General features: G+C 70.9%; 49 protein-coding genes, 1 pseudogene and 1 riboswitch (1 of these 51 running past the window's edge). Of the genes and pseudogenes, 26 read left to right on the forward strand and 24 right to left on the reverse strand.

The genetic code is table 11. The annotated features are described in order from the left end of the window. The 5 genes and pseudogenes from ACIQCZ_RS33405 to ACIQCZ_RS33425 form a co-directional block, all read left to right on the forward strand. Positions 1-150 (forward strand): annotated as a pseudogene (locus ACIQCZ_RS33405) (4-hydroxy-3-methylbut-2-en-1-yl diphosphate synthase); the annotation flags it as partial. A 25-nt stretch (positions 151-175) separates the two neighbouring features. Next, positions 176-2,077, forward strand: a complete 1,902-nt coding sequence (gene dxs / locus ACIQCZ_RS33410; protein WP_402288073.1) for a 1-deoxy-D-xylulose-5-phosphate synthase — start codon at positions 176-178, stop codon at positions 2,075-2,077. Beyond that, positions 2,074-3,471 carry an aspartate aminotransferase family protein gene (locus ACIQCZ_RS33415; RefSeq protein WP_402288075.1) on the forward strand — a complete coding sequence of 466 codons (1,398 nt, stop codon included), beginning with the start codon at positions 2,074-2,076 and terminating at the stop codon, positions 3,469-3,471. The genes dxs and ACIQCZ_RS33415 overlap by 4 nt, the downstream gene beginning before the upstream one ends. An 82-nt stretch (positions 3,472-3,553) precedes the next feature. Beyond that, positions 3,554-4,162, forward strand: a complete 609-nt coding sequence (locus ACIQCZ_RS33420; protein ID WP_402288077.1) for a helix-turn-helix domain-containing protein — start codon at positions 3,554-3,556, stop codon at positions 4,160-4,162. Positions 4,163-4,195: 33 nt separating this feature from the next. Then, positions 4,196-4,363: a DUF6126 family protein gene (locus ACIQCZ_RS33425; RefSeq protein WP_176729046.1), complete on the forward strand. Its 168-nt coding sequence runs from the start codon at positions 4,196-4,198 to the stop codon at positions 4,361-4,363. Between the two features lie 21 nt (positions 4,364-4,384). Here the strand turns inward: ACIQCZ_RS33425 and ACIQCZ_RS33430 are convergent, their stop codons facing one another. Continuing rightward, positions 4,385-5,197 carry a tyrosine-protein phosphatase gene (locus tag ACIQCZ_RS33430; RefSeq protein ID WP_402288080.1) on the reverse strand — a complete coding sequence of 271 codons (813 nt, stop codon included), beginning with the start codon at positions 5,195-5,197 and terminating at the stop codon, positions 4,385-4,387. 225 nt (positions 5,198-5,422) lie between these two features. Between ACIQCZ_RS33430 and ACIQCZ_RS33435 the strand changes: the two genes are divergently transcribed. The 3 genes from ACIQCZ_RS33435 (at position 5,423) to ACIQCZ_RS33445 (ending at position 10,223) form a co-directional block, all read left to right on the forward strand. After that, entirely contained in the window at positions 5,423-7,522 is a 2,100-nt protein-coding gene (locus ACIQCZ_RS33435; protein ID WP_402288082.1) for an alpha-galactosidase, read from the forward strand. 290 nt (positions 7,523-7,812) lie between these two features. Then, a riboswitch (cyclic di-AMP (ydaO/yuaA leader) is annotated at positions 7,813-7,973 on the forward strand. Between the two features lie 3 nt (positions 7,974-7,976). Then, the gene (locus ACIQCZ_RS33440) at positions 7,977-8,918 is read left to right on the forward strand and encodes a peptidoglycan DD-metalloendopeptidase family protein (RefSeq protein WP_402288084.1); all 942 of its coding nucleotides are present in this window, start codon (positions 7,977-7,979) and stop codon (positions 8,916-8,918) included. 459 nt (positions 8,919-9,377) lie between these two features. Beyond that, positions 9,378-10,223 (forward strand): SGNH/GDSL hydrolase family protein, encoded by an 846-nt coding sequence (locus ACIQCZ_RS33445; RefSeq protein WP_351079886.1) that lies wholly within the window; start codon positions 9,378-9,380, stop codon positions 10,221-10,223. 331 nt (positions 10,224-10,554) lie between these two features. On the opposite strand, the gene ACIQCZ_RS33450 is transcribed toward ACIQCZ_RS33445, so the two are convergent. The 6 genes from ACIQCZ_RS33450 to ACIQCZ_RS33475 are packed head-to-tail and all read right to left on the reverse strand — an operon-like array spanning position 10,555 to position 16,725. Continuing rightward, positions 10,555-11,433 (reverse strand): STM4011 family radical SAM protein, encoded by an 879-nt coding sequence (locus tag ACIQCZ_RS33450; RefSeq protein ID WP_402288086.1) that lies wholly within the window; start codon positions 11,431-11,433, stop codon positions 10,555-10,557. An 8-nt stretch (positions 11,434-11,441) separates the two neighbouring features. Continuing rightward, a complete protein-coding gene (locus ACIQCZ_RS33455) occupies positions 11,442-12,806 on the reverse strand; it encodes an STM4012 family radical SAM protein (protein WP_402288088.1) in 1,365 nt (454 codons plus the stop codon). Then, complete coding sequence (locus ACIQCZ_RS33460) at positions 12,803-13,618, reverse strand: STM4013/SEN3800 family hydrolase (RefSeq protein WP_391746485.1); 816 nt, start codon at positions 13,616-13,618, stop codon at positions 12,803-12,805. The genes ACIQCZ_RS33455 and ACIQCZ_RS33460 overlap by 4 nt, the downstream gene beginning before the upstream one ends. 37 nt (positions 13,619-13,655) lie before the next feature. Further along, positions 13,656-14,810, reverse strand: a complete 1,155-nt coding sequence (locus ACIQCZ_RS33465; RefSeq protein ID WP_402288091.1) for an STM4014 family protein — start codon at positions 14,808-14,810, stop codon at positions 13,656-13,658. Continuing rightward, positions 14,791-15,762, reverse strand: coding sequence for an STM4015 family protein (locus ACIQCZ_RS33470; RefSeq protein WP_402288092.1), 972 nt, complete (start codon positions 15,760-15,762; stop codon positions 14,791-14,793). Before ACIQCZ_RS33470 ends, ACIQCZ_RS33465 begins: the two co-directional genes overlap by 20 nt. A gap of 6 nt (positions 15,763-15,768) precedes the next feature. Next, entirely contained in the window at positions 15,769-16,725 is a 957-nt protein-coding gene (locus ACIQCZ_RS33475; RefSeq protein WP_402288095.1) for an STM4015 family protein, read from the reverse strand. 190 nt (positions 16,726-16,915) lie between these two features. On the opposite strand from ACIQCZ_RS33475, the gene ACIQCZ_RS33480 reads away from it, so the two are divergent. Both ACIQCZ_RS33480 and ACIQCZ_RS33485 read left to right on the forward strand, forming a co-directional pair. Continuing rightward, the gene (locus ACIQCZ_RS33480; protein ID WP_351079871.1) at positions 16,916-17,242 is read left to right on the forward strand and encodes a hypothetical protein; all 327 of its coding nucleotides are present in this window, start codon (positions 16,916-16,918) and stop codon (positions 17,240-17,242) included. A 169-nt stretch (positions 17,243-17,411) separates the two neighbouring features. Further along, positions 17,412-18,413: a DUF6745 domain-containing protein gene (locus ACIQCZ_RS33485; RefSeq protein WP_402288098.1), complete on the forward strand. Its 1,002-nt coding sequence runs from the start codon at positions 17,412-17,414 to the stop codon at positions 18,411-18,413. A 191-nt stretch (positions 18,414-18,604) separates the two neighbouring features. Here the strand turns inward: ACIQCZ_RS33485 and ACIQCZ_RS33490 are convergent, their stop codons facing one another. The 4 genes from ACIQCZ_RS33490 to ACIQCZ_RS33505 all read right to left on the reverse strand — a co-directional run bounded on the left by ACIQCZ_RS33490 (position 18,605) and on the right by ACIQCZ_RS33505 (position 22,964). Then, complete coding sequence (locus ACIQCZ_RS33490) at positions 18,605-19,216, reverse strand: TetR/AcrR family transcriptional regulator (protein WP_402288100.1); 612 nt, start codon at positions 19,214-19,216, stop codon at positions 18,605-18,607. Positions 19,217-19,425: 209 nt separating this feature from the next. After that, positions 19,426-20,646, reverse strand: a complete 1,221-nt coding sequence (locus tag ACIQCZ_RS33495; protein WP_402288103.1) for a Glu/Leu/Phe/Val dehydrogenase dimerization domain-containing protein — start codon at positions 20,644-20,646, stop codon at positions 19,426-19,428. Continuing rightward, complete coding sequence (locus ACIQCZ_RS33500) at positions 20,643-22,268, reverse strand: thiamine pyrophosphate-binding protein (protein WP_402288106.1); 1,626 nt, start codon at positions 22,266-22,268, stop codon at positions 20,643-20,645. The genes ACIQCZ_RS33495 and ACIQCZ_RS33500 overlap by 4 nt, the downstream gene beginning before the upstream one ends. A 111-nt stretch (positions 22,269-22,379) precedes the next feature. Next, positions 22,380-22,964, reverse strand: a complete 585-nt coding sequence (locus ACIQCZ_RS33505; RefSeq protein WP_402288108.1) for a carboxymuconolactone decarboxylase family protein — start codon at positions 22,962-22,964, stop codon at positions 22,380-22,382. Between the two features lie 160 nt (positions 22,965-23,124). On the opposite strand from ACIQCZ_RS33505, the gene ACIQCZ_RS33510 reads away from it, so the two are divergent. Both ACIQCZ_RS33510 and ACIQCZ_RS33515 read left to right on the forward strand, forming a co-directional pair. Beyond that, positions 23,125-23,565: a PPOX class F420-dependent oxidoreductase gene (locus ACIQCZ_RS33510; protein ID WP_402288110.1), complete on the forward strand. Its 441-nt coding sequence runs from the start codon at positions 23,125-23,127 to the stop codon at positions 23,563-23,565. 99 nt (positions 23,566-23,664) lie between these two features. Further along, on the forward strand, positions 23,665-24,864 hold the full coding sequence (locus ACIQCZ_RS33515) for an MBL fold metallo-hydrolase (protein ID WP_402288111.1): 1,200 nt from the start codon (positions 23,665-23,667) through the stop codon (positions 24,862-24,864). Between the two features lie 45 nt (positions 24,865-24,909). Here the strand turns inward: ACIQCZ_RS33515 and ACIQCZ_RS33520 are convergent, their stop codons facing one another. The 4 genes from ACIQCZ_RS33520 to ACIQCZ_RS33535 form a co-directional block, all read right to left on the reverse strand. Then, a complete protein-coding gene (locus tag ACIQCZ_RS33520) occupies positions 24,910-25,863 on the reverse strand; it encodes a DUF5996 family protein (protein ID WP_402288113.1) in 954 nt (317 codons plus the stop codon). Positions 25,864-26,090: 227 nt separating this feature from the next. Beyond that, positions 26,091-26,288, reverse strand: a complete 198-nt coding sequence (locus ACIQCZ_RS33525) for a hypothetical protein (protein ID WP_402288115.1) — start codon at positions 26,286-26,288, stop codon at positions 26,091-26,093. A gap of 133 nt (positions 26,289-26,421) precedes the next feature. Beyond that, the gene (locus ACIQCZ_RS33530; RefSeq protein WP_402288116.1) at positions 26,422-27,342 is read right to left on the reverse strand and encodes a trypsin-like serine peptidase; all 921 of its coding nucleotides are present in this window, start codon (positions 27,340-27,342) and stop codon (positions 26,422-26,424) included. A gap of 281 nt (positions 27,343-27,623) precedes the next feature. Beyond that, positions 27,624-30,398 carry an AAA family ATPase gene (locus ACIQCZ_RS33535; protein ID WP_402288118.1) on the reverse strand — a complete coding sequence of 925 codons (2,775 nt, stop codon included), beginning with the start codon at positions 30,396-30,398 and terminating at the stop codon, positions 27,624-27,626. 368 nt (positions 30,399-30,766) lie between these two features. Between ACIQCZ_RS33535 and ACIQCZ_RS33540 the strand changes: the two genes are divergently transcribed. The 10 genes from ACIQCZ_RS33540 (at position 30,767) to ACIQCZ_RS33585 (ending at position 45,765) form a co-directional block, all read left to right on the forward strand. Then, complete coding sequence (locus ACIQCZ_RS33540; protein WP_402288367.1) at positions 30,767-33,622, forward strand: AAA family ATPase; 2,856 nt, start codon at positions 30,767-30,769, stop codon at positions 33,620-33,622. 69 nt (positions 33,623-33,691) lie between these two features. After that, positions 33,692-34,678 carry an alpha/beta hydrolase gene (locus ACIQCZ_RS33545; protein WP_402288120.1) on the forward strand — a complete coding sequence of 329 codons (987 nt, stop codon included), beginning with the start codon at positions 33,692-33,694 and terminating at the stop codon, positions 34,676-34,678. Positions 34,679-34,752: 74 nt separating this feature from the next. After that, complete coding sequence (locus tag ACIQCZ_RS33550) at positions 34,753-35,790, forward strand: helix-turn-helix domain-containing protein (protein ID WP_402288122.1); 1,038 nt, start codon at positions 34,753-34,755, stop codon at positions 35,788-35,790. After that, positions 35,784-36,755 carry a helix-turn-helix domain-containing protein gene (locus tag ACIQCZ_RS33555; RefSeq protein ID WP_402288125.1) on the forward strand — a complete coding sequence of 324 codons (972 nt, stop codon included), beginning with the start codon at positions 35,784-35,786 and terminating at the stop codon, positions 36,753-36,755. The genes ACIQCZ_RS33550 and ACIQCZ_RS33555 overlap by 7 nt, the downstream gene beginning before the upstream one ends. Before the next feature lie 640 nt (positions 36,756-37,395). After that, on the forward strand, positions 37,396-39,723 hold the full coding sequence (locus ACIQCZ_RS33560; protein ID WP_402288127.1) for a xanthine dehydrogenase family protein molybdopterin-binding subunit: 2,328 nt from the start codon (positions 37,396-37,398) through the stop codon (positions 39,721-39,723). Next, a complete protein-coding gene (locus ACIQCZ_RS33565; protein ID WP_402288129.1) occupies positions 39,720-40,652 on the forward strand; it encodes an FAD binding domain-containing protein in 933 nt (310 codons plus the stop codon). The genes ACIQCZ_RS33560 and ACIQCZ_RS33565 overlap by 4 nt, the downstream gene beginning before the upstream one ends. Further along, the gene (locus ACIQCZ_RS33570; protein ID WP_402288132.1) at positions 40,649-41,131 is read left to right on the forward strand and encodes a (2Fe-2S)-binding protein; all 483 of its coding nucleotides are present in this window, start codon (positions 40,649-40,651) and stop codon (positions 41,129-41,131) included. The genes ACIQCZ_RS33565 and ACIQCZ_RS33570 overlap by 4 nt, the downstream gene beginning before the upstream one ends. A 779-nt stretch (positions 41,132-41,910) precedes the next feature. After that, on the forward strand, positions 41,911-43,212 hold the full coding sequence (locus ACIQCZ_RS33575; protein ID WP_402288135.1) for a Dyp-type peroxidase: 1,302 nt from the start codon (positions 41,911-41,913) through the stop codon (positions 43,210-43,212). Positions 43,213-43,298: 86 nt separating this feature from the next. Then, positions 43,299-44,345 (forward strand): beta-propeller fold lactonase family protein, encoded by a 1,047-nt coding sequence (locus ACIQCZ_RS33580; RefSeq protein ID WP_402288137.1) that lies wholly within the window; start codon positions 43,299-43,301, stop codon positions 44,343-44,345. Positions 44,346-44,793: 448 nt separating this feature from the next. Next, a complete protein-coding gene (locus ACIQCZ_RS33585; protein ID WP_402288139.1) occupies positions 44,794-45,765 on the forward strand; it encodes an alpha/beta hydrolase in 972 nt (323 codons plus the stop codon). Positions 45,766-45,900: 135 nt separating this feature from the next. On the opposite strand, the gene ACIQCZ_RS33590 is transcribed toward ACIQCZ_RS33585, so the two are convergent. The 3 genes from ACIQCZ_RS33590 to ACIQCZ_RS33600 are packed head-to-tail and all read right to left on the reverse strand — an operon-like array spanning position 45,901 to position 47,316. After that, entirely contained in the window at positions 45,901-46,056 is a 156-nt protein-coding gene (locus tag ACIQCZ_RS33590; RefSeq protein ID WP_402288142.1) for a hypothetical protein, read from the reverse strand. Next, positions 46,029-46,370 carry a GNAT family N-acetyltransferase gene (locus tag ACIQCZ_RS33595; protein WP_402288144.1) on the reverse strand — a complete coding sequence of 114 codons (342 nt, stop codon included), beginning with the start codon at positions 46,368-46,370 and terminating at the stop codon, positions 46,029-46,031. The genes ACIQCZ_RS33590 and ACIQCZ_RS33595 overlap by 28 nt, the downstream gene beginning before the upstream one ends. 22 nt (positions 46,371-46,392) lie before the next feature. Beyond that, on the reverse strand, positions 46,393-47,316 hold the full coding sequence (locus ACIQCZ_RS33600; protein WP_402288147.1) for a pirin family protein: 924 nt from the start codon (positions 47,314-47,316) through the stop codon (positions 46,393-46,395). Positions 47,317-47,407: 91 nt separating this feature from the next. Between ACIQCZ_RS33600 and ACIQCZ_RS33605 the strand changes: the two genes are divergently transcribed. Beyond that, positions 47,408-47,908: a carboxymuconolactone decarboxylase family protein gene (locus ACIQCZ_RS33605; protein ID WP_402288148.1), complete on the forward strand. Its 501-nt coding sequence runs from the start codon at positions 47,408-47,410 to the stop codon at positions 47,906-47,908. Positions 47,909-47,923: 15 nt separating this feature from the next. Here the strand turns inward: ACIQCZ_RS33605 and ACIQCZ_RS33610 are convergent, their stop codons facing one another. The 5 genes from ACIQCZ_RS33610 to ACIQCZ_RS33630 all read right to left on the reverse strand — a co-directional run bounded on the left by ACIQCZ_RS33610 (position 47,924) and on the right by ACIQCZ_RS33630 (position 52,721). After that, complete coding sequence (locus ACIQCZ_RS33610; protein WP_402288151.1) at positions 47,924-48,655, reverse strand: YoaK family protein; 732 nt, start codon at positions 48,653-48,655, stop codon at positions 47,924-47,926. Next, entirely contained in the window at positions 48,636-49,160 is a 525-nt protein-coding gene (locus tag ACIQCZ_RS33615) for a DoxX family protein (protein ID WP_402288154.1), read from the reverse strand. Before ACIQCZ_RS33615 ends, ACIQCZ_RS33610 begins: the two co-directional genes overlap by 20 nt. A gap of 50 nt (positions 49,161-49,210) precedes the next feature. Beyond that, on the reverse strand, positions 49,211-49,873 hold the full coding sequence (locus ACIQCZ_RS33620; protein ID WP_402288156.1) for a hydrolase: 663 nt from the start codon (positions 49,871-49,873) through the stop codon (positions 49,211-49,213). Positions 49,874-49,929: 56 nt separating this feature from the next. Beyond that, entirely contained in the window at positions 49,930-51,810 is a 1,881-nt protein-coding gene (locus tag ACIQCZ_RS33625) for an amidohydrolase (protein ID WP_402288370.1), read from the reverse strand. A gap of 350 nt (positions 51,811-52,160) precedes the next feature. Continuing rightward, on the reverse strand, positions 52,161-52,721 hold the full coding sequence (locus ACIQCZ_RS33630) for a TetR/AcrR family transcriptional regulator (RefSeq protein WP_402288159.1): 561 nt from the start codon (positions 52,719-52,721) through the stop codon (positions 52,161-52,163). Between the two features lie 89 nt (positions 52,722-52,810). Between ACIQCZ_RS33630 and ACIQCZ_RS33635 the strand changes: the two genes are divergently transcribed. The 3 genes from ACIQCZ_RS33635 (at position 52,811) to ACIQCZ_RS33645 (ending at position 56,215) form a co-directional block, all read left to right on the forward strand. After that, positions 52,811-53,488 (forward strand): DsbA family oxidoreductase, encoded by a 678-nt coding sequence (locus ACIQCZ_RS33635; protein WP_402288162.1) that lies wholly within the window; start codon positions 52,811-52,813, stop codon positions 53,486-53,488. Beyond that, the gene (locus ACIQCZ_RS33640) at positions 53,485-54,651 is read left to right on the forward strand and encodes a hypothetical protein (protein WP_402288165.1); all 1,167 of its coding nucleotides are present in this window, start codon (positions 53,485-53,487) and stop codon (positions 54,649-54,651) included. Before ACIQCZ_RS33635 ends, ACIQCZ_RS33640 begins: the two co-directional genes overlap by 4 nt. Positions 54,652-55,198: 547 nt before the next feature. Next, positions 55,199-56,215: a proline racemase family protein gene (locus tag ACIQCZ_RS33645; protein ID WP_402288167.1), complete on the forward strand. Its 1,017-nt coding sequence runs from the start codon at positions 55,199-55,201 to the stop codon at positions 56,213-56,215. A 412-nt stretch (positions 56,216-56,627) separates the two neighbouring features. Here the strand turns inward: ACIQCZ_RS33645 and ACIQCZ_RS33650 are convergent, their stop codons facing one another. Beyond that, positions 56,628-56,723: the end of a restriction endonuclease gene (locus ACIQCZ_RS33650; protein ID WP_402288170.1), read on the reverse strand. It continues 783 nt past the right edge of the window; only the last 96 of its 879 coding nucleotides appear in the window; its start codon lies off the right edge, out of view — the gene reads right to left on this strand; the stop codon is at positions 56,628-56,630.

Consider the following 56,723-nt stretch of genomic DNA (forward strand, 5'->3'; position numbering starts at 1 on the left):
AAGGGGCAGATCTTCGTGAAGGGCGAGGTCATCAAGACCGTGCCGGAGTCGAAGATCGTCGAGACGCTGATCGAGGAAGCCCTGAAGATCGCCGAGGGCATGGACGCAGCGGGAACGCCATTGGGGGTTCCCGCCGTCACCGTGAGCTGAAACAGAACCAGAGAGGGGCCCGAGCGTGACGATTCTGGAGAACATCCGGGGGCCGTACGATCTCAAGGCGCTGAGCGCGGCGGAAATCGACGAACTCGCCGAGGACATCAGGCAGTTCCTCATCCGGGCGGTGGCGAGGACGGGCGGTCATCTGGGGCCCAACCTGGGGGTGGTGGAGCTCTCCATCGCCCTGCACCGGGCGTTCGACTCGCCCGTGGACCGCATCCTGTGGGACACCGGGCACCAGAGCTATGTGCACAAACTGCTCACCGGGCGGCAGGATTTCTCCAAGCTGCGCGGCAAGGGGGGCCTGTCCGGCTACCCCTCCCGCGAGGAGTCCGCGCACGACGTCATCGAGAACTCGCACGCCTCGACCGTCCTCGGGTGGGCCGACGGCATCGCCAAGGCCCATCAGGTACTGGGGCGGAGCGACCACGTGGTGGCCGTCATCGGTGACGGCGCACTCACCGGCGGCATGGCCTGGGAAGCGCTCAACAACATCGCGGCCGCGAAGGACCGTCCGCTGATCATCGTGGTGAACGACAACGAGCGTTCGTACGGCCCCACGATCGGTGGCCTTGCCAACCACCTCGCCACGCTCCGTACCACCGACGGATACGAACGCTTCCTCTCCTGGGGCAAGGGAGTGCTCCAGCAGACGCCCGTCATCGGACAGCCGTTGTACGAGTCGCTGCACGGCGCGAAGAAAGGGTTCAAGGACGCCTTCGCCCCGCAGGGCATGTTCGAGGACCTCGGGCTCAAGTACGTCGGCCCGATCGACGGCCATGACGTCGCGGCAGTCGAATCCGCACTGCACCGGGCGAAACGCTTCCACGGTCCGGTGCTGGTGCACTGCCTCACCGAGAAGGGCCGTGGGTACCCGCCCGCGCTGCGGGACGAGGCCGACCGCTTCCACACCGTGGGTGCGATGGACCCGCTGACCTGCGCACCGCTGGCCCCGGCCGGAGCGCCGTCCTGGACGGCTGTCTTCGGGGACGAGATCGCCGCGATCGGTGCCGAGCGGCCGGACGTCGTGGCCATCACCGCGGCGATGCTGCACCCCGTCGGACTGACGAAGTTCGCCGAAGCGTTCCCCGACCGGGTCTGGGACGTCGGGATCGCCGAGCAGCACGCCGCGGTCTGCGCGGCGGGACTCGCCACCGGCGGACTGCATCCGGTCGTCGCCGTCTACGCCACCTTCCTCAACCGGGCCTTCGACCAGTTGCTGATGGATGTCGCGCTGCACAAGTGCGGGGTGACGTTCGTCCTGGACCGGGCCGGGGTCACCGGGCCCGACGGAGCCTCCCACAACGGCATGTGGGACATGTCGGTGCTGCAGGTCGTCCCCGGGCTGCGGATCGCCGCCCCGCGCGACGCCGACGAGCTCCGGGCCGAACTCCGCGAGGCAGTCGCCGTCGACGACGCGCCCACCGTGATCCGGTTTCCCAAGGAGTCGGTGGGGGAGCGGATCCCGGCCATCGACAGGATCGGCTCCATGGACGTGCTGCACCGGGCGGACGACCCCGATGTGCTGCTGGTGGCCGTCGGCGCGCTCGCCCCGGCCTGTCTCGGCGCCGCGGACCTGCTGGCGGGCGGCGGCATCCGCTGCACCGTCGTCGACCCGCGCTGGGTCAAGCCGGTCGACGAACAGCTGGCCCCGCTCGCCGAACGGCACCGGCTGGTCGCCGTCGTGGAGGACAACAGCCGTGCGGGGGGCGTCGGTTCGGCGGTCGGACAGGCGCTGCGGGACGCCGGGGTGGACGTACCCCTGCGGACGTTCGGCATCCCCGAGCAGTTCCTCGCCCACGGCAAGCGCGCCGAGGTACTGGCGGACATCGGGCTCACACCGGTGGAGATCGCCGGGCGGATCAGCGCGGCCCTGGCCGCCAAGGACGCAGCGAGAAGGACCGAGGAGAGCGGGGCATGAACGACGACGGGCCCAAGGGTTTCGATCTGGCACGGCTCCTCGCGGAGCGCGGCGCCGAACGCTATGAGCTGCACACCAGACACCTCAATCACCAGCTGCCCCGCATGCTGCACACCATCGGTTTCGACAAGGTCTACGAGCGGGCCGAGGGCGCGCACTTCTGGGACGCGGACGGCAACGACCACCTCGACATGCTCGCCGGATTCGGGGTCATGGGGCTCGGCCGGCACCACCCCGTGGTGCGCAAGGCCCTGCACGACGTCCTCGACGCCTCGCTCGCCGACCTCACCCGCTTCGACTGCCAGCCGTTGCCGGGGCTGCTGGCGGAGAAGCTGCTCACGTACAGCCCGCACCTGGACCGGGTGTTCTTCGGCAACAGCGGTACGGAGGCCGTCGAGACCGCCCTCAAGTTCGCCCGGTACGCCACCGGCAGGCCCCGGATCCTCTACTGCGCCCACGCCTTCCACGGGCTGACGACCGGCTCGCTCTCGGTGAACGGGGAGAGCGGCTTCCGGGACGGCTTCGCGCCCCTGCTGCCGGACACCGCCATCGGACTCGGTGATCTCGACGCGCTGCGGCGGGAGCTGAAACGCGGCGACGTGGCGGCGCTGGTCGTCGAGCCCATCCAGGGCAAGGGCGTCCACGCCGCGCCGCCCGGTTTCCTGCGGGCCGCACAGGACCTGCTCCACCAGCACCGGGCGCTGCTCATCGCCGACGAGGTGCAGACCGGCCTCGGCAGGACCGGCGACTTCTACGCGTACCAGCACGAGGAAGGAGTGGAACCGGATCTGGTCTGTGTCGCCAAGGCCCTCTCCGGCGGCTATGTGCCGGTCGGGGCGACGCTGGGCAAGGACTGGATCTTCAAGAAGGTCTATTCGTCCATGGACCGGGTCCTGGTCCACTCCGCGAGCTTCGGTTCCAACGCACAGGCCATGGCGGCCGGTCTCGCGGTCCTCGCGGTGATGGAGGACGAGGGGACCGTCGCCCACGCGCGCCGCACCGGCGATCTGCTGCGCGAGCGCCTGGCCGCACTGGTCGACCGCTACGAGCTGCTGCACGAGGTGCGCGGGCGCGGGCTGATGATCGGCATCGAGTTCGGGCGGCCGTCGTCATTGAAGCTGCGCGGCCGCTGGACCATGCTGCAGGCGGCCCGCAAGGGCCTCTTCGCGCAGATGGTGGTGGTGCCGTTGCTCCAGAAGCACCGCATCCTCACCCAGGTCTCGGGCGACCATCTGGAGGTGATCAAGCTGATTCCGCCCCTGGTGATCGGGGAGCCGGAGGTCGACCGGTTCGTCACCGCGTTCACCGCCGTGATGGACGACGCCCACAGTGGTGGCGGGCTGATGTGGGACTTCGGCAGGACCCTCGTCAAGCAGGCCGTCGCCAACCGCTGACCCGCGGAATGTGCAGCTCGTGGGCTTTTGCCTCGGAGGCAAGAAATTTGCCTCCGAGGAAAGATCCTGGCCCAATGGGTACATGAACACTCCGGACGGAGGGGTGGCCGACGAGCTGCCCGGGATCGCGCCACGCCTGCGCGATCTGCGCCGCGGCCGTGGTCTCACCCTGGAGACCGCCGCCGAGCGGGCCGGGCTCTCGCCCGCCCATCTCTCCCGGCTCGAAACGGGCCGTCGTCAGCCTTCGCTGCCGATGCTCCTCGGTCTTGCCAGGATCTACGGTACGACGGTCTCCGAACTGTTGGGCGAGACGCCCCCGGAACGTGACGCGATCATCCGTGGCGGAAGGTTCGACGGGGCCGAGGCCGACGGCTGGATGTACCGGCGGGCCGGCGGTGCCGGCCGGGCGATGCAGGCGCTCCGCGTCCGGGTTCCGCACGGTGCGCAGGGCGACCTCGTGCGCGTCCATCCCGGTGAGGAATGGCTGTACGTGCTCGCCGGGCACCTGAGGGTCACGCTCGGGGACACCGTGCACGATCTCGCCCCCGGTGACAGTGCGCACTTCGACTCGCTCACCCCGCACCGGATCACGGCCGTCGACCGTGACGGTGCCGAGCTGCTCTTCGTCCACACCCTGCTGCAGAGCCCCGCCGCCGAGCTGTGCCTCGGCAGCGGTATCCACCGTCGCTGAGACCGGTCCGTCCGGTCGCCAGAGAGGACTGTCATGTCCGATTCAGAGAACTTCGACCCGCTCGGGTCCAGGAAGAACTACGAGGCCCAGGAGCGGAAGTTCCCGCGCGGTGTGGTCATCCGGCTGTTCGCCTACCTCATCGCCGGACACATCTTCGCGGCCTTCCTCTACCTGCTCTTCGCGGTGGCCGGCAAGGGCTGACCACCGCGAGGGGCGGTCGGGCTACGCCTCGTCGAGGAGCTGCTCGTGCAGCCGCTCACGGGTCTCGGGGGCCATCTTCAGCCCCTCGGAGAGATAGCGGTCGGTGCTGCCCCAGGTCTCCTCGATGGTCGCGAAGGCCGCGTCCAGATAGGCGGCGTGGGCGCCGAAGAGGGGATTGAGCAGCTCCATCACCTCGGGCGACATGCCGTTCGCCGAGGTGTCGCCGCGGTGCACCCGGTAGCGGCGGTGGGCGTCGTTGGACTTGAGGTAGTCGGCCTCGATGGCCTCGCGCTCGACGCCGACCGCCAGCAGCGACACCGCGATCGACAGACCGGCCCGGTCCTTGCCCGCCGCGCAGTGCATCAACGCCGGAACGCTGTCCTCGGCCAGGGCGTGCAGCACCCGGCTGTGTTCGGCGGTGCGGTCCAGGATGATCGAGCGGTACGAGGCGATCATCCGGTTCGTGCCCTTGCCGTCGCCGAGGACCGAACGCAGCTGGTCGAGATCGCCGTCGCGGACCATCTGCCAGAACTCGGCGCCGTCGGCGGGGTCGGAGAGCGGGATGCTCACGTTGCGTACGCCCGGCAGTTCCACGTCCAGGCCGTCGAGCCGGTGGTCGGCGGCGTTGCGGAAGTCGAAGACGGTGTGCAGACCGAGACCGCCGAGAAACGCGGCGTCCTCGGCGGTGGCGTGCGCGAGGTGACCACTGCGGAAGAGCCGTCCGTACCGCACCCGCCGGCCGTCAGCGGTGGGCAGTCCGCCCACATCGCGGAAATTGCGGACACCCGCCAGTTCGGGTTCCGTCGACGGGATCTGCGGCAACTGCTGCGTCACAGGGACTCCTGGGGTGTCTGGCGTCGACGCGAGTCGCCGACAAGGCCACTTCCGCGACGATACGACATTGATTCCTCAGGCAATCATCTCGGCCATTCCTTGTCGATACCTCGTGAACCTCCTTGCTCCGGTGGTGAATCCGTCCGGTGAATTCGTCGCGAGACCGTTGCCCGTCTGCCCGACGACGGTCGATGATGTGCGGAAGTGTTGGAATGTGGGGGAGTGATGATCGAGACTGGCGACAAGGGCCGGACCTGGCTGCTCACGGGGGCGAGCAGCAGCTACGCACTGCGCATCACCGAGCGGGACGAACTGATCCATCTCCACTGGGGGCCGCGGATCTCCCTTGCCGCGGCCGAGGCCCTGGCATCGGCGCCGGAACCACCGGCCAGGGGGTTCGAGTCCTGGCTCGACGGCCGTGAGGAGTACCCCGTGGAGGGCGGCCCGCGGTTCGTCCGCCCGGCTCTCTCGGTGCGCACCTCCGAGGTCCGTGGCACGGAGTGGGCCTTTGCCGATGCCGTGGTGGACGGGGACGAACTCCGCATCGGCTTCACCGACTCCGTGCACCGGCTCGCGCTCACGCTGCACTACCGGATGCGGAACGACTCCGATGTGATCGAGCGCTGGGCCACCGTCGCCCACGCCGGCCCCGACGGCCCGCCGCTGGAACTGCTGCGCGCCGATGCCGCCGCCTGGGCGCTGCCCGCCCGCGACGGCTGGCGGCTGAGCCGACTGCACGGCCGCTGGGCGGCGGAGTCCCGGCTCGCACGGGCGGAGCTGACGTACGGCGAAAGCGTCATCTCCAGCAGGCGTGGCCATACGGGCCACCAGTACCTGCCGTGGGTCGCACTCGATGCCGACGGGGCGGCGACCGAGGAGAGCGGGGAGGTGTACGGATGCGCGCTCGGCTGGTCCGGGTCGTGGCGGATCTCCGTGCAGCGGCTCCCCGACGGGCTCGTGCAGATCACCGGCGGTGCGGGCTACGACGACTCCGGGCTGCTGCTGCTCGGACCGGGGGAGTCCTACGTCACACCCGTCTTCGCCGGGCTGTGGAGCGCGGAGGGGTTCGGCGGGGCGAGCCGGGCCTGGCACGCCTGGCAGTTGGCCCATGTGATCCCGGACGCCGAGAGTCTGCGGCCGGTGCTCTACAACTCCTGGGAGGCGACCGGCTTCGACATCTCGCAGGAGCAGCAGCGCGCCCTCGCCGAGCGGGCCGCCGCGATGGGGGTCGAGCTGTTCGTCGTGGACGACGCGTGGTTCGGCCGGCGCACCAGTGACCGGGCGGGGCTCGGGGACTGGACGCCGAATCCGGACCGCTTCCCCGGCGGGCTGAAGCCGCTCGCCGACGAAGTGCACCGTCTCGGTATGCAGTTCGGCATCTGGGTCGAGCCGGAAATGGTCAATGCCGACAGCGATCTCTATCGTGCACACCCGGACTGGGTGCAGCACTTCCCCGGCCGGACCCGTACCGAGTTCCGTAATCAGCTGGTGCTCAATCTGGCCCGCACCGATGTGCGGGAACATCTCTACGGGCAATTGGACACGCTGCTCTCCAGTGCGCCCGTCGACTATGTGAAATGGGACTTCAACCGCTCCTTCACGGATGCGGGCTGGCCCGGCGAGGAGTATCCGCAGAAGCTCTGGATCGAGCATGTGCACGCCCTCTACGAGCTGATCGACCGACTCCGGGCCGCGCACCCCTCGGTCGCCTTCGAGTCCTGCTCGGGCGGCGGCGGCCGGATCGATCTGGGGATTCTGTCCCGTACGGACCAGGTATGGACCTCCGACAACACCGACCCGCTCGACCGCCTCGCCATCCAGGAGGGCTTCGGCCAGATCCATCCGGCCCGGGTGATGGCCGCCTGGGTCACCGACAGTCCGAACGTCCAGCTCAACGACCGGGTCAGCTCGTTGCGCTTCCGCTTCGTGAGCGCGATGGCCGGTGTGCTCGGGATCGGCGGGGACCTCACCGAATGGAGTGAGGGGGAACTCGCCGAGGCGCGGGACTGGGTGGGTCTCTACAAGGAGATCCGGTCGGTGGTGCAGCACGGCTCCCTGTACCGGCTGCGCGCCCCGCGGGGCGGACTCGGTGCGGTCCAGTACGTCCACGGGGAGGAGAGCGTGGTCCTGATGTGGCTGGAGGCGCAGAGGTACGGGGAGCGCCCCCCGGCCCTCAGGCTGCGCGGGCTCGACCCCGCGGCGACGTACACCTGCCTGGACACCGGGGCGGTGCACCACGGCTCGGTGCTGCTGCACCAGGGGCTGCACACCGGGCTTCGTGGGGATCTCGACGCGGGGGTCCTGAGGCTGCGGCGCGAGCGATGAACATGCCATGTCCGTAATGCGCAGATTTCGTACGAACTCGCACTGTTTGTCGGGTAGATGGCCGTCCTCTCGTGAGCGGGATCATATCCGTGACGGTGTGTGCCGACGGGGTGGTCGGGTATTCCGTGCGCGGCGCGGAAATTCAAGATCCTTGATCCACGGAGTGTGACCGGAATTCCGCGCCGAATTCACGGCGCGGATTCCGGTGCGGAACCGGTGGCTTGTTCTCGCCGTCCCGACTCGCTTACGGTCGCCGTCAATCCGGTCGGACCGCCTAATCCTGCCGCCGCCCGGAATTCGCACCCACTCATCGTGTGGCAGGAGCGGGGGAACCAGGTAGGCCGCCGATCGGAGAAATCCGGCCGGCTCGGGGTGAAGTCGCGCTCGGCGCGGCCGGGCATCTCCAGCCCGAACCCGACAGCTCACCTCGCAGGCGCCGGAGAGGAAACACCCCATGCCCATATCGGGTAAGCATCGTCGTACGAAGTCCAGCGTCATCGCCCGTGGTGTCGTCGCCGCAGGCGCCGGTGGCGCCGTCATCGCGCTGCCGCTGCTCGGCGCCACCGGTGCCCACGCCGCGGAACAGGCCGCCCCGGCCGCCGCCGCGCAGTCCGCCTCCGTTGCCGCGCACGCCGCCCCGGCCCGGCCGGTCGCGCAGCAGCAGCCCGCCACCACGACCTACTCCGTCGTCTCCGGCGACTACCTGTCGAAGATCGCCGCCGAGCACAAGATCGAGGGCGGCTGGCAGAAGCTGTACCAGGACAACCGTGAGGTCGTCGGTGACGACCCCGGCCTGATCTTCCCGGGCATGAAGCTGACGCTCGGCGGCAAGGCGTCGGCCGACGACGCGGCCACCGGCGCCGGTGCGGGATCGGCCCTCCCCTCGAAGGCCCCCTCGGTTCCCTCGTCGGTCGTGGAGAAGTCCGCCCCGGCCAAGTCCGCCCCGGCCAAGGAGTCCAAGACCTCCGCCCCGGCCGCCCAGCGCAGCAGCTCCGGCTACGTCCACCCGGTCCCCGGCAACCACACCACCGGTTACCGCGCCTCCGGCTCCAACTGGTCCAGCGGCAGCCACACCGGGATCGACTTCCCCGTCTTCACCGGTACCAGCGTGAAGGCCATCACCTCCGGCACGGTCGTCACCGCCGGCTGGGGTGGCGCGTACGGCAACCAGGTCGTCATCAAGCACGCCGACGGCCACTACTCGCAGTACGGTCACCTGTCCTCGATCTCCGTGTCGGCGGGCCAGTCCGTGAGCACCGGTCAGCAGGTCGGCCTCTCCGGCGCCACCGGCAACGCCACCGGACCGCACCTGCACTTCGAGGTCCGCACGGGCCCGGCGTACGGTTCGGACATCGACCCGATCGCCTTCCTGGCTTCGCACGGCATCTACGTCTGAGCCGAGCAGCCGGGCAGTTGAACAACCGGCGTCCTTCGTCCGGATCGGGCCGGATCGGCGTGCCGGGCACGCGAGACCGGCGTGATCCGGGCGAAAGGACCTGGGGGTGACCCGAGCCACACAGAAGGGGTGGTGCGCGGCGGCGCACCACCCCTTCTGCTCAGACCGACCGGCACATGGGAGGCGGCGTCGCGCGGCTGGGCACGCGCATTTGCGGCGTTGTCGTCGGTCGACAACTCCCCCATAGCCCGAAAGGCATGGGAGGGGCCCCCTCCGCGTTGCCTCCCTCCTCCGCCTTGCAGCCGCACGCACCCAGCCGCGCTTCTTCTTCCACCCCCCCATGTGTCGGTCGGTCTTATTCCCTCTTTACCGAAACCTGACCGGGTGGTCTATCTCACCACCCGTCAACCCCTTATTACGGTCGCGTAGGTCACATTCGGCGGTGCAGGATAAGCGTTTGTGGCAGACGATTCGAGAAATAATCAACGTGGCGTCATCAACCGACATGGTGTCATCGGGTCGTACGCGGCGATTGGCGACAGCTTCACCGAGGGGGTCGGCGACCCCGGCCCGGACGGAACCTTTGTCGGCTGGGCGGACCGGTTCGCGGTGCTTCTCGCGGACCAGCTCCCGGACCCCGGTACGGCGACGGACACCGAAGGCTCCGCGCACGGGAATTTCAGGTACGCCAATCTCGCCGTACGCGGACGACTCCTGGACCAGATCGTCGAGGAGCAGGTGCCGCGCGCCAAGGAGCTCGCACCCGACCTGGTCAGCTTCTGCGCGGGCGGCAACGACATCATCAGGCCCGGCACCGACCCCGACGACGTCGCCGAGCGCTTCGAGCGTGCGGTGGCGGAGCTGACCGGATCGGTCGGCACCGTCCTGGTCACCACCGGCTTCGACACCCGTGGCGTTCCCGTGCTGCGCCATCTGCGCGGCAAGATCGCCACCTACACCGCCCATGTGCGGTCCATCGCCGACCGTTACGACTGCCCGGTCCTCGACCTGTGGTCGCTGCGGTCCGTTCAGGACAGGCGCGCCTGGGACGACGACCGGCTCCATCTGTCGCCCGAGGGACACACCAGGGTCGCGCTGCGAGCCGCCCAGGTCCTCGGCCTCGACGTGCCGGCCGACCCCGACCAGGAATGGCCCCCGCAGGCACAGCGCGGCACGCTCGAAGTCCGGCGCGACGACATCCACTGGGCGCGCGAGTACCTGGTGCCGTGGATCGGCCGTCGGCTGCGGGGCGAGTCCTCCGGCGACCACGTCGAGGCGAAGCGGCCGGACCTCCTGCCGCTCTAGTGCTGCGACCGGAAAGGTTCACCGGCTCGCGACGCCCGGCACGGCACCTCGCCGCGTTGTCGCATCACCCGAGTACGTCCCGTACGAGGGCGATCCTCCCCCTTGCGACGCACCGCACCGGACGCCGCGAGCCTCCCGGCAAACCTTTCCGGCCACAGCACCAGCTGTATTGCCCTGTGACCGGAAGGTTTCACCGGCTCGCGGCACCCGGTACGCACGGGCGTACTGGTCGCACGTGCAGGCGTACTGCCCTGTCGGGCAGTGAGCCGCCCGTCAGGGGGCGTCCGCCACGCCACCTGTGGTTCCCTCGTTCGCCGGACGGTCCTGAGGTTCAGGACCGTCCGGCGAGGGACGACAACGGGGGTGCCGGTATCCGCTCCAGCACTCCGCCCGCGAAGACGTCGTACAGCGGCAGCGTCTCCAGATGCACATAGCCGATGTGGCAGTCGCAGACGGCGAGCGGACAGGCCCGCGGGCCGAGCGAGCGGCGATAGCTTCCGTCGTAGAGGTTGCCCAGCTCCGCCGGGACGAAATGGCAGCGGCGCACCGTGCCGTCACCGTCCACCGAGATGACCGACTCGCCCGTCCGGCAGGGCAGCCCGGCCGACCGGTGCGGATGCCTGCTGTACGGGAAGAGCGGGTCGAGGGCCGTCCAGCGATCCGCCTCCTGGTCCGTGTAGCTGTGCCCCTCGGCGGCGTTCACCCAGAGATAGACCTCGTCCGGCAGCGCGGCCCGCAGCCGTCGCGCCTCGTCGAGATGGCCGTCGAGACCGACGACCCCGACGCTGTGGCGGATGCCGAGCGCGGTCAGTTCCCGGCACTTGGTCAGGAACCGCTCGTACGGCGTCTGCCCCGGGTGGTACGTGCACCAGAGCGCGATCTTCTCGCGACCGGCGTCACCCGCCTCGGCCAGCCAGCCCGTACGGCTGCTGAGGTTGGTCTGGATCGCGACCCGGCCGATGTGGGGCAGCCGCGCCAGCTCCACCAGCGCACGGCGGTACCAGGAGCGGACCAGACCCTCGCCCCACGGCGTGAACAGGACCGAGAGCCGGTCGCCGGTCTGCGCGGCAGCCCACGCCGTGAACCGCTCCAGTGCGGCGCGGTCGGCACGCAACTGCTCCCGGCTGTCCCGCCGCTTGGCGAACGGGCAGTACGGGCAGTCGTAATCGCAGGACGCGAGCGGGCCGCGATAGAGGATGGTCAGGTCCATGGGCACGCTCACTTCAGTTCGTACGCGGCCATCGCGGCCCGCACGCCGGGGGAGAAGAGTTCCGGGCCCAGTGCGTCGGAGTGGGCCAGGCCCTCGGGGGAGAGCCGCAGCAGGCCGGACGCACCGGCCGCCGCGTCGAGCCAGCCACGTGCCTCGAACCGGGCCAGTTCGGTGCGGAAGTCGTCGGCCGGGGAGCTGCCGAACCGCTCCCGGTAGTCGGCCGGGCGCAGCCCATCGGCCTGCAGGAGCGACTGCAGGAGATGGCGCCGGCGGGCCTCGTCGCCGTCGACGTACCGGCCGACCTCGGCGCGTGAGAAGTCCTCGGTCGCGGTGTAGCCGTCGATGATCGCCCGTACCTCCCGCATCTCCACCGCGTAGTCGAACGAGTAGTGCAGACCCGTGGTGTACGAGCGGGCGCCGCACCCCAGGCCGATCATGCCGTCGGTCTGACAGGCGTAGTCGTCCGGGCCGTCCGTCCGGGGGGCGTCGGAACGGCGGAACATCCGCATGGACACCTGCTCGTAGCCGTGGGCCAGGAGATGGTCCCGGCCCGCGCGGTACAGCCGCAGCCGCTGTTCGTCCCAGGAGGCGTCCGCCGCCGCCTCGCCGTCGGTGCCGAGCCGTCCCAGACCGGTCAGCGGGCGGACGTACAGCGGGTAGAGGTACAGCTCCTCCGGCCGCCAGCCGAGCGCCGCGTCCAGCGAGGTGCGCCAGCTTTCCTCGGTCTGCCCGTCGATGCCGTAGATCAGGTCGATGTTGAGGATCGGGATGCGGGCTGCGCGTATCCGGTCCAGCGCCCTCTCCACCTCGGCGCGGCGCTGCGGTCGTACGGCGGCACGCGCCTCGGCTTCGACGAAGCTCTGCACGCCGATGCTGATCCTGGTCGTCCCGCGATCGGCGAGGACCGCCAGCCGGTCGGCCGTCGCGGTCGACGGCGAGGTCTCGACCGACAGCGGGACGGACCAAAGATCGGCACCCATCCGCTTCTCCGCGATGTCGCAGAGCCGCTCCAGCTCCGCCGCCGTCAGGAACGTGGGAGTGCCTCCGCCGAACGCCGCCGCCGCGAACCGCACCGGATCGGCGTCGCCCAGTGCGTCGCGGACGGCGGCGGCCTGCCGGTCGAGCGCGTCGAGATACCGGGTCGTCAGCTCGTCGGGGGCGCCGATCCGGGTGAAGAGGTTGCAGAAGCCGCAGCGGACCTCGCAGAACGGTATGTGGAGATAGAGCGAGAGCGCGTCCTTGCGTTCGGCCGCCCACAGCTCGCGCAGCGCCGGCCGCTCGACGAGGGGGCGATAGGCGGTCTTGTGCGGATAGGCATAGACATAGCTCTGGTACGGGCGGGTGGTGTGCGCGACGGTCGTGGTGCGGCTCATGGTGCGGTGACCCCCGGTTCCAGGAAGAAATGCGCGTACGGAACGGTCCAGACGGACTCGTGGCCGAGCCGGTGACCGGTGTAGCCGTCGTCCCCGTAGGCCGTGCCGTGATCGGAGCAGACGATGGCGAAACAGCGGCGTCGGCTGCTCGCGGCGGCGAGGAGCCGGCCGATGTGGGCGTCGACGTATTCCAGTGCGGCGGCATGGGTGGCGCGGGAATCGCCCGCCTCGCGCGTGGCCCCCGGTCGGTGGAACCAGTTCGGCTGGTGCAGAGCGGCCACGTTGACGAAGAGGAAGAGACGCTGCTCGGCGGGGAGTTCGGCGACGACCTGCTCGGCACGGGCCACCTGGGCCTCGAACGAGGTGGGCGACGCCACACCGAACTCCGGTTCCCAGTGGCTCTCCTGGAACATGCCGGGCAGCACGGAACCGAGCGGCCCCTGTCGGTTGAAGAAGCCGACGCCGCCGATGCACACCGTGCGGTAGCCCACTTCGGCGAGGCCGGACAGCAGATCGGGGGTGTCGAAGACGAAGGTGCCCGAAGCCGTGGACTCGCTGCCCGCGAAGCGTGCCGCGAACAGCCGCGGGTGCGGCCCGGGGCCGACCGGTGTCGGCAGGAATCCCGCGAAGATCGCTTGGTGGGAGGCGTAGGTGAAGCTGCCGGGCGCATGCCGCTTCTCCCAGACCCCGCCCGGCAGATGGCGCGCCAGATGGGGGATGCGTCCGGCGGCGGCGAGTTCGGCCGCCACGTCGTAGCGCAGGGTGTCGAGGGTGACGAGCAGCAGATCGTGGCTGCCCACGATCTCGCTCATGTCCGGGTTCCGGGCCTCGGCGGGGGCGGGCGCGGTGTCAGGCAGTGGCGTTCGCACGGTGGTTCCTTGCTCTGTTCAGTACGGCGGCGACCTGCGCCGCATAGGTGTCCAGGCCCTCGGCGCCGCTGCCGGGAAGTCCGGTCAGCCGCGGCAGCAGATCACCGAAGGCGTTGACCTCGCCGACGGCGAAGCGCCGCCAGCCGGCCGTGGGCAGCAGGTCCACGCCCACGCACAGCGTGTCCGGGAAGCAAGCCGCGGCCCGTTCGCACACGGCCAGGGCCTCCGCCCAGCTGCCGCCCGCGGTCTCGACGGCCGCACGGACGTCGTCGAGACTTCCGCGTTCGCCGCCGAGGTGAAGATTGGTCATGGGGGAGCGGCTGGTGCGCACGACGGCGTGGGTGGCCCGGCCGGCCACCACCACGACCCGCAGATCCGCCGCGCGGCCACGCTGCGTGGCCTTGGGCAGCCAGCGTTCGACATGCAGCCCGTCCGGTGCGAGCGCGTCGACGATCGCCGCGATCTCCTGTTCCGTCGTGCAGCGGCGCACCCGCAGGGAGTTGAAGAGCCGGCCGGCCGGGTCACGATCCACCGAGGTGGTCGCCCTGATCCGGCCGGGCCCGGCCGTCTCCACGGCCAGGACCCCGGAGGCGGACGAGCCGTGCGCGAGCTTCACGAAGACCCTGGGCATGCCCAGCGCCGCCATCCGGTCGCGCACGTCCGCCCAGTCGCGCAGCACGGGGGCGGCCGCCCCCGAGGTCGGCGACGCGGGCACGGGCACACCGGAGCCGTCCAGCACCGCATGGCAGAGCCGCTTGTCGAACAGCACCGCGACATCCCCGGGGCCGTCGAGCAGCGTGGCACCGGAAGCGGTGGCCGTCCGCGCCACCGCTCGCACGGCCGCGGTGAACCGGGCGTACCACAGGGCGGTTCCCTCGACCCTCGTCGGATCGTCGACCGCCCGGAGCAGTCGGTCCACCTCGGTGTCCTCACCGGGCGAGTCCATCCGGACGGTCTCACCCGGCCGGAAGACGGCCTCGCCGCGCAGCACGTCCAGCCAGGGCACGACCCGCGCGGGAGGCAGACCGGCGGCCCGCACGGCGTCCTGGAAGAGTGCGACCCGGCGGTTGCCGGGTACACCCACGACGGCGAAACGCGGCTTCGGGCCGGCGGCGCTATTCGCTGATGGCGACATAGCGGTCGTCGTCCTCTTCCGGATCCCAGTACTCGACCTCGTCGACCTCGCCGTTCACCCGGTCGGAACCCAGGAGACGCCTGAGACGGTCCATCAACGGGCCGCTGATGTAGTGATGGTGCAGGTCCAGCGAGGTCAGATGCGTGAGCGGCTGGCCCGAGAGCAACGCCTCGGCGCCCTCGTCGCCCAGCGTTCCCATCGCGAGGGAGAGCGACTCCAGCTGGGCCACGACCGGTGCGGAGGCGACCGCCGCCGCGATCTCGTCCTGGATCTCGCTGTTCTGCAGACCCAGATGACGCAGGGCCGGGAACGCCGCGCCGGACAGCAGCGGCGCGAGGTCCTCGACCGTCGTGTCTCCGCCGTACTCGGTGACGCCGAGCCAGAGTTCGAGGTGTTCCAGCGCGGGCAGCTCCGACGCTCCGATCGCCCGCACGATGCCGGACGGAAGCCCGCCCGACTCGAACCGCAGCTTCCTGAGCGACTTGTGCCGCACCGGGCGCAGATCGAGCGTCGTCCGGCCCTCGCTCCGCTCGCCGCACCCCCGTACCGTCAGTTCCTCCAGCCGGCCGAATGCCTCGACGACCGGCGTGATGTCGGACATGACGAGCCACGACAGCTCGCACTCCTCTCCGACGACATCGGCGAGGAAGAGCGCCCGCAGGGCAGGGAAGCGGTCCGCATGACCGGTCAGCAGTTCGATGACCGGAGCGATGGACTCGTAGTCGCCGTGCCACCAGGGACCGATCACCAGGGCCCGGACACGCGAGGTGTCGACCGTGTCCAGGAAGTGCTGCCAGAGCGTGGCGAACGTCGGATCGCCGTCCCAGTCGCTCTCCAGCCGCCATGCGACCGAGTCGGCGGCCGGGAGCGGGACGGCGAGCGACCGGTCCGGCCCCGGCAGGGTCAGGACGGGCAGGCCGTGAAAGGTCTCAGGGTGTTCGATGTCGGTCATCGTGGATCACTCCGCGACAGAGGTGTAGCGGCCTTCGGCACCGCGGTCGCCCCACGGCTTGTTGCGCTCCGACACATCGACCCGCACACCGTGGGATTCCAGGGCCTGGGCGATCCGGTCCTGCATCGGTTCGGTCATGAAGTGGTGGTGCAGATCGACCCGTTCGAGATGGGTGAGCGGCTGGCCGTCCAGCAGAGCTGCCGCGCCCTCGTCGCCCAGCGTGCCGTTCGACAGGTCGAGTACGCGCAGCTGGGCGACGACCGGGGCACTCGCGACGGCCGTCGCGATCTCGTTCTGCAGTTCGCTGTTGCGCAGGCCGAGGTGGGTGAGGCCGGGGAAACGGGAGCCGGAGAGCAGCGGGGCCAGGTCCGCAACATCGGCGTCGCCCCCGTACTCGGAGACACCGAGCCAGAGATCGAGCCGCTCCAGCGCGGGCAGCTCGCTGTCCAGGATGCCGCGGATCACCCCGACCGGCAGTCCGCCGGTCTCGATGGTCAGTGAACGCAGCCGCTTGTGCTCGGAGGGGGAGAAGGCCAGGGCCGTGCCGCCGCGCACACCCAGTTCGCGCAGGCCGGGGAAGGCCCTCAGAAGTGCTGTGACATCCGACTGCTCGATCCAGGATATCTCGGCCTCCTCCATGGTCAGATCGCCGACGAAGACTGCCTCCAACGAGGTCAGCCGGTCGGCCGCGGCGATGACCAGATCGATCGGATAGGAAGAGGTCTCGTCGCACGACTCGCCCCACTGACCGATGATCAGCGCCCGCACACCGGTGGGGTCGACCGCCTGCAGAAACGCCTGGAAGGCCTCTTCCCACGTCGTCTCGGACTCGTCGTCGTACGGATCGACCGAGATGCGCCAGGCAGCCGCGTCGGCGGCCTGTACCGGCGCCTCCTTCGTCGCGTGCTGGAAGTCGACCGCGGGAAGGCCGAGCAACTCGTGCAGATGGTCCACACCGGACATGACCCTGAGCTCCTGGTACTGGGGGACGGCTGATGTCCGCAAGGTTTATCAAGCGGCACTGACAACACGGCGACCGGGGACCGTCCGGGACGTGTCCACCGACGCCCGCCACCGGTCGGCTGTCAGACCCTCCCCGTAGCGTTTTCCCCGTGGTCGGCACAGCGGGTGCCGCCGTCGAGGGGAGACGTCTGTGTACCGGCAGGGCGATGTACTGATCGTGTCGTTGGAGGAGTCGGCGGTGCCCGCGCATCTCGTGGACGCGCCGGGTGAACCGAGGGACGGCCGGGGGCGCATGATCCTCGCACTGGGCGAAGTCACCGGTCATGCCCACGCGGTGCAGGGGCCGGGCCGGCTGATGCGCGAGGCGGGGGCGTTCGGGCCGATGCTGCTCCATCTTCCCGAAGGCGGCCGGGTGGTGCACGAGGAGCACGCGGCGATACCGCTGTCGAAGGGCTGGTACCGAGTGGTGCGTCAGCGGGAGTACGTGCCGGGAGCGGTCCGCATCGTCGCGGACTGACGCCGCCGCCCGGCCGGTGGCGGCGAATCGGGGAACCACCTCGGTGACGGGCGCTCACCCGATCACGTCTCGGCGACGGGGGCGCATCCGATCAGTGAAGCGCGCAGTACAGAAGACAGCACACCGAATACCGCATACGAACACAGGATTCAGGGGACGGGGAAGACCGATGCAGTACGTGGACTCATGGCGGGCCGTGGCAGCGGCGACCGGCGAGGCGGACCGGGCCGCCGCCGAGGACGGGCTGCGGCTCGCCTACCGCAGCGCGGGACTGGCCGAGCCGGAGCGGATCGTCTGGGTGGATTCGCCGAGGGCCGCCGTGGAGGCCGTCGAGAAGCTCGTCGACGCCGGCAGGTCGGTGCGTGACGAGGTACGGACCCGGCCCTGGGCGCAGGAGCGGCGCCGCATGTACGACGAGCTGGGCCCGGCCGGCTGGTCCGCCCTCTGGTCGGCCACGGGGGCACAGCTGTGGGAGACCACGGTCGCGCTCGCCGACCGGATCAGGGCCGGTGTCGTCGCCGACCTCGCGGAGCGTCCCGAGGACGAGTCCGCTGTCCGGCTGGTGCTGCTGGACGCGGTCCTTGGTCAGCACGACGCGGCCTGGCTCGCCGCGTTCGACGGCCGGGGCGAGCGGCTGAACGGCCTGGCCGAGGTGGCCAGACACGCGGGCTGGTGGTGGCCCTACGAGCGCGTCGTGGTGATCAGTGAGCGCCCGGAAGCACTCCACCGGGACGAGGCGGGCCGGCTCGACCGCGGGGACGGCCCGGCGCTCGCCAACCGCGACGGCTTCGCGCTCCACGCATGGCGCGGCATGCCCGTGCCCGCCGAATTCCTCGCGGAACTGAACTCCCTGACCCCCGAACGGATACGTGAGGAGGAGAACGCGGAACTGCGCCGCGTGATGCTGGAGTTCTACGGTTACGACCGCTATCTCAGCGAGTCGGGCGCCGAGCCGGTCCACCGGGACGAGACGGGCATCCTGTGGCGGATCGCGCTGGACGGCGACGAGGACGTGGTGATGGTCGAAGTGGTCAACTCCACCCCGGAGCCGGATGGCACCAGCCGCACCTACTGGCTGCGGGTGCCGCCCGGCACGAGGACCGCGAAGAACGGTGTGGCCTGGACGTTCGGGCTTCAGGGCAACGAATATGCGCCCCTGCGTCAGACCTGACGGGCGGCGCCCCTGTTCACTCGGCTCGGCAGCGGCTCGGCCGACGTCCGGTGTGCATGGCGCTCGCGGTGAGCCGTGTCCTCGGGAGCCCGGCCCGGTTCGGGGCCGGGGCTCGACGGCCCGTCGGGGAAGGGTGTCCCGGACGTTCCGGCAGCCGATGTGCCGGAGCGACCCACCCTCGTCGGACGGGTTCAGGCCGTCAGCGCCGCCCGGTCGATGCCGAGTTCACGAGCGAGGGCGTCGTCGGTCCAGGCCAGCATCGTGGCCCGGGAGAGCGGACCCGCGTACGAGATCATCTGCACTGCGAGGCCGTCCAGCAGGGCGGTCAGTCGCCAGGCCACGGACATCGGGTCGTCGCACTGGAACTCGCCGGCTGCGGCCCCCTCTTCGATGACCTCGGCCAGTTCCGCCTTCCACTGCTGGTCGAGATCACCGGCCACATTGCGCAGCGCCGGATCGCGCAGCGAGGCGGCCCAGCCCTCGATCCACAGCCGCCAGCCCTTGGCCTGGCCCGTCGGCGCGTACCAGCGGACAGCGGTGCGCAGGCGTCGCACCGCGCTGGTGCGGCGGCTCAGCAGCTTGCGCAGATGGGCGAGATCGGCCTCGGCTGCATGTGCGAAGGCGGCCGCGACCAGCTTTTCCTTGGTCGAGAAGTGGTACAGCACCAGTGCGTTGCTCACGCCGAGCACGGCGGCCACATCGGCGATCCGTACCGCCGCGACCCCCCGCACCTCGATCTGTTCGACGGCAGCGCGCAGGAGTTCCTCGCGCCGTTCCGCCACGTTCAACCGCACTCTTGCCACGGCGTCACCCTAACGAATGCGCGCCCGGGAGACAGTCCGGGGGCGGAGCCGCACGAAACACGCGCCTGGCAGACCGGACGCCCGAAGTGCCCGCGCCGGCGGCCCAGGATGCCGGCACGGCGCAGTCGTACGGGCCCGTCAGGCGCGCGTCCATGCACCGAACACGTCGGCCTGTGGCCGGAACGGATCCGGCCACAGGCCGATCGGGTTCAGCGGTACCAGCCGAATCGTTCCGCCATGACCGGCAGCCGGTCGGCGACGATGGCATGGGCGGCGGCCCGCGGGGTGCTGCCGTCGGCCTCCGCGCGGTCCAGCATCCGTTCGACCAGGGCCCGCATCGAGCGGCGGGTGTGCCCGAACGCCTCGTCGGCGTCCGCGCCGATGTCACCGAACAGGGTCCACCACCACCAGGCGTTCGTACCGGAGTTGACGACCACGTCGGGCAGTACGGTGATCCCGCGCGCCGCCAGCATCGTCTCCGCCTCGGCGAGCACCGGCATGTTCGCCGCCTCGACGACCCAACGGGCCCGGATCCGGGACTGGTTGGTGGTGTCGATCGCGTACGAGACCGCCGCCGGGACCAGTAGCTCCGCATCCTGTGCGAGCCAGGCGTCCGCGGGCAGCTCCCGGTCGTCGTCCCGGAGCGCGCCGCGGTCCACCGTCCCGTACCCGTCCCGGGCGGCCAGCAGCGCCTCGACATCGAGGCCGGCCGGATTGGCGATCGTGCCCTTGATGTCGGCCACGGCGACCACGGTCAGCCCGGCCCTCGACAGGAACCGGGCCGTCGCCCCGCCCATGGTGCCGAACCCCTGAACGGAGACCCTCGCCTCCCCGTACGCGACGCCCGCCCGGTCCAGCGCCGCGAGCGCCGACTCGGCGACCCCGCAGCCGCCGACCAGTTCGTCGAGCCCGATACCGTCCACCTCGACGGCGAACGCGTCGGCGAGCCGTCGGCGGGCCGCCGTCTCGTCGTCGAGCAGTGGGTAGACGGCCTGGACCGAGGAGACGAGCCCCGCCTCGGCCGCCGCCCGGTCCACGATGTCCTGGGTGAGCCCCAGGTCCTCGCCGGTCGTCCACACGTTCTCGATGTACGGGCGCACCGCCCGCAGATAGCGCACCAGAACGCCGTACGCCTCGGGGTCACGGGGATCGCAGTCGATGCCGCCCTTCGCACCGCCGAGCGGTATGTAACGGGCCCCCGTGTCGTCGACGTCGAAGTGGAGGGCCTCCTTCATCGTCATGCCGCGGGCCAGCCCGACCACCTCGTCGAGCGTGCAGCCCGCCCGCATCCGCAGCCCGCCGCTGGAGACCCCGCGCACCAGCCGGTCGACGACCAGATGGCCCTGACGACCGGTGACGTGATCGGTCCACGTGAGCGAGATCAGCGGGGCGGGCGGGGTGGTGGCGCGGGACACCGGAGGTGTCGTCATCGGGGGGTCTCCTCGGTCACAGCGATCACGGTGGGCCCAGGGGTCGTCAGGGCCCGGGACAGGGTGCGGGCGAGCGCCTCGGGGGTGTCGGCACGGGCGCCGTGGCCGCCGTACGCCCGCGCCAGCGCGGGCAGGTCGACCGACGGCAGATCGACGCCCATGGGGGTGTCGCCGCGCGCCGCCATCTCGTCGCGGATCTCTCCGTAGCCCCCGTTGTCGAACACCACCACCGGCAGCGGCAGCCGCAGCTGGGCGGCCGTGGCGAGCTCCTGGACGGAGAACTGCAGCCCGCCGTCCCCGCTGAGTGCCACGACCTGCCGACCCGGGTACGCCGTCTTCGCGCCGATCGCCGCGGGCAGCGCGTAGCCGAGCGTGCCGAAGCCGGTCGGGTGCAGATAGCGCCCGCGCGGGCCGATGGGCAGATGGGGCAGCGCGCCGTAGTAGCAGCACGGCGCACTGTCCGAGGTCCAGATCGTGTCGGCGGCCGACACGGCCCGCGCGGCTCGCAGATACGGCACCCAGCGGACGTCGCGCCGCGCGGTCTCGGCATTCCGAGCGGCCCGCAACTCACGTGCCGCGGCGGAACTCTCCCGCATCTTTCGGCTGCCGGTACCCGGCTGCGTCAGCTCGTCGCGCAGCGCCTCCAGCGTGGGGTGCGCCGCGCCGACCAGCGCCAGATCGGCGGGCAGTCCCGCGTACATCTGGGCGGGGTCGATGTCGACCCGGATCAGCGTGCCGCCGAGTGACGGCGGCGCGGACCACAGGTCGGACTCGGCCAGCTCGGTACCGACCGCGAGCACCGCGTCGCAGCCCGCCAGCCACTTCCGTACGGAGGGGCTGTGGAGCGACACCCCGAGCGAGAGCGGGTGCGTCTCGTCGACGATCCCCTTGCCGTTGGCGGTGGTGACGACCGGGGCGGCCAGCGCTTCGGCGAGCGCCAGGCACCCGGCGGACGCGGACCGCGCCCCTCCGCCCAGGACCAGTGCGGGCCGCCGGGCCGCACGCAGGACCTCGGCCGCGTCCCGGAGCGCGGATCCGGCCGGGACCGGGGCGGCCAGCGGTGGTGTGAGCCGCACCGGTCCCACGGGCCCCGCCGTCTCCAGCAGATCCAGCGGCACCTCGACATGGACCGGACGCGGGCGTCCCGAACGGAACAGAGTGAACGCCCGCGCCACCGCGGAGCCGATCTCCTCGATCGTCGACACCCGGTGGCTGAACGCCGCGACCGCACGCAGGGCCTCGGACTGGCTGCGCATCTCGTGCAGCAGACCGGTCGGCTGACGCGGGTGGCGCAACGGCATCCCGGGGGACACGACCAGCAACGGCACGCTGTCCGAATACGCCTGTCCGACCGCGGCCGTGATGTTGAGCAGCGCCGGCCCGGTGGTGGTGATCGCCACGCCGGGCCGCTGGGTGACCCGTGCGTACGCGTCCGCCGCGTATCCCGCGCCCTGTTCGTGCCGGGGCGTGACATGAGCGATCCCGTACTGCGTCAGATGCCGGTAGATCTCCAGGTTGTGCGTTCCCGGAATCCCGAACGCCGTGGTGACCCCGTGGGCCGCCAGAGCGCGGACCACGGCCTCGCCACCGGTCGGCGACGCGCTTCTCGGCTGCCCGGTCACCCGGCCTCCCTCCGCTGACAGGTCGGTGCCGACCAATCGATTTACTGAACCGTCGGTCAGTATCGGGAGGCGGGAGCGCTCATGTCAATGCAGCTTGTGCTGAATCGTCGTTCAGTGGCCGGACCGCGTCGGCCGGCTGGCGGGGGGTGCCGCCTCGCACCGGTCCTTGAAGCCCTGGCTGGTCAGTCCGAGAGCGGAGTTGGTGCGCGAGCGCATGTTCTCCAGAGCGACCATGGTCGTCAGCTCGACGAGCGCCGCCTCGCCGAGCGCGGTCCGCAGCCGCTCCACCAGCTCGTCCCCGACCTCGGGCGGTGTGAGGCTCATCGCTTCCGCGTAGGCCATGACGTCGCGCTCCAGCGAGGTGTACGCCTCGCTCTCGCGCCACACCGGCACGTCACGCAGCTTGCGCGGATCCATGCCGTGGCGGTGGTTCTCCCAATGGCCGAAGTCCATGCACCAGCCGCATCCGACGGTGGCCGCGGACGTCATGACGGCCAGCGCCTTGAGCTGCGGGTCCAGCTTCTTCCAGCGGCCGACCGCCAATTCGAACCGGCTTCCGGCCCACAGCACCCCGGTGTGGTGGGCACTGACCCGTACGGGATCGATGACCTTGCCGTACGTACGGTTCGAGTACCACGACACGGCGCGGAACAGGAGGGTGCGGGGCGGGTCGAGCGAGATACGGGCGTTCGTCATGACCGGTCTCCTTCAGTACGGCTCCGATGCCGTCCGGCGGCCCCGAGGGGCGCCGTCGGCGGCTGTGTTCACGGGTGGGACGGACGGGGCAGCCCCGGATGTGACATGGAAGTGCGGCCGGATGCGGAATCCTCCGGCACGTACGGACGTTGGATTCGGCATGACGGGAATCGACGCACAGCAGGACGCGCTGCTCGGGCTGCTCGGCGAGGAGAGCGGCGGCGTGCTCGTGACGCTCAGGCGCGACGGCAGACCCCAGCTGTCCAATGTCAACCACTTCTACTATCCCGAGGAGCGCATCGTCCGTGTCTCGATCACCGAGGACCGGGCGAAGACGAAGAACCTCCGCCGCGACCCGCGGGCGAGCTACCACGTCACCAGTGCGGACCGCTGGGCGTGGACGGTCGTGGACGGCGCGGCCGAACTGTCCCCGGTCGCGGCCGACCCCCACGACGCCACGGTGGAGGAACTGATCACGCTCTACCGCGACGTCCAGGGCGAACACCCCGACTGGGACGACTACCGCGCGGCGATGGTCCGGGACCGGCGTGTGGTGCTGCGGCTGCGCATCGAGCGCGCGTACGGGCAGCCGCGTGGCTGACGGCGTCCGGTCCGGCCGTCCGTCCGCCGGCCGCTCCGCACTCGCACCGTCGTACCCCCCACCCATAATGAGACGACACCGACTCCCTCAGGAGATGATGTGACCGGCGCCGACCCCTTGCTCCCGCTCCGCACCCGATTGCGTTCACTGCGCCCCGCCGCATTCGGCGCCGATCCGGCGGATGCCCGTATGGAGCGCATCCGCCGCTCACCCAACTTCGCCGACGGTGTCTTCCAGAACCCGGTGGGGGCGCGGACCAGGCCGTCCGGATCCACCCTGGAGTTCGCGAAGGTCTACTTCCGCAAGGAGGAGCGGGTGCGCAGGGCGCCGGTCGGCACGGTGCCCGTCCACGCCACCACGTACGCCGACCTCGCCGAGCCGCCCGCCACCGGGCTGCGGCTCACCTGGATGGGCCATTCCAGCGTGCTCGCCGAGATCGACGGCCGACGGGTGCTCTTCGACCCGGTGTGGGGCGAGCGCTGCTCGCCCTTCGCCTTCGCCGGACCCAAACGGCTGCACCCCGTTCCCCTGCCCCTCGCCGCGCTCGGCCCGTTGGACGCCGTGGTGATCTCCCACGACCACTACGACCACCTCGATCTGCCCACGATCCGGACCCTCGCGGGTACGGACACGGTGTTCGCCGTCCCGCTGGGCGTCGGCGCCCATCTGGAGCGGTGGGGCGTGCCCGCCGACCGGATGCGCGAGCTGGACTGGAACGAGACCACCGAGATCGCCGGGATCAGTCTCACCGCCACCCCGGCCCGGCACTTCTGCGGCCGCGGCCTGCGCAACCAGCAGCACACGCTCTGGGCGTCCTGGGCCGTCGCGGGGCCCGAGCACCGGATCTACCACAGCGGTGACACCGGGTATTTCCCCGGCTTCAAGGACATCGGCGCCGAACACGGCCCCTTCGACGCCACGATGATCCAGATCGGCGCGTACTCCGAGTACTGGCCGGACATCCATATGACGCCTGCCGAAGGCATGCGGGCCCATCTGGATCTCCAGGGCGGTGAGCCGCTCGGTACGATGCTCCCGATCCACTGGGCCACGTTCAACCTCGCTCCGCACCCGTGGGCGGAGCCCGGCGAGTGGACGAAGGAAGCCGCCGAGGAAGCCGGGCAGTCGGCCGCGTTTCCCCGGCCGGGCGAGCCCTTCGAGCCCGCGGGAACGCTTCCCCTCGATCCCTGGTGGCGGGCCGTGGCTGCCCCGATCGCGCACCACTGGCGCCGCAGCGAGGCAACGGACGTTGCTCAGGACCAGGACAATCGCGATCTTGATCTTGCGGGTGAGCGGTGACTCGGGTCGCGGCAGGGATGAAAGCCTGAACGCAATCGACCTGAGTCAGGCGTGCTGGTGCTGGAAGGGCGCGGGCGGTGTCCGGCTCATGTACCAACCCTCGACGCGGGGTCCGACGAGGTCGGACGGCCAGCCTGCGGTCTCGACGGCGGCTTCGTAGACTGCGTCACCGAACGCCACAATGGCCTGGTGCGGGTCCGCTGTCTTCCTGAGCTCGGCCCACGGCAGACGAACCAGACCGGCGTCGGGATGCCAGGTGGCGCTTTCAACACCCCAGGACCGGCCCTCGAGACCGTCCGGCTGGGGCCAGATGTACGCGTACATGCCGACGTTCGGGGCCTTGGCATCCCCGAAGGAGAATCCCACCGACACGTACGCGTCGAGCTGGGCGTTCTGCATGAACGGCGGCTGGTGGGGCGGCGGCACGGTGGGCTGCGCCCGGAAACGTGTGGCGGACAGGTCGAAGCCGCCCCACATCACACCGACCCGGGGGCGGTGTCCCAGGAAGGGGGCCTGCCACGCCTCGAGTCCGTCAGCGGCGAGGTTCAACGCTGTCCAGATGAGCCGGGCCGCGTGGCCGTCCCAGGTGCGTTCGACGTGATCGTCCTCGAAGCGCGGCGGGGCATCCGGAATCTCGCAGATCAACGAGCTGCGCGGTCGGTGTATGCCGAGCTCGTCCGCCGCATCGCAGAAGGACGCGTAGAACATGGCGACCGAGCCCTTGGACAACGGCACCGTACGCGAACCACTGTCGGCCTCGATGACCACTTCACCGTCGAGCAGGCTGTAGTGCACCGCGAAGGTCACGCCCCGCTGCCGAAGGGTCGGCGTACTGAGCCCCCGGGGGGTGACGTCGAGAACGATGTTTCCCCAGCCGACTTCGAAGGGCTCATCGAGGGTGTACTTGCCTGCGACCTGTACCACCCGGTTCACGTAGTCAACCATGGGCGCCAGGTCCTCATGCACCAGCGTCGGCCACGCATCGAGACGTTCGCTCACGGAGAGCCTCCCAGCGTGTCGATGGGATCAGCGGGAGGGGACGTCGGGTGCCGGGCCCGCTCCGGTACCCAATTCTCTCACGCAGGTCAGCGTCCTGCCCGTTCGGTGTCGCCGGGCGTCCGACGCGCCGGGCCGGCAGCCGCGCCCCCCAGCCGCAACGGTGAGCGTCGTGGCGGCGGATGGTGGCGCGGCCCGAGGAGCTGCCTGCTCCGAGCGGTTCGCGTACCTCAGACCGACGCCGAGAGCGTGCGGTGCTCGGGACCGGGCGTCAGATGCGTGGCGAAGAAGTCGGCCGGCTTCGCGATGGCGGGTACGACGTACTCGTCCTTGTTGTAGAGGTCGTTGTGCACAGCGCCGTCGATCCGGAGCGGTTTCTTCGGTCCGTGCGCCTGCTGGTACGCCTCCACGCTCATCCAGCAGGTCACGGCCTCACGCCCGACGATCGACAACAGGGGGCGTGGAGCGATCAGTTCGACGGAACGGAAGGCGTCGAAGGCGGCGATGCGGTCGACGTCGGACCTCGTCGGTGCAACGAGCTCGACTGCTCGGTCTCCGAAGTCAGCCGCGCTGGGCCCGGTCGTACACCTTCTTGGCCGTGGTCCCCAGCAACTCTCCTTGCATCTCGGTCGGTGTCAGGGAGTCCAGTGCGCTGTTCACCGAGACGAGGACGCCCTTGCCGGTGGCGGCGTTGAAGTCGGCAAGCCATGGGCCGCCGCTGGATCCGCCGGTCATGTCGCAGGGGATGGCCTGCACGCCGTGCTTCTTCTTCGCCTTGCCGACGCAGTGCAAGAGTTCCTCGCCGAGTTGCGGGCGGGTGGCGGAGTAGCCGAAGGCTGAGATGACGCCGCCAACGGGGCGGTTGAAGGCGATGGGCTGGCCGCCCACGACGTCGGTGAGCTTGCGGCCGCTCTTGTCGGTGTCGACGACCAGCGTGGCCATGTCGTCGGTGGAGTCCGTTTCCCAGCTGCGCGGGGTCGCGGCGGAGCGGACCGCGAAGGTGCCGTGCGGCCTCTTGCCCTTGTTGTAGCCGGGGACAAACACCATCGTGCTGTTGGTGTTGTAGGGAGAGGAGCCCAGGCGCACGCAGTGGGCCGCGGTCATCACGGCGGAGCGGTTGACGCTCTGCACGGCGGTGGCCGTGCACCAGGTATCGGCACCCCTCGAGTTGACGAAGAAGAGCCGCCCCACGGTCTTCAGGGTGGTGCCGCGCCACGGCTTGGCCTTCGGTCCCGTCGGACCTAGGTCCACGGACTTCCCGACGGCCTTGACTCGGGCGGGCGTCCAGTAGGCGAGGGCTTCCCGACGCTCCTTCGCGGTGTACTTCATGACCGAGACCGGGTCGACCGAGGCGGCGCCGGCCCGGCCGTCCACGGCCGTCGCCGGGATCGGGGCGGCGAGGACGAGGGCCGTACCGGCCACGGCGAGTCCCGTGGCCCGGCCACGAGGGCGCAGGTTCGCGGAAGTTGAAGTCTTGGGCATGGCGGATTTCTCCCTGGCTGGTGCAGGCGTCGGACGGGGGCTGTCAGCCCGCTCGCCAAGAGGGGGAACCCGCATGTCCGGTTGGCGCTGTCGATGAACTGTGACACGCACGGCGACACGGAGTGCGAAGGCCCGGCAAGCTCAACCGCCCTGCGGGGTGACGCGTTCAGCAGCGTACGTGCCCGTCGTACGGTCCGCAGGCCGCCGGGACTGCCACGGAATGGGCCATGACCAGGCCCTCCGCGCGTTGTCGCGGGTGACCACGTCCGCCCGGCATCCGGTCACTGCGGCGGATTCTGCTCCAGGGCGTCGCGGAGTTGCGCCCTTGAGCTGATACCCAGCTTGGGGAAGATCTTGTGCAGGTGGTAGCCGACAGTGCGGGGTGACAGGTACAGCCGGGCCGCTATGTCGCGGTTGGTGAGGCCCTGCGCCGCCAGTTCGGCTATCCGCCGTTCCTGCGCGGTGAGTTCGCTCGTGGCACGTGTGGTCGTCGGTGGTGCCGTCGGGGCTCCCGCCGCCCGCAGCTCCGCGGCGGCGCGGTCGGTCCAGGGCCGGGCGTCGAGCCGCTGGAAGCACTCCAGTGCCGCGCCGAGGTGCGGTCGTGCCTCGGCGCTGCGTCGCCGTCGGCGCAGCCACTCACCGAAGTCGAGGTGCGTGAGCGCCTTTTCGAAGGGCCAGCAGTCGGTGGCGGGGTCGGCCAGGGCGGCGCGAAAGTGCCGTTCGGCGTCCTCGGTTTCGCTCAGCAGGGCTGCGGCTCGATGGAGGACGGCAGCCAGCCGGGGCGATCTGTCGGGTTCCAGGCCGTGCTCGACGGCCTCGACCACCGTGCGCGCGTCCTCCCGCCGCCCGGCACGGACCGCCGCGGCGGCCAGGTCGCCCAGGCAGTAGACGGAGGCGTGGTAGTGGACGGGCGCCGGGCGGAAGTCGCGGGTGAAGGTGGCGCGCAACTGTTCGTAGGCGTCGGCGTGGTCCCCGGCGACGAACGCGGCCATGCCCAGCGCGTGCCGGTGCCGGACCTGGAGACTCAGGGACCTGCGCAGGTCGACGCCTCGTACGGCTTCCAGGGCCTGCGTCCGCGCGGTCGCGTGGTCGCCCCGCAGCGCGCGCAGGGTGGCCTGGAGGAGGCAGGAGCCCAGGGTCACGTTGTCGGCTCCCGCCTCGGTCGCCGTCCAGAACGCCTCGTCCGCGGCGTCCTGGGCCGCCGTCCACGAACCGCTCTCGAACAGGGCGAGGGCGAGCGCCTGCGTGACGGTCGCGTTCGTGCCCGCGCTGCCGGCCCGCCGTATGACGTCCATGGTCCGTCCGAGAATGCGTATGGCCTGTTCGGTCTCGTCCAGGATCCAGGTGGTGCCGCCGAGCGCCGTGAGGTCCGCCAGGGAGTCCGATGACATGGCGGCCAGTGCGTCCCTCAACAGGCCCAGGAGCCTGGCCCGTTGCCGGTGCGGGTCGATGACCGCCTGGGTCCAGGCGAGCGCGGCAGGATTGCCGGCGTCTTCGAGGAGGGCTCCGATCCGCCGCAGTTCGGCCCGGTGGAACGGTGTCCCGGAGTTGTACACGGATGTCGCGGCGGTGCCCAGAGTCCCGAGCGCCAGGTCCGGGACCGGGGCGGCGATGGCTTCGGCGCCGCCCAGCAGCAGCGCCAGCGCTTCTTCGTGGCGGAGCGTGACGCCCAGGGCCCACCCGCCCAGGAGCGAGGCCTCGGCGCGCAGCCGCGCGTCCTCGGTCAGGTCGCCGACCCGGCCGCTGATCTCGCCGACCCACTGTGGATGACCGGCGAACATGGCCGCCTGCGCGGCCATCAGCAGGCGCCGGGCGCGCAGGTGCGGCGCCGGGGTCAGCCCGGCGGCGCGTTCCAGCGCCGCTGCGGCCGCCGCGTACCCGCCCCGGGCGCGTGCCCGCTCGGCACTCTCCACCAGGGCGTCGGCGACCTCCGCGTCCTGGCCCGTCGCGGCGGCCGCCAGGTGCCACGCCCGGCGGTCCGGTTCCTCGGCGAGAGCGGCGGCCAGCGCGAGATGGGCCTGTCGGCGCTCGGCGAAGGAAGCCGCCTGGTAGACGGCCGAGCGCACCAGCGGATGGCGCAGCAGCACATGGCCGTCCTCGATCCGCACCAGTCCGACGCGCTCCGCGGGGTCCAGTGCCTCGACGACGTCCAACGCCGGAGCGGCGCGCAGGAGATCGGCGAGTCGCCCGGCGCCGGCGGCTGCGACCAGGAGCAGAGCCTGACGCGTGGGCGCGGGCAGGCCGGGCAGGTCGGCGGCGAACAAGTTCTCCAGGCGTGCGGTGAGCGGCAGTGCGGCACCGCCGTCCTGGCCCGTGCCGGTCCGGCCCCGGGCGAGGGCCCGGGGCAGCTCGATCAGGGCCAGCGGGTTGCCGGCGGCCTGCTGGAGGACCTGGGTACGGGCCCTGCCGCGGGGCGGGTTCGGCTGGGCGTCCAGCAGCAGACCCGCCGCAGCCCTGCTCAGCGGGCCCACAGTGACCTGGGGGAAGTCCCGGTCGAAGCGGGCCGGTACGCCCTCCTCACGGGCGGCGAGCAGCATCACCACCGGTTTGCCCTCCAGCCGCCGGGCGAGGAAGCCCAGCACGTCCACCGAGCCGAGGTCGAGCCATTGGACGTCGTCCACGAGCAGGAGCAGCGGTTGGCGCGTGGCGGCGTCGTCGATGAGGGCGAGCACGCCGATGCACAGCGACATCTGGTCGAGAGTCGCCTCGTGGTGCGCCGCCGTCACCCCGAAGGCACGGTCGAGAGCCTCCCGCTGCTGGGCGGGCAGCGTGTCACCCGGAAGCAGCGGATGCAGGAGCTGGTGGACACCCGAGAGCCCCAGTCCGGCCTCGCCCTCGCTGCCGCGCACCCGCAGGGGCCGCAGACCCCGGGCCCGGCCCTGCTGGGCCGCCCGGTCGACGAGGGTGCTCTTGCCCGCTCCCGGCTCCCCGACCAGCACCAGCACCTGCGGGCCGGTGCCGTCCACCGCCCCGAGCAGCGCCTCGATGCGGGACAGCTCGGCGTTCCTGCCGAGGATGCCCGGATCGGCGGGGTAATCGGGACCGATGTGCACCACGGTCGTTCTCCTCCAGCCGGTGATCATGCCCTGGTCATCCTGTCAGCCGGGAACCACCGAACGCGCGCGAGCCGCGGTACGGCCGACCGCCCGTGGGCCACCGTACGGCGGCCGGTTCGGGGCCCGTGGTACGGCCGTTGCCCGCGGCCCCGGTGCCGGCAGGACGCCGGAGACGCCGGACGACTGGTCATGTGACAGAAGCGTCGTGATCTCGCTCTCCCGATGATGGACTCGGCCAGGGAACAGGTCCACAGCCGTGGGCAGCCGAGCAGGTCCGGAGTACACGCATGAAGGTCCTTCCATCCCGGTCGGCGGTCGGCGACGAAGCAGTCCGCCGATCGTCCTGCGGCACGGCGTCGTCGCGCCCACTGGGGCGGGGCAGGGAGATCAGGCGCATTCTCCAGTGCGTGAGGCGCGAGCCCGGCGGCCCGCAGGCCCTGCTGCTCCTCGGGGAGGAGGGGATCGGGCGTACGACACTGCTGGGTCACGTCCGGGAACTCGCCGCCGACGACGGCATGTTCGTGCTGTCCGCGCAGGGCTGGGCCGCGGACCACCGGCATGTCCGCGCCTGTCTCCAGCAACTGCTGGCGCCGGTCCTGGACCAGTTGGCCGGCCTGCCCGCCGCGCACGGCCAGGTGCTGAGCGCCGCCCTGAACCCCGTCACCCACGACGGCGGGCCGGACGACGCGCAGGTGCAGGCCGCCCTGTTGGCGTTGCTGGACCGACTGGCCACCTCCCGGCCGGTGCTGGTGTGCGTGGACGACATCCATGCCTGTGACGGTGCCTTCCTCGACGCGCTCTGCGCGGTGATCCGGCTCCTGACCGGCCGCCCGCTCAGGGTTCTGCTCTCCGCGCGGGGGGAGGCGCCCCCGCCCGGCCTGCCCCCCGTCATGGAGAGCCTGCATCTGGGCCCGCTGAGCGCTCCCTCGGCCGCCGCGCTGCTGGATCGCCGGCCGGCGGCGCCCACCGGCCGGCGCAGGCTGGAGATCCTGGAGGAAGCCGAAGGCAATCCCGCGGCCCTGGTGGAACTGAGCCGCCGGGAGCCGACGGCCGTCCGAGCCGTCGGCACACCGGCGGGGCGTTCCCTGACGGGGCACGCGTTCGCGGCACGACTCGACGCGCTGCCTCCCGCGACAGGACGGGCCCTGCTGTACGCCGCTGCCGCGGGGCCGGGGGAGAGCGTCGCCACTCTCATGGCCGCCCTGGACACCGAAGACCTCACGGTGTGGGCCCCGGCGGAGGCGGCCGGTCTGGTCTCGCTGGTCGAGGACCGTCTCGTCTTCCGGCATCCGCTGGCGCGGGCGGCCGCGTTCTCGCGGCATCCCGCGGGCGAGCGGCAGCAGGCCCAGCAGGACCTCGCCGAGACCGTCGCACGACCGGAGGGCAGGGCCCGCCACCTGGCCACCGCCACCCTGCGGGCCGACGAGTCCGTGGCCGCCCTGCTGGAGGATTCCGCGTGGCAGCACGGGGACGTCGTGGGCACCGCGCGCGCCCTGGAGCAGGCGGCCCGGCTCAGCCCGCGGCGGCGGGAGCGCTCACGCCGTCTGGCCGAGGCTCTGGTGGCAGCGCACGCGGTGGGAGATCCCGGCTGGGTGAGGGAACTGCACGACCGGTTCGTCCGGGACTCCGGGGAGCCGGAGCTCGTCTGCGCGGCGGCCGGTGCCCTGGCCTCGATCATGTCGCTGGAGTCCGCTCAGCGGGAGGCCTTCGACCTGCTGGTCGATGTCTCGGAGCACTTTCCGGCGGTCGGCCGGCCCGTCGCGCTCGCGGTGACGGCGGTGGCCGCGGGCATCGCCGTCCAGTCCGGCCTGCCGGAGCACAGGGCGGGCCTGTCCACGCTGCTCGACCGTGCCCGGAAGACCGCTCCTGTCCAGAAGACCGCTCTTGTCCAAGAGGCCGCTCCTGCCCAGAAGACCGCTCCTGCCCGAGGGACCGACTCTGCAGGAGAGACGGATGCCGCTGGGAAGACCGGCCGTGCCGAGCGGCGTCGGCCCCCGGTGACCGGGTTTCTGGGCCACCTCGCCGGGCCGGGCACAGAGCGGGCACTGGAGACGCTGGTCACCGCAGTGGTCCGACCGCGGACCGCCACAGGCTCGCCGGCGAGGCCCGGTCATCCGCACGGCGCGCCACTGCACGGCCCCTACGCGTCGGCCTCCCGGACGGCGGTCCTCGCGACGGCCTGCCTCGCGGACGAGGCGGACGTGTACCTGGGGCAGTTCCGCGAGACCGATGCCCAGCTGCGGACCGCCCGTGCCTTCGGCATCCGCGGCTGGACGGTCCTCGCGCTCGTGGACACCCTCATGAGCATCGGGTCGTTCACCGAGGCCGAGGCCCTGATCCGGGAGGCCGCGGCCGAGGCCGCGGTGCTGCGTCTGCCGCGCCTCCGAGCGGATCTTCAGGCGCAGGCTCTCGCCCTGCAAGCGCTCCGCGGAACCGTTCCGCCGGAGCCCCGGCTCACCCCCTCGGTCTGGCGTGCCGTCTGCCTGGACGAGAATCGGGCCACTCACGCACGCATGCTGCGCGCCCGCGGACTCGCCGCCATCGCGCTGGGGGACTGGGACGGCGGCTGGCGACACCTGCGCGAGCTGTTCACCGCCGACGGTTCGCCGTTGCATCCCGTCCTGTCGCCCCGCAGCATCGCGGAACTCGCCGTCGCGGCCCAGCGCACCGGCCGGTCCGACGAGGCCGTGCCGGTTCTGGCCCGGGTCCGGGCGGAGCAGGGGGAGCGCCCGAGCACCAGGATGACGCTGCTCCTGCACCATGCCACCGCCCTGGTCGGCCCGGACGAGGACGCCGAGCAGCACTTCCAGCTCGCGCTGGTCAACCACGAGGCGGATCGGTGGCCGTGGGAACGCGCCCATGTCCGCCTCAACTACGGCATCCGGCTGCGGCGCTGCCGCCGGACACGTGAGGCGCGTCAGCAGCTGACCACCGCGCTGGAAACCGCCGAACGTATCGGCGCGGGCGCCCTCGCCGCGGCCGCGGCCCGCGAACTGCGCGCCAGCGGCGCGGCACCCACCCCCGACACCGACGGTCTGCTGGAGCAGTTGACGGCACAGCAGCAACAGATCGTCCAGCTGGCCGCGCGCGGCCTTTCGAATCGTGAGATCGGTGAACAGCTCTTCCTCTCGCCGCGTACCGTGGGCTCCCACCTGTACAACGTCTACCCGAAGCTCGGCATCAGCCGCCGCCAGCAACTGCGCGATCTCCTTGAGCAGAGGTGAGGAGCGGACCATCCGGTTCCGTGCGGACCTGCCGACCGGCCGCGCGACCCGGCCGGAGGGGAGTGCGTGATGCGGGACGTCTTCGGGGACCGTGCCGGTGGGGACTCACCCACGACCTTCCTCCTCGACCCCGTGGTGCAGCGCGTCGTCGCCGCGTCCGCCACGCCTCCGTCCCTCGACGACCTCGGGCCGGAGACGGCGCGGCAGGCGCTGCGGGAGACCCAGGTGGACCGTTTCGAGGACTTCGACGTGGACGCGGTCTACCGCGTGGCCTGCGTCGGCCCCTCCCGACTGGTCGGATTCTGGACCGTGCGCCCGGCCGGTGCGACCGGCCCGCTCCCCGGGCTGCTGTACCTCCATGGCGGCCGGTGGACGCTCGGCGAGGGGCAGACCCACGCCCGCCTCATCAGCGAGCTCGTCGACGGCGCGGGGGTGTGCGCCGTCGTCCCCGAGTACAGCCGTACCCCCGAGACCCGCTATCCCGTGGCGCTGGAGGAGTGCTACGCCCTGCTGACCTGGGCGGTCGCCCGGGCCGGCGAACTCGGCCTGGACGCAAGCCGGCTGGCCGTGGCCGGCGACTGCGCCGGAGCCACGCTGGCCGCCGCGGTGACCATGCTGGCGAAGTCCCGGGGCGGGCCACGGATCGGCGCACAACTGCTCTACTACCCGCTCACCGACTCCCGCTGCGACAGCCCCTCACAACGGCAGTTCGCCACCGGATACCTGCTCACCCACCGGGCGTTGCGCGCGTACTGGGCACGCTACGTCACGGACCCCGCCCTGCGGGAGGAGCCCACCGCGTCACCGCTGCGGGCACGGAGAGAGGACCTGGTGGGGCTGCCGCCGGCGCTGGTCGTCACCGCCGAGGCCGACGTGGCCCGGGACGAGGGCGAGCAGTACGCGCGCAATCTGCGTACGGCCGGCGTCGAGGCGTCGGCCGTACGGTTCCTCGGCACGATCCACGACTTCGTGGCGCTGCACGCCCTGCACGACAGCGAGCCCACCCGGGCAGCTCTGGTGACCGGTTGCGCCTTCCTGCGTGCCCGAATGCGCTGAAGGGCGTGGAAAGGGCACGGTGACCAGTCGACCGACTGATGCGCCCGCCGGTACGGCTACAGCATGCTCGGACCATGCCAACCGTGATCGGCTCCTTCGAGAAGAGTCGCTGGAGTCCGGATTCCGGCGCGAGTCGAGCCCGGGTGCTGAGCACGCGCTCGGTTCCGCCGCGCGAGAGCCTGGACTTCTGGCACGACGCCGTGCTCGCGACCTTGGTGGGGATGGACATCGCCACCGACGGCCCGGCCTATGACGCGGCCCTGCGTACCGACCACCTCGGGAACCTGCGGATCACCACGGTGGAGTGCGACCCGGGGCGCGTCCACCGGTCGCCGCGCTTCATAGCCCGCGGCGACGGCCGGGAAGTCTTCGTGGCGCTCCAGAGCGGCGGCCGGGCCCAGGTCGAACAGGACGGCCGTACCACCGAGTTGCGGGCCGGCGACATCGGGTTCTTCGAAACCGTTCGGCCCTTCCGCACGACGTTCCCGGAACGCTTCCGGCTGAAGATCTTCGCGGTACCGCGGAACCTGCTCGGGCGGTCGGAGGCCGATCTGCGGCAGCTCACCGCGCGGGCCGTGCGCCCGAGCGGCGGCTTGCCCGCCCTGCTCGCCCCGTTGCTGGAACGGCTGGCGGACACCTCCGAGGCATACGCGACGCCGGTGGGCGAGCGACTGGCCGAGAGCGTCATCGACCTGATGGCGGCCACGGCGGCGGACCGGCTGGGCGAGGACACCGCAGTCCTGCCGGGTGCCGACCGGGTCCTGCTGCTGCGGATCAAGACCTTCATCCGCTGGCACCTGTCGGACTCCGGCCTGACTCCCGGGGCCGTCGCCCAGGCCCATGGCATCTCCGTCCGCTATCTGCACCGGCTGTTCGAGGTCGAGGACACCACCGTGTGCCGGTGGATCCGCGAGCTGCGGCTGCACGAGTGCCGTAAGGAACTCGTCGCACGGGCACCGGGATCGGTCAGCCTGGGCCAGGTCGCGCGACGCTGGGGCTTCACCGGTCCCGCCCGGTTCAGCAGGGCCTTCCACAGCTCCTTCGGCCTGTCTCCCACGGACTGGCTCGACCGGGAGCGTACAAGCCGTGGGACGGGAGAAGAGCCGTGCTGACCGGATCGCTGACCACCCCGGGCCAAGGGGCGTCCTTCTCCGTCCGGAGCCTCGCTCCCGGGGACCGCACCGCCGCGTGGGAACGCGCGCTGTCAGAGGTCTTCGCGGGTATCGAGGTCGCCGTGGAGGGCGACGGCCCGTGGGCGGGCGAGCTGACTGCCGAGCGCCTCGGGGCGCTCCAGATCGCCACCGAGGAGTTCGGCCCGGGAACGGTCCTGCGCAGCGCCCGCTCGGTGGCCGCCGACCCCAGCACCCACATCCTCGTACGTCTGCAACTGGACGGCACCGCAATGCTGTTGCAGGACGGCCGCGTCGCCGAACTCCGGCCCGGCCGACTGGCGTTCCACGACGCGCGGCGCCCGTACCGGATCGTGCTGCCCGCGCGGCAGCGGGCGCGGGTCCTCATGATGCCCCGCGCCCTGCTCCGGCTGGAGGAAGGGCAGCTGTCCGCCCTGACGGCAACCGCGGTGGACGACGCCGGGAAGGGAGCAGCGGCCTTGCTGGTGCCGCTGCTGCGCGGGCTCGTCGACGAGATCATGCGGACCCCTGCCACCGGACGCGACCACCTCGCCCGCATCGCGGCGGAGACGCTGGCCACCCTGGCCCTGGAGCAGGTCGGCAGTCGGCCCGCGCCCGCACTGTGGGAGCGGATCACGGCATCCGTCCAGGCACGGGTGCAGGACCCCGGACTCAGCCCTCAGAGCATCGCCGACCAGCACGGCATCTCCCTGCGCTACCTGCATCGCCTCTTCCAGCTGCAGGGCACCACCGTCAACGCCTGGGTGCGGACGCGACGGCTCGAATCGGCGCGCGAGGAACTCGCCACGGCCGGCGCGGACCACAGATCGATCGCGGCGGTGGCCGCCCGCTGGGGTTTCACCAACCCCTCCCACTTCAGCCGGACGTTCCGCGAAACGTATGGGATGTCGCCGGTGCAGTGGCGCGCTGCGCACCTGGGGACCTGATGTCCGGCCGGCACTGAGCACGGCCTGCATCGGACCCGGCCGCGGTGTACGGATCGTGCCGCGGCCGATCACGTCGGGATCGCCCATGTGAACCGAGCCGAATGTCTGGGACACGGCCTCGCGCCGGTACGTCCGACGTCGGTGGGAGGGCACCGCGTCCGTGGTGCGCGGGTGCCCGAGGACACGGGTGACAGCAGTGATGAATCCGGCGACATGACCTGCGCCCTTCGGCCGGTGCGCCTTGCGGACACACCCTGCCGGTGGGGCTGAGGGCTGTCCCGTAATCCCCGGCGGGCGCACGACGACAGCTCTGGCACCTCGCCGCATCGTCGGAACACCCGAACACATCCCGCATGTGGACGTCCCTCCGCCTTGCGATGCACCGCATCCGACGCCCGCGCGCCCATCCATCAGGGATTACGGGGCAGCCCTTACGGCCCGGTACGCGATGGCGAGCCGGCTCCCGGCGCCATGCGCCTTCGCCTCCGGCGCTGTCGTCGGTCGATGACACCCCGCGTCGCCTCCCTCCTCCGCCTCGGATCCGAAGGCGTATGACACCGCTCCCTGATCCACTCTCCATCGTGCACCTGGCCGTTAGTATCCAAGCAGCTGAATTCCACCGGCTTTCCGTTCCATCGAAATGGCTTCGGAATGGAGCCAGTTCCCGCAAAGACACGAACGGGGTGTTGCTGTGGAGCAATGGACAAGGCGTGAGGACGAGCGGCTGCTTTCCGGGAAAGGCCGCTATGTTGCCGATATCCACGTTCCTGGATGTCTGGACGCGGCATTCGTGAGAAGCAAGGTGGCCCATGGCGTACTGCGCGCCGTGGACTGCGCGGCGGCCCGTGATGTGCCCGGGGTCGTGGGAGCCTGGTCGGCCGCGGATCTGCCGGAGCTTCCGCCGGTCCCGTACACCCTGCTGGCCAGGCTCTCCACGGAGGACGCCGTCGCGGGCCGGGAGTGGTCGGCCCTCGTGACGGACCGGGTGCGATATCCGGGCGAGGCGCTGGCGGTCGTCCTCGGGGAGGACCGGTACCGGGCCGAGGACGGGGCCGCCGAGGTCATCGCCACGATCGATCCGCTGCCCGCCGTGGTGACACCCGCCGAGGCGCTGGACGACTCCGTCCGGCTGTTCGACGGACTGAGCAACATCGCCCTGCGCGGCGAGGCGGGAGAGCCCGTCGATCCGTCCGTCTGGCAGGACGCCGCCGCCGTGGTCGAGGCCACGTACCGTCAGCAACTGCTGATGCCCAGCCCCATGGAATGCCGGACGATCCTCGCCGTACCGGACGGAGACCGGCTGACGGTGTGGTCGGGGCACCAGATGCCGCACCGGCTGCGGCGTGAACTGGCAGCGACTCTCGGCTGGTCCGCCGACCGGATCCGGGTCGTCGTCCCGGACACCGGAGGCGCCTTCGGCTCGAAGAGTGCCGCGTTCCCCGAGTTCGTGGTCGTCGTCCATCTGGCGGTGAAGCTCGGCCGGCCGGTCCGCTGGATCGAGGACCGCCTGGAGTCCACGCTCGTCGCCACCCGGGGCCGGGGACAGGACCAGACCGTACGCCTGGCCGCCGACGCGGAAGGACGGCTCCTCGCCTACGAGCTGACGATCGACGCCGATGTCGGCGCCTATCCGCACCTGGGCGTGGGACTGCCGATGCAGACGGCGTGGATGGCGACCGGCGCGTACACGACCCCACGCGTCCATGCGACCCTGCGGTCGGTGCTCACCAACACCATGGTGACCTACCCGTACCGTGGCGCCGGGCGTCCCGAGGCGGCGACCGCGATCGAGCGGGCGATGGACCTGCTCGCCCGGCGCCTCGGGATCGACCCGATCGAGCTGCGGCGGCGCAACTTCATTCCGCCCGATGCCTTCCCGTACGAGACGCCGACCGGACGCCGCTACGACAGCGGGGACTACGCCGCCGCCCTGGACCTGGCGCTGGAGACGCTCGGCCACGAGGAGTGGAGCGCGGAGCGGGCCCGCCGTCGCGAGGATCCGGACGCGCTGCCGCTGGGCATCGGTGTCTCGTGCTATGTGGAGCGCTCGGGCGGCGAACCCGGTGGCCTGCACGAGTTCGGCAGCCTGGAAGTCCACGAGGACGGCACCGTCACCGCCCGCTGCGGCGCGGCCCCGAGCGGCCAGGGGCACGAGACGGTCTTCCCCGCCCTGGTGGCCAAGGTCCTCGGCATTCCGGAGGCGCAGGTCCGCCTCGTCGAGGGCGACACCGACGAACAGCCCGAAGGACTGGGCTCGTTCGCCAGCCGGTCGGCCCAGATCGACGGCGCCATGCTCCAGCACGCCGCGACCCGCCTGATCGAGGAGGCGCGCACGCGGGCGGCGGACCTGTGGGACCTTTCGGTCGACGAGATCGAGTGGGCGGACGGCGCCGTACACACCGCCCATGACGGTTCGGCGGCCACCGGCCTCGGCGATCTGGTGAAGTCGACCGGCCCGTTGCGGGTGGAGGAGCGCTACGAGGCCGCCATGGCGTTCCCCTTCGGCGCACACGCCGCGGTGGCCGAGGTGGATCCGGAGCTGGGCACGGTGAACGTCCTGCGGCTCGTGGCAGTCGACGACTGCGGCGTGGTGCTCAACCCCACGGTGGTGCGCGGGCAGGCGTTCGGATCGGCCGTACAGGGCATCGGCCAGGCCCTCTACGAAGGCATGACGTTCGACGACGCCGGCGTGCCGCAGCTGGCGAACGGATTCCTGGACTACCTGCTCCCGACGTTCACGGAGGTCCCGCCCATCGACATCAAGGACACCCGTACACCCGGCCCCGGCACCCCGCTGGGCGCCAAGGGCGCGGGGGAGTCGGGCTGCATCGGCACCCCGGCCGCCATTGTCAACGCCGTGGCCGATGCCCTGCGGATCGCCGATCCCGGTCTGCTGCAGATGCCGCTCACCCCGGACAGTGTCTGGCGGGCGGCGCAGGCCCCGAAACATGAGGAAGGCGTCCGGTGAAACCCGCATCCTTCGACTATGTGGTTCCCCGCACGGTCGCCGAGGCCGTCGAGGCACTCGGCGGCACCAGGCGCAAGGCCCAGGTGCTCGCCGGAGGACAGAGCCTGATCCTGGAGATGCACCTGCAGCGCGTCCGCCCCGAACTCGTCGTCGACATCAACCGCATCCCGGAACTGGACCGCATGAGCGTCGAGGGCGACGAACTGCGCGTGGGCGCCCTCGTCCGCCACGCGGCCTTCGAGCCGGTCGGTGTCGTACCGGGTCCGCTCGGCACCCTGCTGTCACGGGCCGTCGTCAACATCGCCCACCCTCCGATCCGTTCTCGCGGGACCATGGCCGGCAGCTTCGGCTGGGCCCATCCCGCCTCGGAATGGTGCGCCATCGGCGTCGCCCTGGACGCCGTCGTGGAGGTGACCGGCCCCGACGACGCCCGCGCGATCCCGGCCGGCGACTACTTCCTGGGGCCGTACCGCACCGCACGCCGACCGCAGGAACTGATCACCGCCGTACGGCTCCCGCTGCTCGGCGAGCACACCGGGGTCGGCTTCATTGAGCACCGCCGAACCCACTTCTGCTTCGCCCAGGTCGCCGTCGCGGCCGCTCTCACCGTGCACGACGGAGTGATCGGCGACGCGCGGATCGGACTGGTCAACTCCGCCGACCGCCCGGTACGGGCCCGTGCCGCCGAACGCACTCTGCTCGATACCGAAATCGGCCCGCTCCCCGCGGGGCGCCGGCTGCCCGACGACCATCCGTTCGCACGCGCCGGCCGCGTCGCCGCCCAGGAGGACGCCGCACCGCTCGCAGAACCGTACGCCGACGTGGAGTACAAGCGGCATGCCATCGCCGTCCTGGTCGGCAGAACACTCCGCGAGGCGGCGCTCGATCTGCGCGCCCGTCTCGCCGCACGCGAGGGGGACCACCGATGAAGATCACGCTCACTGTGAACGGAACCGCACACCGCCTCGACGTGGAGCCCCGGCGCCTGCTCGCCGACGTCCTGCGTGACGACCTGGGCCTGACCGGTACGCATCTTGGATGCGAGCACGGCATCTGCGGGGCCTGCACCGTGCTCATGGACGGCGATCCGGTCCGCGCGTGCCTGGTGCTGGCCGTGCAGTGCGACGGCAGCTCCGTTCGTACGGTTGAGGGCCTCGCGGGACCCGGCGGCGAACCCCACCCGCTGCAACGTGCCTTCTCGGCCGAGCATGCGCTCCAGTGCGGCTTCTGCACACCCGGCTTCCTCATGGTGGCCGCAGGAGCGCTCGACACCGATCCCGACCTCGCTGACCATCCGGAGGCCATCGCGGGCGTCGTCGGCTCCAACATCTGCCGGTGCACAGGCTACGAACCCATCCGACGCGCCATCACGCGCGCGGCCCGGGAGCAACGGGAAACCACCGCCTGACACCTGGTCCGGGTGGATCTCGGTACCCGGCTCCTCGTCGGCGAACCAGCCACCGTCGCTGCCGAGCCCCCGGAGCGTCTTGCCGTGCATGCTGAGCCTTTTCCGTGCAACAGTCGGCCGACACCCACTGGACCTGCCGCCACGTCGGCCGAGGAGTCGCCTCCCCCGTTCGCGCGCCGGAATCTCGGCTCTGATCGAGGTGTTTACGCCTTGCAATGTGCTGGCCAGGTGAGCAGCCGACCGGCTCCGCCCGAGGACACCGCCGTCGAGTTGATGCGGGCCATGACACGGCTGCCGTCTCGGGGAAGGCCGACAGTCACGACAGCGAGCGCAAGGAGATCTGCGCTTCGGCGACCACGGGGGGCGCACCCGCCCGGCGTAAGCGACCGACATACGCCGGAACGTTGCTGTGGCCTGCGCGTATGTCCGTGGCGGTGTTCAGGGGGACATCGCAGGCGGCACTGTTCCCGACCGCCGACGTGAGCGCCTGGCCCATGCCCGCGTCAGCGGTACGTTCTCGCCGCCGCGCGCTCGACGGGCCGTGATCCCGGCGCGACGTCGGTGGGGGCAGGTCTGCCGAGCGGTGTCTGTTCAAGTGGCGCCGCCCCGACCGTCCCATATATTACGTTCTGCGAAATAGTTGTGTCACTGGTGGCAGTCCGGAGGCCGGTTGGGCTGCCATGTGCGGTCGCGCGCCGTTCGAGCCGGGGCCGGTTCACGGAATGCGATGGCGCCGGCGCCGTACGGTTCGACGCCGGGCTCCTTGCCTGAGAGGAACCATGACCGACGAGACATCCGCGAGCCTGGAGGACGGGTGGAGCGGCGGAGGGTGCCCGGCGAGTGCGCTTGCCCGGCGGTCGTTTCTGCATGGAGCCGCCGCGGGCGTGGCCGGAGTGGCGGGCGGGGCAGCCGCCGGCAGCGGTGAGGCGCTCGCCGACACGGCGGTCGAGAGCAAGGAGCAGCCGAAATCCCGCACGGTTCCCTTTCACGGCCATCACCAGGCAGGCATCGCCACCGACCCCCAACAGGACGCGATTCTCGTCTCGTTCGACGTGACCGCTTCCGACCGCGCGGAACTCACCGACCTGTTCCGCACGCTGACCGCGCGGGCCCGCTTCCTCACGGCGGGCGGCAAGCCACCGCAGGTACCCCCGACCGCAACACCGTCGGACAACGGCATCATGGGACCCACGATCGTGGCGGACGGTCTCACCCTCACGGTCGGAGTGGGCGCGTCCCTCTTCGACGACCGCTACGGACTGAGCACGCACAAGCCGGTCCAGCTCGTCACGATGACGCCCTTCCGCCACGACGACCTGGACCCCTCGCTGAGCCAGGGCGACCTGCTGATCCAGATCTGCGCCGATCACCGCGACACGACGGTGCACGCGCTGCTCGACATCCTGACCCACACCAAGTCCGCGATGAAGCTGCGCTGGCGCATTGACGGCCAGCGTAATCCGGAGCGTCCCGTCGGCGTCCGGCGTGACTGGTTCGGCTTCAAGGACGGCATCTCCAACCCGAGCGTCACCGACGACGCCCAGATGAATCAGGTGGTCTGGGTCCAGCCGAAAGGCGCCGAACCGGCCTGGGCCGCGGGCGGCACGTACCACGTGGTGCGTATCGTGCACTTCTTCATCGAGGCGTGGCAGAAAGTGCCCGTTGCTCAACAAGAGCGGATCTTCGGCCGCCGCAAGGCGAGTGGCGCCCCCATGTACGCCGTGGACGAGAACGTCACGGATCTCCTCGACCCCATCTACACGAACGACCCGCAAGGCCTGATCACCCCGCTGAATTCTCATATCCGCCTCGCCAACCCCCAGACTCCGCAGACCGCGGCGACCAGCACCATCCTGCGTCGCAGTTACGACTACGACCGGAGCCCCAACCCACCGGAACTCGACATGGGGCATGCGTTCGTCTGCTTCCAGCAAGAGCTGAACACCTACGTCGCCATGCAGACCCGGCTGGAGGACGAAACGCTGGTGCCGTACATCAGCCCCCGGGGCGGCGGCTACTTCTTCGCACTTCCCGGAGTTCAGGACGAGAAAGACTACTACGCTCGCGGGCTTTTGACCTGATCCTTCTCTGCCCCACGGCGGGCGTCGGCGAGACGCCACCCCGCCCCGCCCCGGACCGAACCATCGCAATGCGCACAGGAGGCGAGATGTTCTCTGCCCTGCGGACCCGAGTCGGCAACGGCCGTCGGCGCCCCGGCAGGACGCTGCGGCCGACACTCGCGGCGGGGATCGGGATCCTGTTGATCTCCTGTACGCCCGCCACCTCGGTCCGCAAGGACTCCGACGTGCCGGTCGCGCCCGTCCGCACCGGTGCCGGTGGCCGCGTGTACGTCACGAACCAGCAGGACGACACGCTCTCGGTGATCGACGCCAGTACCTACAAGGTCATCGCGACCGTACCGGCCGGCGTGGCGCCCGAAGGCGTCGCGGTCGCCAAGGACGGCAAGCACGTGTACATCGCCAACAGCGGCTCGGACCGGGTCTCCGTCCTCGACACCAGGAACAACCAGATCGTCGCAACCGTGCCGGTGGGAAAGAGCCCCACCGGTGTCGGCCTCAGCCCCGATGGCGCCTTCCTCTACGTCACCAACGGCAGTTCGAACAACGTCTCGTTGATCGACACCCGCACCGACCGGGTGGCCTCGACCATCCCGGTCGGCAAGTCTCCGGTGAACGTGGCTTTCAGCCCTGACGGTGGTTCGGCCTACGTGGCGAATTCCGGGTCCGGCAGTCTGTCGGTCATCAACACCCGCACGCGCCGGGTCGACCGGGACCTTCCCGCAGGGCGCTCTCCGGTGGGCGTCGCCATCACACCGGACGGCAAGTCGGCCTACGTCGCCGACGAGGTGGCAGCACACGTCCTCGCCGTCGAAACCCGTACCGGAAAGGTGACCACCGTGTCCGTCGGCGAGGGCCCCTTCGACGTGGCCGTCGAGCCCGGCGGCCGCTTCGCCTACTCCGCCGACCTCGGTCCGGGCAACGTGTCCGTGATCGACACCGGAAGTCACCGTGTCTCTTCGACCATCACCCTGGGCCCTCCCGGCACCGACCCGTTCAACCTGGAGGCCACCAGCGAGGCGATCTACGTCACGAACCAGGGAGCGGGCACCCTCAAGGTCATCGACCCGAATTCCCACAAGGTCGTCGCGACCGTCGCTCTCGGTGCCGCCCCCTACGGCGTGGCGGTGGGCTGACCGCGCGGCGTACCACCGGACCGTGACTGTCCGCGTCGAAGACGCCGGTGCCTGCGACCTGGATACCCGGGGACGCGGGTTGTCGGAGGAAAACGGACAAGGGGAACAGAGAAGGGGTCTTCCACGTCTCACGCTTCCACCGTCGCTGTTCCGAGTCGTGTGTCCTGTCGGCGCGCTGGAACAACTGGAACATTGCTCACAGCACACGGGATGCGCGACCGGCAAGTGCTTCACGGGATCGCCGTTCGGGCGACCGCTCGACCGCCCTACAGCCCGACCGCCGGGACGCTGTCGTGCGCTGCGGGGACATCAGAGGTGCGCCTGTGGACAACCACCGCGCGCGCAGGGGATCTACCGTGCCGAGCAGCGGCGCCGGAGTACCCGGCACGACGAACCGGATCGGTTCCCGAAGACGACCGCCGTACCCGAAGAATTCCAGGAGATGCACATGTCTGATGTCCTTGCCCCGGTCGAACCGGTGCTGGAACCCGCGGCAGCCGAGTTCGCCGAGGCGACCGCCAACCCGCCCTACCTCTTCGACCTGCCCCCCACGGAGGGTCGTGAGGCGGTCGACGAGGTGCAGTCCGGCGAGATCGACAAGCCGCTGATCGACGAGGAATGGATCACCGTCTCCGGTGGCCCGACGGGCAGTGTCCGCGCCCGCATCGTCAAGCCCGCCGGTACCGAGGGCACCCTGCCGGTGATCCTCTACATCCACGGCGCGGGCTGGGTCTTCGGCAACGCTGGCACCCACGACCGCCTCGTGCGTGAACTCGCCGTCGGCGCGAACGCCGCGGTCGTGTTCCCTGAGTACGACCTGTCGCCCGAGGCGCGCTACCCGGTCGCGATCGAACAGAACTTCGCCGTCGCCCGGTGGATTGTGGAGCAGGGCGCCGGCAAGAACCTCGACGGCTCGCGGCTGGCGGTGGCAGGCGACTCGGTCGGCGGCAACATGACGGCCGCGCTGACGCTGATGGCCAAGGAGCGCGGCGGCGTCCGGCTGGTCCAGCAGGTGCTGTTCTACCCGGTCACGGACGCGAACTTCGACACCCCGTCGTACCACCAGTTCGCCACCGGGTACTTCCTGCGTCGCGACGGCATGCAGTGGTTCTGGGACCAGTACACGACCGACGAGGCCGAGCGCGCCCAGATCACCGCGTCCCCGCTGCGCGCCACCACCGAGCAGCTCCGCGGTCTGCCGCCGGCCCTCGTCATCACCGGCGAGGCCGATGTGCTGCGCGACGAGGGCGAGGCCTATGCCAACAAGCTTCGTGAGGCGGGCATACCCGTCACCGCCGTCCGGTTCCAGGGCATCATCCACGACTTCGTGATGCTCAACGCGCTGCGCGGCACCCACGCCGCGGAAGCCGCCGTCACCCTGGCCGTCCGCACGCTGCGCGCGGCCCTGCACGCGGCCTGAGTCCGGGGAGACGACGGGGACACGACCGCGTCACGCGCACGGTCGTACTCGCCTCCGGTCCGGGAGAGTGGCGGGCCGGAGAGTGGCAGGCCCCGCACTGTGTGCGAGCCGGCGAGGAACCTCCGGCTCGATGCGCTACGGGGTGAGCCAGTTGCGCAGGAGTCTGCTCACGACGGGCATCGCCACGTACGTCATCAGCACATTGAAGACGCAGGCGACGATCGCGTTGCCGTCGGTCGGCCCGAGCTGTTTGTCCGGTGGCGTCAGCGTCCCAGTTGGGCGTCGAGCCATGTGAGGACCTCGGGGGTCACGGGGTCGGTGATGTCCGCGAACTCCGTGTGCTTCTTGAGGAACTTGGCCACGTACGGGCAGACGGGGACGATCCGCATCCCGGAGGCGCGGACGTCGGTCAGGGCCTGTTCGACGAGGATCCCGGCGAGTCCCTGGCCGGCGTGGGCGTCGTCGATCTCGGTGTGGAAGAAGACCCGCCGGTCGTCACGGTCGCGGTAGGCGGTCAGGCCGGCGCGCTTGTCGTCGACGAGGATCTCGTAGCGGTGGCGGGCGTCGACGCGTCGGACGAGGGGGGCGGTGGTCGGCTCGTTCATGACGGTCCTTTCGGTGGGGGGTTCAGCGGTGGGAGGGGTTCTTGCGGGGGGTGATGACGGCGTTCGGCAGGGCGGGGGCGGGCAGCCGGTCGCCGGGGTAGCCGTCGACGCTGCCGAAACGGTCGGAGGCCCGCTCCCATTCCTCCCGCGCCTCGACGATGTCCTGGTGGCTGCGGCCGATGAAGTTCCACCACATGACGATCTCCTCCCCGAACGGCGTGCCGCCGAGCAGGACCGCCCGTGCGCGGTGGTCGGAGGCGTTGGTGAGGGTGAGTGTCGTCCGCCCCGTGGCCACGTAGCCGAGTTCGGCCGGGTGGAGGACCGTGCCGGCGAGGTGGACGTCGCCTTCGTCGACGAGCAGGCCGTGTTCGAAGGCCGGGTCGACGTCGAAGGTGACCGTGGCGCCGGGGTCGAGGAGGAGTTCGGCGCCGAGGAGCGGGGTGAAGGTGCGGACGGGGGAGGTCTCGCCGGCCAGCGTGCCGAGGAAGACCCTGAGTTCGGCGCCGTCGACACGGAGCGGCTCAGGGGCGTGGTGCTGGAAGTCGCGAGGGGCGTGGCGGTGTTCGTCGGGGAGGGCGAGCCAGAGCTGGACGCCGTGCAGGACGGTGGTGTCGGGTGTGGAGACCTCTGTGTGGCTGATGCCGTGCCCGCCGGTCATGAGGTTGATCTCTCCGGGCCGTACGAAGGCGTGGGTGCCCAGGCTGTCGCGGTGCTCGATCTCGCCGGTGAAGAGCCAGCTCACGGTCTGCAGTCCGGTGTGCGGGTGAGGGGCGACGTCCATGCCGCCGGAGTCGGCGACCAGGTCGGGGCCGTAGTGGTCGGCGAAGCACCAGGCCCCGATGAGTGTCCGGGCCCGCTGGGGCAGCGTGCGGCGTACGGTCATGGCGCGCGGGCCGCCCAGCGGGACGTCCCGGGCCGTGAGGATCTCGACCTCTGTGTCACCCATCTCCTGACCCCTCCAATTAGTTTTGATTTCAACAATCATGGAGGATAATAGTCGCGACGACAACGCCCGGCAACAGACGAAGGAGCACAGGGTGAGCGAGACGGTACAGGTCACGGCGGCCCTCCGGCCCACCGGACGGATCCACCTCGACAAGCAGAGCCCCACCGCGTACCAGGCACTGGTGAAGACGGCCGACGCCGTCCGCACCACCGCCGCCGATGCGGGTCTCGACCGGATCCTGGTCGAGCTGGTCAACCTCCGTGTCTCCCAGCTCAACGGCTGCGCCTACTGCCTCGACGTGCACACCCGGGCCGCGCTGCGGGCCGGTGAGACCACCCGGCGCCTCGGCGTGCTCGCCGCCTGGCGCGACACAGAACTCTTCACCGCCCGCGAGCGCGCTGCCCTCGCTCTCGCCGAGGCCACCACCCACCCCGCCGACGCCCTCGCCCAGGAGCGGGCGTACGCCGAGGCCCACGAGGTGCTGAGCGACGACGAGCTGTCCGCGGTGATCTGGGTGGCCATCACCATCAACGCCTTCAACCGGGTCTCGATCCTGAGCAAGCACCCGGTACGGGAGACCCCCTCCCGCTGAAGCGCATGACCGGGCTCACGGCGCGGAGGCCCACGCCGCACCCGGGACCGAGAGTCGCCACAGAACCGCCGCGCCCGTGGCGAGCAGTGCCAGCGCCACCGCCAGGACGAGGGAGACCCCGATCTTCAGGAGTACGGCTCCGGCGAGGGCGCTGAGGAACATCGCCAGCACGGACAGGATCCGTCGGCCGGGCCGGGGCGCCGCTCCGCCGGCCGGGCCGGAGTCGGCGGCGAGCCCGGTGAGAGTGAGGGTGAGCACGGTCGTCGTCAGGTCGGGGACGCCGAGCCGCCGGGCGACCGCGTTCTGCAGCCCCATCGCGAGGCCGAGGAGCACGATCAGGGTGTACTGGACGGTGGTCCCCACCTTGTCGTGCCCCGCGACGGTCGTGCCGAGCGCCCCGGCGAACAGCACCGCCTGTACGGCCATGGCCGAGGCGAGCAACCGGCCTCGGTGCATGGCGAACCGGACGCCGAAGCGGCCGCCGGCCAGCGCGCCCGTGAGAAAGGCCGCCAGGGAGACGACGGAGGCGAGTGCGGACAGGCCGTCGGCTCCCGCCAGGGCGAAGCCGAGGAACACCACGTTGCCCGTCATGTTGGCGACGAAGACATGTCCGAGCCCCAGAAAGCTCACCGCGTCCACCAGACCGGTCACCACCGTGAGGACCAGCATCAGCGGCGGCAGCGGGCCGTGCCGGTCCCCCTTCGGGGGGACCAGCGTGCGGGCCGCGTCAATCAGCAGCGTGCGCATCCTCGGATGCTCCTTCCGCGACGGAGGGGTGGTGCAGCAGTGCGCGCGTCAGCAGCCCGCTGACGGGACCGAGGACGAGGGCGGCGACGGAGACCCACACGGGCCACGGAGCCAGTCCGAGCGCGTGGTCCGCCGACCAGCGGCCGGGGCCGGTGAGCGCGAGCACCCCGGCCACGACGACGAGGAAGAACGGGTACTCGTACCCGTCGTGCTGCACCCACAGCCCATTGCGCCACTTGACGGTCGTGGCCACCGTCATCACACCCGCGGCGGCCATCGCCGCCGCGGGAGTGAGCAGCCCTGCCGCCAGGAACAGGCCGGCGCCGACCTGGCCGCCGCCCGCCGCGAGCGCGGTGAGCCGGCCGCCGCGGAACCCGTCCCGCCGGAACTCCTCGGTTCCCCCGGCCAGGCCCTCGCCGCCCAGCCGGAAACTGACTTTCTGCACTCCGTGCCCGGCAACGAGGAGCCCCGCCACCAGCCGGAGGACCAACAGTCCGGTGTCCATCACGTTCCTGCCTGTTCCCGTCTTCTCCGCCCCTGTCCGTCCCCGGGTTCTCAGCCAGCCGCGTGGGCGCCGATCACGGCCTGGGCGTAGACCACCCCGAGGCCGTAGGCACCGGCGTGCTCCTTGACGACGTCGGTGGTGGCGACGTACGTCCCGGTGCGCGCCCAGTCGCGCTGGAGCTCCAGCAGCACCTGGACCCAGGTCACCGGTATCGCGCCGCCCTGGATCATGCGCTGCACGGCGTGCTCGTGCGCCTGTGGGCTGACGCCGCCTGACGCGTCGGTCACCACGTACACCTCGTATCCCTGGGCGATGGCGGACAGCGTGGGCAGGACCACACAGACCTCGGTCCACAGGCCGGCGATCACGAGCTTCTTGCGTCCGGTCGCCTTCACCGCCTCGACGAAGGCCTCGTCCTCCCAGGCGTTCATCGAGGTGCGGTCGATGATCTTCTGTTCCGGGAAGACGCCGGCGAGCTGCGGCAGGATCGGGCCGGAGAAGGACTCGGCCGCCACGGTGCTCAGCACGACCGGCACGTCGAAGACCCGAGCGGCCTTCGCCAGGCCGACGGTGGAGTTGATGATCGCGGTGCGGTCGCCGCTGCCGGTGCCGAAGAACATCTGCGGCTGGTGGTCCACGAAGAGGACGGCGCAGTTGTCGGGGGTGAGCAGGTCGGGGCCGGGGGCCGCGGTGACCTGGGCGATGTCGACCATGGGAGTACTGCCTTTCGTCGGTGGGCACGTGGATACACAGGTGAATCGGGGTGGCTTCAGAGGGAGACACAGGGGTCGGGAAACCCGTCCCCGCGCTGGGGTACGAGGCCCCGGCGGACCCGCCACCGCAGGTGCTCGCCGGCCTCGTCGACGGCCTCGCCGATCAGCTCGGCCTGGCGGACCCCGCCGAGGCGTGAGGGGTCGGCGGACCGGTAGCCACCGAAGTGCGCGACCGGGCTCCAGGCGGGGGTCACGGGCGGCAGTTCCTCGTCGAGGCCCTCGTACTCGCCGGCGGCGTACACGATGCGGCCGCCCACGACCGTGAGCAGGGACTCGATGTGAGGGATCACGGGCTCCGGCACGGTGAAGCAGTCCTCGGAGAGGACCGCGAAGTCGCCCAGGAACCCAGGGCGCAGGACGCCCTTGACGTCCTGTTCGCCGGTGAGCTCCGCGCCCGCCGTGGTGAACATCGCGAGCGCGGTCTGCCGGTCGACCCGATTGCACGGCGGGCGGACGAGGACGTCGCCGACGGTGCGGCCCGAGACCAGCCAGTGGAAGGCGACCCAGGGGTTGTACGTGGAGACGCGGGTGGCGTCGGTGCCGGCGCCGACGGTCAGGCCGCGTTCCAGCATGGCCCGGATCGGCGGAGCGGCGGCGGCGGCGCCGATGCCGTAGCGACGGACGAAGGCCTCGCCCTGGAACGACAGCCGGTTCTGCACCGACAGAGCGCCGCCGAGCGCGGCGATCCGGTCCAGGCTGTTCTCGGTGACGGTCTCGGCGTGGTCGAAGAGCCAGCGGTTGCCGGACGGGAACAGGCCTTCGGCGGCGAGCCGTTCGAAGACGGTGAGGTCCCTGCGGATGGTCTCGTCGTAGGTGGCGTGCAGCCGGAAGCCCCAGCCGTTCTCCATGAGGAGCCGTACGGCCTTCTCGAATTCCGCCTCGTAGTCACCGGCGAGTTCGGGGCGGGGCTGGGCGAAGTTCTCGAAGTCCGCCGCGGCCCAGGTCAGATTCTCTCCCGCGCCGTTGAGCCGCAGCCACTCGTCGCCGTCCTCGGGGCGGGCCGTCTCGACCCAGCGGGTGAGGTCGGCGATCTCCTGGCCCGCGGTCTGCGGGAAGAGGTGGTAGGCGATGCGCAGCGACAGCTGTCGCGCCTTCGCGAGGTCGACGACCGTGGCGTAGTCGTCGGGGAAGTTCTGGAAGCCGCCCGCCGCGTCGATGGCCGAGGTGAGCCCGAAGCGGTTGAGTTCCCTGAGGAAGTGGCGGGTGGAGGCCTTCTTCTCCTCGCCGTCGAGGACCGGGGCCTTGGCGAGGGTCGAGTAGAGGATCAGGGCGCTGGGCGCGGCGAGCAGCATGCCGGTCGGCTCTCCGTCCCGGCCGCGTACGATCTGGCCGCCCCGGGGTTCGGGGGTGTCCCGGGTGAAGCCGGCGGCCCTGAGCGCCGCCCGGTTGAGTACCGCCGACTGGTACAGGTGCAGCACGAACACCGGAGTGTCGGGGGCGGCGGCGTTCAGTTCGGCGACGGTCGGCAGCCGCCGCTCCGCGAACTGCTCGGCCGACCATCCGCCCACCACACGCACCCACTGCCCCTTGGGCGTACGGGCGGCCTGCTCGCGCAGCAGCGACAGGCCCTCGCGGAGACTCGGCACGCCGTCCCAGCGCAGCTCCAGGACATAGTTGAGGCCGCCGCGGATGACATGGAGATGCGAGTCGTTGAGCCCGGGCACCATCCGGCGGCCGAGCGCGTCGACGACCCGGGTCGCGGGGCCGACATGGCCGGCCATGTCGTGGTCGTCGCCGACGGCGAGGACACGGCCGTCGCGGACGGCGATCGCCCGGGCGGCGGGGCGGGACGGGTCTCCCGTGTGGATCTTCGCATTGCGGACGACGAGGTCCGCCGCGTTCTCGGTGGCGCGGGGCACCAGCCCCCCGACCGGCATCGTGGACACCTTCCGGAAACCTCCTGCGACGTGGACGAACGGCTCTCGATCCGCTTCGTCGTCACGCTAAGTCGGCTCACGGCGCCCGGCTTTCCCGAGAGCGCACCGGCATCGTTCCGACAGTGCACTCAGGGCGTCGCCCGGTTCACCATGCGCTCCGGGGAGCATCGCGGTGCGGATGCGGGCAAGTCCCCGAGACCCTCGCGGCCCACTACCCCAACGGTCTTCTGTGTGACGGTGGGTCGGCTTCCGGTGGTGTGTGGATTCGTCGCCCGTAGTGGCTGGTGCGGGTCCACTTCTGCCGGGGCAGATGCCCGCACTCCGCGCGTCGGCGACTGATCCGTCCCTGTTCAGGCGTGTGCCAGCAGACGCGACGCCGCCTTCCGGGCCAGGCCGGCGGCGGCAGTGTCACCGAGGCTGACACGGGCGCAGGCGGCACCGTCGGCGAGCATGAGCACGGTGGCCGCGGTCGCCCCGGGATCGGCCTCCTCCGCTTCCTCGGCGAGTCCTCCCAGGTAGTGGAGGATTTCGCGTTTGTGGTCGCGGATGGCGACACGCACGGGGTGGTCGGGGTCGGGGTATTCGGCGGCGACGTTCACCAGATCACTGCCGCGGTAGGCGGGGTCGGCGAACTCCTCGGCCAGCAGGTCGAAGATCGCAAGGAGCCGGTCCTCGGGCGTCCCCGCGGCTGCGGCAGTTGCGCGCAGGCGCGCGCACCACGCGTCGTTGCGCCGGCGCAGAACAGCGGCGACGAGTTCGTCCTTGGAGCGGAAGTGCTGGTACAGGGTCGATTTGGCCACTCCGGAGGCGCGCCAGATCTCATTGATACCCACGGCGCGCACGCCGCAGCGGGTGAAGAGGTCGGCCGCCGCCGTGACGATCCTGGCGCGGGTGGTCTCAGAAGCGGTCATCGGCACCTCCGGCGAAGGGCGGGAATGGGGAAGGCCCCACCGCCGTTGTCATCGAACAGACTAGTCGGTTCGATTGGGAGGCTCTACCCATGATCGACCTTGATGTGTTCAGCGATCTGATCTGCCCCTGGTGCTACATCGGCGGGCGCCGGCTGCGACGGGCCGTCGACATCGTGACGGAACGCACCGGTCAGGAGTTCCGCATCCGTCACCACGCCTTCGAGCTCAACCCGGCGATGCCGAAGGCCGGTGTGGACCGGCGTACCTATCGCAGTGAGAAGTTCGGCAGCTGGGAGCGTTCGCAGCGGCTGGATGCCGGGACAGTGCCGGTCGGCCGGGACGAGGGCATCGTCTTCGATTACGAGGCGATCACCAGGACACCGAACACCCGGGCCGGACACCGGCTGATCGCGCTGGCCGAGCAGAGCGCACAGCCGGGTGCGGCCATGGCCGACCGCCTGCTCGTGGCCTACTTCTCCGAGGGGCAGGACATCGGCGATGTGGACGTGCTGGCCCGGATCGGCAAGGAGATGGGGCTCGGCGACGACGTGGCCACACGGCTGACGGACCCCGCGCTGGAGACGGCCGTGGCGAAGGACGAGCAACTGGCCGAACACATCGGCCTTCGCGGAGTGCCGCTGCTGATCATCGGCGACAAGGCGATCAACGGCGCCGTCGGCACCGACACGCTCGTGGAGATCCTTCGGCGTCATGCCACCCGGGTGCCGGACGGCGCCGTGTGCGAGAACGGAGTGTGCTCGCTGTGACCACCGTGCCGGACATCGAGTCAGTGGGGGTCGTCGGCGGTTCGCTGGGGGGCCTGTTCCAGGCGGTCGCGCTCACCGAGCTGGGACTGGACGTCACCGTCTGGGAGCGGTCCTCCGGCCGCCCCGACGACCGCGGGGCGGGGATCGTGCTCCAGCCGAGCGTTGCCTGGTTCCTCGACATGTTCTGCGGCGTCGACCCCGACCGGATCAGCGTGCCCGTCACGCACCGGCAGTTCTTCAGCCGGGACGGGCGAAGCCATCACACGCTCATGCGGCAACAGATGATCTCCTGGGGTGCGCTCTACACATCCCTGCGGGACCGCCTCGACCCCGCGCGCTACCACGACGGGAAGCAAGTGACGGCGCTCGCACCCAGGCCCGACGGTGTGGACGTCCACCTCGGTGACACCGTCCACTCCGTGGACCTCGCAGTCATCGCCGACGGCTCCGCCTCCCGCCATCGCGGGCTCGTCGCACCCGACAGTGCTCCGCGCTACGCCGGGTATGTCGCCTACCGGGGCGTCATCGGCGAGGCCGACCTCTCCGAGGACTTGAGCGCAGTCTTCCGCGACCGTTTCAGCTTCTACGACGGGGACCGCACCCAGTTCCTGTGCTACTTCATCCCGGGCGACTTCGGCACGACCACGCCGGGAAAGCGCCGGATGAACTGGGTGTGGTACGTACGGGCCGACGCGGCCGGCCTGGACCGCATCACCACCGACCGGAACGGCACCGCCCACGGACTCTCCCTGCCCCCGGGGCTGATGGCCCCGCGGGTGCACGACGAACTCCTTGACCGTACGCGGAAGCTGCTTCCCGAGCCCATGCGTGCGCTCGTGGAGCACACCAGGGAGCCGTTCGCGCAGGCGATCCTCGACGGGCGGGTCACCCGGATGCGCAACGACCGGATGCTGCTGACCGGCGACGCGGCCTTTGTCGTCCGGCCGCACACCGCGGCCAGCGCGGAGAAGGCGGCCGCCGACGCCATCACCCTCTTCACCGCCCTGCAGCAGGTTCCGTCCCTTGACGGCGCCCTGCGGGCGTGGGAGAAGAACCGGCTCGCTGAAGGAACGGCCCTCTACCAGCACGGCGTCGGCCTCGGACACCGGCTCGGCCTGGGCGACCCCGCGACGCCCGCCGCCGCTGCCGGACCGACCGGCTGACGGCCGGGTGCCGCAGGCCGTGGGCGTCAGCATCGGCCGGTGGGCCGCAGCCCTGGACGGCCTCGCCGCCACCGCGAACGACCTGTGCGGCGACGCGCCCGGCTGTGTCTGGTGCCGCCCCCCCCCGTTCCGAGGGCATCCTCGACGGCGCTGCCGACCCGGACCAGGCCTCCGGCACCGCACCGAGAGTCGCCCTCACCGTCCCTTGCGCGTGCGGCTGGGCTGATTGAGCCACGGCAAGGGGCTCCTGCGATCAGGGCGAGGTCCGTTCCGAACCGGGCGTGGAAGCCCGTTGGCGTCGGCCGTCACCCAGGTGGGCTTCTGGCAGTGGCGGTCGGCGTTCGCCGGATAGCTCTGCGCGAATCCCGGATGTGCCATTGCACAGTGACATGTCACATGGTTCACTCGCGGGCAATGAGGCCGGCTCGGGAGGTGTCGGATGTCCGTACGGTCGATCAAGGGGCCTTCGCCGCGCCGGCCGACTACCCCTCTGCGCCCATGACCTGACGGCCCGTCCCGCTGTCCCGTATCAGGATCGGACCCCACCATGACCATCACCGACATCCGCACCGTCGATTACCACGCCGGCGGCGAGCCGTTCCGGATCGTCACCGATGTGCCCGAGATCGCGGGTGACACCGTGGCGGACAAGCGTGTGAGCGCGATCTCCGATCCCGGGATCGACGGGTTGCGTGCCCTGTTGTGCTCCGAACCCCGCGGCCACGCCGACATGTACGGCGGGTTCATTGTTCCGCCCAACGACGCGGGTGCCCATTTCGGTGTGCTCTTCTGGCACAAGGACGGCTTCTCGACCGCCTGCGGTCACGGCACCATCGCTCTCGGCGCGTGGGCGGTGCGCAGCGGCCGGGTTCCGATCGATCCCGGCGGGGTCACGGAGGTGGTGATCGACGTGCCCTCGGGGCGGGTCCGCGCCCGTGTGGCCACCGACGGCGACCGGGTCGTCAGCGTCGACTTCGTCAGTGTTGCCAGCTACGTCCTGCACGACGAGGTGGCGGTCCCGACCTCGCGCGGGGAGGTCCGGTGCGGGATCAGTTTCGGCGGCGCCATCTATGCTCACGTCCCGGCCGCAGCGGTCGGCCTCGACGTGAGTGTGGTCTCGCTCACCGCGCTGATCGAGCTGAGTCGCGAGATCAAGGGCTTCCTCGACCCCTCCGCCTTCGCCGAGCACCCGCTCGACGACAGGCTGAGCGGTATCTACGGCGTCATCTATACCGACGACCAGGGGATCGGTCCGGACGGCAGCCTGCGGCAGCGCAATGTCACCGTGTTCGCCGACGGCGAGGTCGACCGTTCGCCCTGCGGGTCGGGTACCTGCTCGCGGGTTGCCGCGCTGCATTCCACCGGCCGGCTCAAGCCCGGCCAAGTGCTCGCGCACAGCTCGATCACCGAGGCGACCTGGCTTGCGCGGGTGGAAAGGACCACGCACGAGGCAGGCCGGGAGGCCGTGGTGCCGGTGGTCACCGGCCGGGCCTACCAGACCGGCGAGCACCGGTTCATCGTCGACCCCGACGACGACATGGTGCCGGGTTTCGTGATTCGGTGACGGAGCGTCACAAGGCTGGCTCTCCATGACAGTTGGTTTCGCTGCTCGGCGTCACGGCTCATCCGGTGCTGCCGAATACGGGGCCGGGCGCCAACCAGGCCGTTGAGTACGGGACGGCGCCGGCCGACACCACCGGGCCCGTCACCGGAACCGGCCCCCGCCGCGGGTGTCACCCGGCGCTGATCCGAGCCTTCGGCACCGTACACGCCGTTCTGCGCGGCACAGCCGTCGAGCGATCCAGCGGCAGCCCGGCACGACGAGCCGAACCGTCGAACGGTACGCGGACGCCCCCGGGCCGGGAGACCTCCCGGCTGAACGCATTCGGGTGCACGCCGGCACCTGGCCGACGCCGGGTCCGCAGCGATGGTGACGGCAATGGCCTTCGCATCGCTGATGCGGAGGAGGTCGATGGTCAGGAGCGTTTGTTGAGATTCTTGGCTTCGGTGAGGATGCGGCCTCGTTCCATGAATCCGACGCCGCGATCTCTGAGGATCTTGTCGACGTGGTG

Source organism: Streptomyces sp. NPDC093149 (genome assembly GCF_044754145.1).
In the GTDB taxonomy this organism is placed as follows: domain Bacteria; phylum Actinomycetota; class Actinomycetes; order Streptomycetales; family Streptomycetaceae; genus Streptomyces.

What these genes read in the sequence shown, in the direction of transcription:
- ACIQCZ_RS33465 (WP_402288091.1), bottom strand. Translation starts at nt 14,810, where the DNA reads ATGTCGCCATCAGCGAATAGCGCCGCCGGCCCGAAGCCGCGTTTCGCC.
- ACIQCZ_RS33550 (WP_402288122.1), top strand. Translation starts at nt 34,753, where the DNA reads ATGCCAACCGTGATCGGCTCCTTCGAGAAGAGTCGCTGGAGTCCGGAT.
- ACIQCZ_RS33425 (WP_176729046.1), top strand. Translation starts at nt 4,196, where the DNA reads ATGTCCGATTCAGAGAACTTCGACCCGCTCGGGTCCAGGAAGAACTAC.
- ACIQCZ_RS33575 (WP_402288135.1), top strand. Translation starts at nt 41,911, where the DNA reads ATGACCGACGAGACATCCGCGAGCCTGGAGGACGGGTGGAGCGGCGGA.
- ACIQCZ_RS33620 (WP_402288156.1), bottom strand. Translation starts at nt 49,873, where the DNA reads ATGGTCGACATCGCCCAGGTCACCGCGGCCCCCGGCCCCGACCTGCTC.
- ACIQCZ_RS33505 (WP_402288108.1), bottom strand. Translation starts at nt 22,964, where the DNA reads ATGACGAACGCCCGTATCTCGCTCGACCCGCCCCGCACCCTCCTGTTC.
- ACIQCZ_RS33590 (WP_402288142.1), bottom strand. Translation starts at nt 46,056, where the DNA reads ATGGCTCGACGCCCAACTGGGACGCTGACGCCACCGGACAAACAGCTC.
- ACIQCZ_RS33495 (WP_402288103.1), bottom strand. Translation starts at nt 20,646, where the DNA reads ATGACGACACCTCCGGTGTCCCGCGCCACCACCCCGCCCGCCCCGCTG.
- ACIQCZ_RS33595 (WP_402288144.1), bottom strand. Translation starts at nt 46,370, where the DNA reads ATGAACGAGCCGACCACCGCCCCCCTCGTCCGACGCGTCGACGCCCGC.
- ACIQCZ_RS33570 (WP_402288132.1), top strand. Translation starts at nt 40,649, where the DNA reads ATGAAGATCACGCTCACTGTGAACGGAACCGCACACCGCCTCGACGTG.
- ACIQCZ_RS33610 (WP_402288151.1), bottom strand. Translation starts at nt 48,655, where the DNA reads ATGCGCACGCTGCTGATTGACGCGGCCCGCACGCTGGTCCCCCCGAAG.
- ACIQCZ_RS33440 (WP_402288084.1), top strand. Translation starts at nt 7,977, where the DNA reads ATGCCCATATCGGGTAAGCATCGTCGTACGAAGTCCAGCGTCATCGCC.
- ACIQCZ_RS33420 (WP_402288077.1), top strand. Translation starts at nt 3,554, where the DNA reads ATGAACACTCCGGACGGAGGGGTGGCCGACGAGCTGCCCGGGATCGCG.
- ACIQCZ_RS33545 (WP_402288120.1), top strand. Translation starts at nt 33,692, where the DNA reads ATGCGGGACGTCTTCGGGGACCGTGCCGGTGGGGACTCACCCACGACC.
- ACIQCZ_RS33415 (WP_402288075.1), top strand. Translation starts at nt 2,074, where the DNA reads ATGAACGACGACGGGCCCAAGGGTTTCGATCTGGCACGGCTCCTCGCG.
- ACIQCZ_RS33625 (WP_402288370.1), bottom strand. Translation starts at nt 51,810, where the DNA reads ATGCCGGTCGGGGGGCTGGTGCCCCGCGCCACCGAGAACGCGGCGGAC.
- ACIQCZ_RS33475 (WP_402288095.1), bottom strand. Translation starts at nt 16,725, where the DNA reads ATGTCCGGTGTGGACCATCTGCACGAGTTGCTCGGCCTTCCCGCGGTC.
- ACIQCZ_RS33645 (WP_402288167.1), top strand. Translation starts at nt 55,199, where the DNA reads ATGACCATCACCGACATCCGCACCGTCGATTACCACGCCGGCGGCGAG.
- ACIQCZ_RS33560 (WP_402288127.1), top strand. Translation starts at nt 37,396, where the DNA reads ATGGCTTCGGAATGGAGCCAGTTCCCGCAAAGACACGAACGGGGTGTT.
- ACIQCZ_RS33530 (WP_402288116.1), bottom strand. Translation starts at nt 27,342, where the DNA reads ATGCCCAAGACTTCAACTTCCGCGAACCTGCGCCCTCGTGGCCGGGCC.
- ACIQCZ_RS33580 (WP_402288137.1), top strand. Translation starts at nt 43,299, where the DNA reads ATGTTCTCTGCCCTGCGGACCCGAGTCGGCAACGGCCGTCGGCGCCCC.
- ACIQCZ_RS33470 (WP_402288092.1), bottom strand. Translation starts at nt 15,762, where the DNA reads ATGACCGACATCGAACACCCTGAGACCTTTCACGGCCTGCCCGTCCTG.
- ACIQCZ_RS33450 (WP_402288086.1), bottom strand. Translation starts at nt 11,433, where the DNA reads ATGGACCTGACCATCCTCTATCGCGGCCCGCTCGCGTCCTGCGATTAC.
- ACIQCZ_RS33635 (WP_402288162.1), top strand. Translation starts at nt 52,811, where the DNA reads ATGATCGACCTTGATGTGTTCAGCGATCTGATCTGCCCCTGGTGCTAC.
- ACIQCZ_RS33485 (WP_402288098.1), top strand. Translation starts at nt 17,412, where the DNA reads ATGCAGTACGTGGACTCATGGCGGGCCGTGGCAGCGGCGACCGGCGAG.
- ACIQCZ_RS33510 (WP_402288110.1), top strand. Translation starts at nt 23,125, where the DNA reads ATGACGGGAATCGACGCACAGCAGGACGCGCTGCTCGGGCTGCTCGGC.
- ACIQCZ_RS33585 (WP_402288139.1), top strand. Translation starts at nt 44,794, where the DNA reads ATGTCTGATGTCCTTGCCCCGGTCGAACCGGTGCTGGAACCCGCGGCA.
- ACIQCZ_RS33455 (WP_402288088.1), bottom strand. Translation starts at nt 12,806, where the DNA reads ATGAGCCGCACCACGACCGTCGCGCACACCACCCGCCCGTACCAGAGC.
- ACIQCZ_RS33460 (WP_391746485.1), bottom strand. Translation starts at nt 13,618, where the DNA reads ATGAGCGAGATCGTGGGCAGCCACGATCTGCTGCTCGTCACCCTCGAC.
- ACIQCZ_RS33615 (WP_402288154.1), bottom strand. Translation starts at nt 49,160, where the DNA reads ATGGACACCGGACTGTTGGTCCTCCGGCTGGTGGCGGGGCTCCTCGTT.
- ACIQCZ_RS33435 (WP_402288082.1), top strand. Translation starts at nt 5,423, where the DNA reads ATGATCGAGACTGGCGACAAGGGCCGGACCTGGCTGCTCACGGGGGCG.
- ACIQCZ_RS33630 (WP_402288159.1), bottom strand. Translation starts at nt 52,721, where the DNA reads ATGACCGCTTCTGAGACCACCCGCGCCAGGATCGTCACGGCGGCGGCC.
- ACIQCZ_RS33600 (WP_402288147.1), bottom strand. Translation starts at nt 47,316, where the DNA reads ATGGGTGACACAGAGGTCGAGATCCTCACGGCCCGGGACGTCCCGCTG.